This window comes from Streptomyces sp. NPDC026062, from assembly GCF_055568375.1.
In genome coordinates, this window is record NZ_JBVHOQ010000034.1 from 1 (window position 1) to 56,231 (window position 56,231).

Below are 56,231 nucleotides of genomic sequence, written 5' to 3' on the forward strand. Positions count from 1 at the left end.
CTATCAGACTCTTTCGCGTCCGATTCCCGGTCGAAGCGGGTCTCGCATTTTCGCTTTCCAGTTCTTCGCTTTCGCGCTTCCCTTTCCGGCGAGTCCGACTCTATCAGATCCTTTCGGGCCTGATTCCCAGTCAGTTGGGTTTGTCTTCCCGGCTGTTGGGCCGTTCCGACTAGTGAGACATTAGCGGAATCCAGGGCCTCGACGCTAATCGGGGCCGCGTCCCTTCGAACGCGGATTCCTCATTTCGCATATGCGCGCACAGCAGCAGGCGACAGCTGTCGCTCACTCGTTGTGGTTGTTGCGGAATGGCTGTCCGGGGACCGACCGGGGTCGGCGCTCACGTCGGACAACTCGGAGCACACTACGGACGCGGATGAGGTGTGTCAACCCCCGTCCTCGCCGACGTGCGACGGAAGGCGGGCAAAGGGGTGGCGTCCCGGCCTCGGCCGCCGGCTCCGCCCCCGTGTGCGGATCCGCCGGACGGGTCAGGGTCGGCAGGTCGGGAGGTTGTCGTCGTGGACGCGCCGCTACCGCCGTGTCGGTGCGCGGCGGTGGCGGCGCGGTGCGGAGCCGCTCGCTGCCGCGGAGTGGGTCAGCCGTTGCCGGAGGCCAGCTCGCGGCTGCGGTCTCGGGCCGCCTCCAGGGCGGCGATGAGGGCGGCGCGTACGCCGTGGTTCTCCAGTTCGCGGATGGCGCTGATGGTGGTGCCGGCCGGACTGGTGACGGCTTCGCGTAGCTTGACCGGGTGCTCTCCGCTGTCGCGGAGCATCACGGCGGCGCCGATGGCCGCCTGCACGATGAGGTCGTGGGCCTGGGCGCGCGGCAGGCCGAGCAGGATGCCGGCGTCCGTCATCGCCTCGACGAGGAAGTAGAAGTAGGCGGGGCCCGAGCCGGAGAGAGCGGTGGCCGCGTCCTGCTGGGACTCGGGGACGCGCAGGGTCTTGCCGACGCCTCCGAAGATCGCCTCGGTGGTGGTGAGGTGGCCGGTGGTGGCATGGCTGCCCGCGGAGATGACGGACATGCCCTCGTCGACCAGCACCGGAGTGTTCGGCATGACCCGCACCACCGGGGTGCCCGTGGTGAGGCGTTCCTCGATGAAGGCGGTCGTGATGCCTGCCGCGGCGCTGATGACCAGGCGGTCGGCGGTGATGTGCGCGGAGAGTTCGTCCAGGAGGCGGCCCATGTCCTGAGGCTTGACCGCCAGAATGAGGATGTCGGCGCGCTTGGCCGCCTCCGCGTTGGTGACCGCGTCGACGCCGTAGCGGTCGTGGAGCTCCGCGGCACGCTCGGGGCGGCGGGTGGTGACCAGCAGGTTCCCCGGGCGCCAGCCGGCCCGGATCATGCCGCTGAGCAGGGCCTCGCCGATCTTGCCGGTGCCGAGGACTGCAACTGTCTGGGTCATGGGGTTCACCCTTCGGGCGGTGCTCACGGTTCACGGTGCTCGTGGCGCCATCCTCGCACCGGTCGTTCAGGCGGTGCGGCGGCGGAGGGTGGCCGCGCCGAGGCCGAGGACGAGGAGGGCGCACCCCGCCACGATCGCGATGTCGCGGACGAAGTCGCCGGTGACGGCGGTGTGGTGAAGGACCTCGTTCATGCCGTCGACGGCGTACGACATGGGCAGCACGTTCGAGATCGCTTCGAGTACGGGTGCCATCCGGTCGCGGGCGATGAAGAGTCCGCAGAGCAGGAGCTGCGGGAAGATCACGGCCGGCATGAACTGGACGGCCTGGAACTCGGAGGCGGCGAAGGCGGAGACGAACAGGCCGAGTGCCGTGCCGAGGAGTGCGTCGAGCAGGGCGACCAGGAGCAGCAGCCAGGGCGATCCGGTGACGTCCAGGCCGAGGCCCCAGACCGAGAGGCTTGTGGCCAGGAGCGACTGGACGATGGCGACGGCGCCGAAGGCGAGGGCGTAGCCGGCGATCAGGTCGCCCTTGCCGAGCGGCATGGCGAGGAGCCGTTCCAGGGTGCCCGAGGTGCGTTCGCGCAGGGTGGCGATCGAGGTCACCAGGAACATCGTGATCAGCGGGAAGATGCCGAGGAGCGAGGCGCCGATCGAGTCGAAGGTCTGCGGGCTCCCGTCGAAGACGTACCGCAGCAGCGTGATCAGCAGGACCGGGATGAGCAGAAGCAGTGCGACCGTGCGCGGGTCGTGCGTCAGCTGGCGCAGCACGCGGCCGGCGGTGGCGAGAGTGCGGGCCGGGTTCAGGGGGGATGTGCCGGACGTCGTGCTCATCGGGCGTTCTCCTGACGGGTGGCGGCCGCGTCGACCAGGTGGAGGAAGGCTTCTTCGACGGTGTCGGTGCCGGCTGCCCCGCGCAGGGCCTCGGGGTTGTCGTCGGCGAGGATCTCGCCGTCACGCATCAGGAGCAGCCGGTGGCAGCGCTCGGCCTCGTCCATGACGTGGGAGGAGACGAGCAGGGTGGTGCCCCGGTCGGCGGCGAGGCGGTGGAAGAGGTTCCAGAGGTCGCGCCGGAGCACCGGGTCGAGGCCGACGGTGGGTTCGTCGAGGACCAGCAGTTCGGGGGTTCCGAGCAGCGCGACGGCGAGGGAGACCCTGGTGCGCTGGCCGCCCGAGAGGGCGCCTGCGAGGTCGTCGGCGTGGCTGGTCAGGTCGACCTCGGTGACCGCGCGGGTGACGGCCTCGCGACGGGCGTCCCGGTGGCGACGGCCCGGCTGGAGGATGGCCGCGAAGTAGTCGAGGTTCTGCCGGACGGTGAGGTCCGTGTAGACGGAGGGGGCCTGGGTGACGTACCCGATGCGCGGGCGCAGGGCGGGGTGGCCCGCGGGGCTGCCGAGGACGTCGAGGGTTCCGGTGACCTTGGCCTGGGTGCCGACGACCGCCCGCATCAGGGTGGATTTGCCGCAGCCGGAGGGGCCGAGAAGTCCGGTGATCCTGCCGGTTCCGACGGTGAAGCCGAGTCCTTTCAGGACGGTGCGGCTGCCTCGTACGACGGTGAGGCCACGGGCCTCGATGGCGACGCCCGATGAATTCATCATGCGATGAATTCTGGTGCCGGCGGAACGCCGCCGTCAAGGGACCGCGCGTTTGCGGGTGCCGGTCCGCTCAGTGGGTGCCGACGCTCAGGTCCACGACGTACGCCTCCTCGACCATGCCGTCGTGGAAGAGCGGCGCAAGGTGCTCGCGTTCCTCGGCGAGGAAGCGACGGGTGGGTTCCTCGCCGATGACCAGGAACGCGGAGTGGCTGCCGAGGTTGGCGAGGTGGGTGGTCAGCGGGACGCGCCTGGTCCAGGGGATACGGCGGTGCACGAACGCGGGCTCGGGGGGGCAGATCTCGGTGGCGGAGGGGCGAGCCGTGGGCGCTGGTGTCGTTGACGCCCGTCTCCGCGCCGAAGAAGCGGCGCAGCCGGTTGTCCTGGTCGAAGACCCAGGGGACGGTGTGGTCGGCGACGTTCCACCAGAGGGCGAGCGCGCCGCCCGGCTTCAGGACGCGCCGGGCCTCGGGGGCGGAACGGGCGGGGTCGGTCCAGTGCCAGGACTGGGCGTACGTGATCAGGTCGGCCGAGGCCGTGGCGAAGGGGAGGCTGTTGCCGTCCCCCTGTACCAGCGGGATGTGCGGGAGGGCCCGGCGCAGTTCCGCCGCCATTCCGGGGCCCGGTTCCACCGCGACGACTCGGGCGCCCCGGTCGTCGAGGCGGCGGGTGGAGATACCGGTGCCCGCGCCCACGTCGAGGGTTCGGGCGCCGCGCAGGGGGCGGCCGGCAAGCTCCTCGACGGCGACGAACAGAGCCGCCGGGTAGCCGGGCCTGGCCGCGGCGTACTGGGCGGCCGCCCGGTCGAAGGACAGGGCACGCGAGGGCGGCTGGGCGCGCGGGGGCGGGGCGGGTTGGGTGCGTTCCGGATTCGCGTCCGGGGCGTCCGTTGCGGTCATGGGGCCATCGTGCCGCCCGTGGCCCGCCCCGAATCAGAGCCCCGGCTACGCGCGGCGGGTCTTCTTCTTCGCCTTGGCCGCCTTGCGGGCCGCCGGATTGCCGGTCCGGGCCGAACGGCGCTTCGCGAAGCGGGCCTGGGCCTCCTCGTACTCCGCGCGCCGGAGCTTCTCGCCCGGTGCCTCGGTGAACGTACGGAAGAAGTACGCGAGGAGCGATCCGACGAAGCCGATGGTCCTGAGGCCTCGCAGCGTGTCCTCTCGGCCCGGGTCGGCCGGGCGGCGGCTGAAGCCCTCCCATGTCTTGCGGAAGGCGACGGCACTGCAGATGGCGAACATCAGGACGACCAGCAGGCCGAGGAAGCTCCCGACGTCGGCGATCTCCAGGCCCTGGAAGGCGAAACGCAGCACGAAGCAGGAGGCGACCGCGGCGGCGAGCGAGCCGAGGGAGACTCCGGCGCGGCGGAGCGCGTAGTTGCCGTCGTGGGCGACCCAGGTCGTGCCGAAGAAGCGGATGGGCTCGGGCTGCGGGCCGGGGGCGGTCGCGGGGGCGCCGGTGGGCTTCGTGCCGGACTCGGTGGTGCCGGGAGCCGTGCCGTCGGAGGTGTCGCTGTTCTCGGTCACGCGGTCGATTATCCCAGGAACGGGGCGGCGGCGGGGCAGCGGTGCGGGTCGGCCCGGCCGCGTTGGCGCCTCGGTGCCGTGTCACCGTTCCGTCGGGTCGGTGACACGGACGGCGGAGGGGCAGATGCCCCGGCCCCTCCGGAGAGGGGCCGGGTACGCGATCGTTCAGCCCAGCTTGGAGACGTCGCGGACGGCGCCCCGGTCCGCGCTCGTCGCCATGGCCGCGTAGGCGCGCAGCGCCGCCGAGACCTTGCGCTCGCGGTTCTTCGGCGCGTACACGCCGTTCAGCGCCGCACGACGGGCGGCCAGCTCGGCGTGGGGGACAAGGAGCTCGATCGAGCGGTTCGGGATGTCGATCCGGATCCGGTCGCCGTCCTCGACCAGCGCGATCGTGCCGCCGGACGCCGCCTCGGGCGAGGCGTGGCCGATGGACAGGCCCGACGTACCGCCCGAGAAGCGGCCGTCCGTGATCAGTGCGCAGGTCTTGCCGAGGCCGCGACCCTTGAGGAAGGAGGTGGGGTAGAGCATCTCCTGCATGCCGGGGCCGCCGCGCGGGCCCTCGTAACGGATGACGACGACGTCGCCGTGCTCGATCTCCTTGCGGAGGATCTTGTCGACGGCCTCCTCCTGGGACTCGCAGACGACCGCCGGGCCCTCGAAGGTCCAGATCGACTCGTCGACGCCGGCCGTCTTCACGACACAGCCGTCGACGGCGATGTTCCCCTTGAGGACCGCGAGGCCGCCGTCCTTGGAGTACGCGTGCGCCACGTCGCGGATGCAGCCGCCGGCCGCGTCCAGGTCGAGGGTGTCCCAGCGCTCGGACTGCGAGAAGGCGGTCGCGGAACGGACGCAGCCCGGGGCCGCGTGCCACAGCTCGACGGCCTCGGGGGACGGCGAGCCCCCTCGGATGTCCCAGTTCTTGAGCCACTCGGCGAGGGTGTCGGAGTGCACCGAGCGCACGTCCTCGTTGAGCAGACCGCCGCGGTGGAGCTCACCGAGGAGGGCGGGGATGCCGCCGGCCCGGTGGACGTCCTCCATGTAGTACGTACCGCCGGGAGCCACGTTGGGGGCGACCTTGGAGAGGCACGGGACCCGGCGGGAGACCTCGTTGATGTCGTCGAGGTTGTACGCCAGCTCCGCCTCCTCGGCGGCGGCCAGCAGGTGCAGGATCGTGTTGGTCGAGCCGCCCATGGCGATGTCCAGCGCCATCGCGTTGTCGAACGCGGCGCGGGTGCCGATGGAGCGCGGCAGGACCGTCTCGTCGTCCTGCTCGTAGTAGCGCTTGGTGATCTCGACGACCGTACGGCCGGCGTCCTCGTACAGTGCCCGGCGGGCGGTGTGCGTGGCGAGGACGGAGCCGTTGCCGGGGAGGGAGAGGCCGAGGACCTCGGTCAGGCAGTTCATCGAGTTGGCGGTGAACATGCCGGAACAGCTGCCGCAGGTGGGACAGGCGTTCTCCTCGATACGGAGGATGTCCTCGTCGGAGATGGACTCGTCGACCGCGTCACTGATCGCGTTGACCAGGTCGAGCTTGCGAACCGTGCCGTCGACGAGGGTGGCCTTGCCGGCCTCCATCGGACCGCCGGAGACGAAGACGGTGGGGATGTTGAGGCGCATGGCGGCCATCAGCATGCCCGGGGTGATCTTGTCGCAGTTCGAGATGCAGATCAGCGCGTCGGCACAGTGTGCCTCGACCATGTATTCGACGGAGTCGGCGATGAGGTCACGGGAGGGCAGGCTGTAGAGCATGCCGCCGTGGCCCATGGCGATGCCGTCGTCCACCGCGATCGTGTTGAACTCGCGGGGAACCGCGCCCGCCGCCTTGATCGCCTCGGAGACGATCCGGCCGACCGGGGCGAGGTGGGTGTGGCCGGGCACGAACTCGGTGAACGAGTTGGCGACCGCGATGATCGGCTTGCCGATGTCCTCGCTCGCTACGCCCGAGGCGCGCATAAGGGCGCGCGCGCCCGCCATGTTGCGGCCGTGGGTGACAGTGCGGGACCTCAGCTGCGGCATCGTCTCTCGCTCCTTCGACAGAAAAGACTGACTTCGAGCGTACGCCTCCGGTGCCAAGATCTGGACAGGGTGTCCGGAATGCGGGATTGGGTGCTCGGGGAATGGGCGCGGTGTGGGGCGCGGTGCGGTGGGGGCTCGGGCAGGGGCGTCCGGGTGCGGGGTGGCTGTGGGAGACGGGGGCGGGGCACTGCCCCGGACCCCGCGCCTCAATCGCCGGAAGGGCTCGGTATGCCCGGATTGCCGGACGGGCCCGAGTCGGTCAGATAGTGCTGAAGGGTGGGGGCCACCATCGCGATGATCTTTTCCGGGTCAGCCGATGCCAGGGGCTCCGCCCGGATCACGTACCGCAGCATCGCGATGCCCACCATGTGCGAGGCGGCCAGTTCGGCGCGGAAGGTGGGGTCGGGTACGTCCAGCTGTTCCGCGATCCGTCCCAGCAGGCGCCGCAGGACGAAGCCGCGCAGTACGTTCGCCGCCGCCTCGTGGGTCAGGGCCGAGCGCATGACCGCCAGCAGCGGGGTCCTGGACGCCGGGTTCTCCCAGACCGCGATGAAGTAGCGGGCCAGCCGCTCCCCCAGGCCCTCCTCGCCGCTGCCCAGAAGGGCGGGGATCACCAGGGCGGGTTCGAAGGAGAGCTCGATCGCGGCGGCGAAGACCTCGTCCTTCGTACCGAAGTAGTGGTGGACCAGGGCGGCGTCCACGCCCGCCGCCCTCGCGATCCCGCGGACCGATGTCCTGTCGTAGCCGCGCTCGGCGAATTCGGCCCGGGCGGCCTCCAGAATGCGGGTGCGCGCGTCCGGGCCGGCCGTCGCCGTCGTACGGGAGGGGCGGCCGCGGCGCCTGGGGCCCGGGGTCTCTGCGGCCGGGGCCTCCGCGCCCGGGGTCATGAGCGCGGCATCTGCGCCGAGGAGGCCAGGTGCAGCCGGGTGAAGGCGAGCGCCTCGGCCAGGTCGGCCTCGCGTTCGGCGGTGGACATCGCCCGGCGCGTATTGACCTCGATGACGACGTGGCCGTCGAAGCCGGTCCGGGCCAGCCGCTCCAGCAGTTCGGCACAGGGCTGGTCGCCCCGGCCGGGCACCAGGTGCTCGTCCTTGCCGGACCCCCTGCCGTCGGCCAGGTGGACATGGGCCAGCCGGTCGCCCATCCGGTCGACCATGTCCATGCCGCTCGTCCGCGCCGTCGACGTGTGCGACAGATCGACCGTGAAGTGACGGTAGTCGTCGTTGGTGACGTCCCAGTCGGGGGCGTACGCGAGCATTTCGCGGTCCCGGTAGCGCCACGGGTACATGTTCTCGACGGCGAAGCGCACATCGGTCTCGTCCGCCATCCGCCAGATCCCGGTGACGAAGTCACGCGCGTAGTTGCGCTGCCACCGGAAGGGCGGGTGGACCACGACGGTCGACGCGCCGAGCTTCTCCGCCGCGGCGCGCGCCCGCTGGAGCTTGACCCAGGGATCGGTGGACCAGACCCGTTGGGTGATCAGCAGACACGGGGCGTGGACGGCCAGGATCGGCATCCGGTGGTAGTCCGAGAGCCGGCGCAGGGCCTCGATGTCCTGGCTGACGGGGTCGGTCCAGACCATGACCTCGACGCCGTCGTACCCCAGGCGCGCGGCGATCTCGAAGGCCGTCGCCGTCGACTCCGGATAGACCGAGGCCGTCGACAGGGCGACCTTCGCATCCGGGATGCGCACCACTGGTTCTGCCACGCAGACAGCGTACGGGCAGCGGTGCGCGTCGCCGAGGGAGTCCGGTGGAAAGTGAGAAGGGCCATGACGGTGACACGCGCCGGGGCGGACCCCGCCGGTCCCGGGCCACCGCGGCCCCGGCCCTCGGCTCAGGGCGAACACCCTCGGCGGACGCGGTGGGTGGTCCCGCCGGTCCGGGGCCGCGACCGCGGTGAACTCCGAGCGCCCCCGTCGCTTCGGGCCACCGCGGCCTCGGTGGACGCGTCGGGCGCCCCGTCAGTTCAGGGCCGCGTCCTCCTTGGACGTCAGGTGGTCCAGGCGGCGCAGGATCACTCCCTCACGCAGCGCCCAGGGGCAGATCTCCAGTTCCTCGACGCCCAGGAGGTCCATCGCGCCCTCCGCGACCAGCGCGCCGGCCAGCAGCTGGGCGGACCGGCCCTCGGAGACACCGGGCAGGTTCCCGCGCTCCTCGACCGTCATCGCCGCCAGCTTCGGCACCCACTCCTCCAGGGCCTTGCGACTGAGGGTGCGCTGCGCGTACAGGCCCTCGGTGGAGCGGGCGGCGCCCGCGATCCTGGCGAGCTGCTTGAAGGTCTTGGACGTGGCCACGACATGGTCGGGGCGGCCGAAGCGGGTGAACTCGCCGACGCTGCGGGCGATCCGCGCCCGCACGTGGCGGCGCAGCTCCTTCACCTCCGCCGGGTCCGGCGGATCACCGGCCAGCCAGCCGGCCGTGAGCCGGCCCGCCCCCAGCGGCAGCGACACGGCGGCGTCCGGTTCCTCGTCGATGCCGTACGCGATCTCCAGCGAGCCGCCGCCGATGTCCAGGACCAGCAGCTTGCCCGCCGACCAGCCGAACCAGCGCCGGGTGGCGAGGAAGGTGAGGCGGGCCTCCTCCGTACCGCTGAGGACGGCGAGCTCGACGCCCGTCTCGTCGCGCACCCGGGCCAGCACCTTGTCGGCGTTGCTCGCCTCCCGCACCGCGGAGGTGGCGAACGCCAGCACGTCCTCGCAGCCCTTGTCCTCGGCGGCCTGGAGCGCGTCGGCGATCGTCGTCACCAGCCGGTCCACGCCGAGCGGGCCGATCGCCCCGTCCTCGTCGAGGAGTTCGGCCAGGCGCAGTTCCGCCTTGTGCGAGTGCGCGGGCAGCGGGCGGGCGCCGGGGTGGGCGTCGACCACCAGCAGATGAACCGTGTTCGACCCCACGTCGAGGACTCCGAGTCTCATATGCAGAACGCTACTGCGGCTCCGCGGGAGCACGGACCGGCGCATCCCCTGCCACCGCACCCCGTCCATGTGCCGGGCCGGCCGCCGGCCCGACTTACTCTGGGCGCGTGCCAAAGACGAAAAAGGCGAAGCCGGGCAAAGCCACGAAGAAGCAGAAGATGAAGCAGGAGATGCAGCAGCCGCAGACAGAGGGACCCCAGGGGTCCGACGAGACGGGGATCGACTTCGCGCGGGCGTGGGTGGAGTTCCCGGACCCCGCCGACGACGAGCAGGTCTTCCGCTGTGACCTGACCTGGCTGACGTCCAGGTGGACCTGCGTCTTCGGCAGTGGCTGCCAGGGCATCCAGGCCGGTCGCGCCGACGACGGGTGCTGCACTCTGGGCGCCCACTTCTCGGACGAGGACGACGAGAAGCGGGTGGCCGGTCACGTCGCCCGGCTCACCCCCGATCTGTGGCAGTTCCACGACGTGGGCACGGAGACGGGCTGGGTCCAGACCGATGAGGACGGAGAGCGCCAGACCAGGCGCTGGGAGGGCTCCTGCATCTTCCAGAACCGTCCCGGCTTTGCCGCGGGGGCCGGCTGTTCCCTGCACATCCTGGCGCTGCGGGAGGGCAAGGAGCCCCTGGAGACGAAGCCGGACGTGTGCTGGCAGCTTCCGGTCCGGCGTACGTACGACTGGATCGACCGGCCCGACGACACGCGTGTGCTCCAGGTGACGATCGGTGAGTACGACCGCCGGGGCTGGGGACCGGGCGGCCACGACCTGCACTGGTGGTGCACGTCGGCGACATCGGCGCACGGTGCCGGGGAGCCGGTCTACGTGTCGTACCGGCCCGAGCTCACGGAGCTGATGGGCAAGGAGGCCTACGACCGGCTGGTCGGGCTGTGCGAGGAGCGGCTCTCCTCGCTGCTGCCGATGGCACCCCACCCGGCGGACCCGGCGTAGCCGCCCTCGGAGCCGTGCGTCTGTCCGGCACCCGGGGCGGGGGCACGGCCGCGCCGGTCCGCAGCGAGTAGGGGCACGGCCGCGTCACCTCGCCGGCGGCGGGGTGCTCGGGCCGCCCGCTCCGGGATCGGTCGGGGGCGGGGAGTCCGTGGGGGATCCGGTCGGCGAGTCCGTCGGGTCCGGGGACGGGCTCGGTGAGCCCGGGTCCGTCGGCCTCGGAGTGGTGCCCGTCGGGCCGGGAGTCGGGGCGGGGCCCGGGGAGGACGGAGACGGCTCCCCCGGTGCGGACGGGTGCGGGCGGGACGGGCCGCCCGGCCGTGGTGGCCATGGCGGCCGTGGCGGGACGGTCGGCGCAGGCCCCCCGTACCCGTGCATCGACACGACCGACCCCGAGGGGGCGAGGGCGATCCGTGCGGTCCAGTGGCCGGCGGGTTCGCGCGCGCGGTCCACGAGGACGCGGACCGTGTCGCTGTCGCCCGCGGCGAGCCTTCCCGAGGTGCTGCTCAGGCGCAGCCAGGACTGGCCCGTGCCGGCCGACCAGACGACCGGGCCTGCTTTCGACGCGGTGAGCGTGATCGTCGTCGTGCCGCCGGACGAGCGGACCTCCACGGTGAGACGGCCCGCGACGGCCCCTCCCCCGTCCGGGTCCGGTCCCACGCCGATGACCTCGGCCGAGACGTCCGGGAGGGTGCCGTCCATGAAGCCGGGGCCGGGCTCGGGGCGGGCGTTGCCCGCGTTCTCGTAGGGTCCGTACGGGTCGTCGGCTTCCTGGCCGTCGTCGGACTCGGTCGCGGTGACCGCCGAACCGTCGCGCCCCTCGCCGGTGAGCGGCGCGCCCCGGTAGGCGGACCACAGGGCGATCACGGGGGCGGCGACGACCGTGGCGACGACCGTCGTCGTCATGACCCTGGACCGCAGCCGGTCCCGGCGCGCGGCGTGGTCCTTCGGGTCCATCGGAAAGCCCGTCCGGTCGAACCGGGGAGTGGCGGAACGGTTCCTCTGATGCTTCTGGGCCTGGAGCATCGCCACGTAGGCGGAGGGGCGCGGCGCCTCGACGACCGCCAGCGTGGCCACGGGCGTGACCGCCGCACCGGGCCAGGGGCCCTGCGCGCCGGCCCGCTCGGCCGCCCGGCGGCAGCTCGGGCAGTCGTCCACATGCCGTACGAGCTCGCGGCGCAGGGTGGCGGAGAGCAGCACGCGGTGGTCGCCGGTGAGCCTGCCGACCGCGGGGCAGTTGCCCTTCTCGACGACGGCGAGGGCGGCCCTCGTCCGCTCCACCTCACAGGCGGCCCCGGCCAGGAGCTCCCGGGCGGTCGCGGGTTCCAGCCCGAGAACTGCGGCGACCGCGTGCGGGGGGAGCCGGTGGCGCACCGCGAGCTCCAGCGCCTCGCGCTGCTCGGGGGTGGTGCCCGCCGCCTCGGGCCAGGCCAGCCGGGCCAGCTCGCGGCGGTGCGCCTCGGCGGCGGCGGGGCTCTCCACGAACCCGGCGGGCGTCGGGGCGAGCGTGGTCTCCGGGGGCGTCGGACCGGCGGACGGCGACCCGGCGGACGGCGACGCTGAAGCCGGTGACCACGCGGACCGGGGCGCGGAGGACATGAGGCGCGCGGACGGCGTGAGGGATGCGGAGGGTGCGACGGGCGTGAGGGGTGGTGCGACTGCGGCTTTCGAGGCGTGCGCGGACGCGGGCGTACGCCGTCCTGCGCGGGCCGTCGGTACGACGGCGCCACGAGGGTCGTCCTGCGCCCTGGCCGACTGCCTGCGCGCCTGCGCGCCGTCGGCCCTGCGATGCGCCTGCCTGCCCTGCCGCTGCTCGCCGAGCCTGCGCAGACACATCCACCGGGCCAGTGCGTACAGCCAGGCCCTGCGCTCCTCCTCGTCCGCCGGGCACCGGCCGCCCTGCCGCTCCGCCAGCGCCAGCACTCCGCCCAGCGCCTCGGTGGCGGCGTCGTGGTCGCAGAGCACGGAGAGGCAGTACGTGAACAGGCCATCGAGGTGCGGCTCGTAACGAGCGGGAGGCCGCTTCGGCGAGGAGTGGGGCGCGCGATGCTGCGCCTGGTGTGCGCCGGGGGTGTGCGTGGAGATCTCCAGCCTGCTGCTCGTCACCTGGCGACCGTAGGCAGGGGCGGACATACCCCTCGTACTCCTTGAGCACATTTAACCCTTACGGGTGAACGTATCGCTCAATAAGGGACAGGAATCCGCGATTCCGCCCATCTCTCCGGTGCGCGGCCCCGCCCGCGCGCTGTGCGGGGCCCCACTGTCCGACCCCACCTATACGGTTGCGCCATGGCTGCCCGTACGAAAACCGCGAAGGACCGGCCGTCCTACCGCTGCACCGAATGCGGCTGGACCACCGTCAAGTGGCTCGGCCGCTGCTTCGAGTGCCAGGCGTGGGGGACGGTCGAGGAGTTCGGCGGCGCCCCGGCGGTCCGGACCACGGCGGCCGGCCGGGTCTCGACGGCCGCGCTCCCCATCGGCCAGGTCGACAGCCGCCAGGCCACCGCCCGCTCGACGGGCGTGGGCGAGCTGGACCGGGTGCTGGGCGGCGGGCTGGTGCCGGGCGCCGTCGTGCTGCTCGCGGGCGAGCCAGGCGTGGGCAAGTCCACACTGCTGCTGGACGTGGCGGCCAAGGCCGCAAGCGACGAACACCGCACGCTGTACGTCACGGCCGAGGAGTCCGCCAGCCAGGTCAGGCTGCGCGCCGACCGGATCCGGGCCATCAACGACCATCTGTATCTGGCCGCGGAGACCGACCTCTCCGCGGTCCTGGGTCATCTGGACGTCGTCAAGCCGTCCCTGCTCGTCCTGGACTCCGTACAGACCGTCGCCTCCCCCGAGATCGAGGGGGCGCCCGGCGGGATGGCGCAGGTCCGCGAGGTCGCCGGAGCGCTGATCCGCGCCTCCAAGGAGCGCGGCATGTCGACGCTGCTGGTCGGCCACGTCACCAAGGACGGCGCGATCGCGGGTCCCAGGCTGCTGGAGCACCTGGTCGACGTGGTGTTGTCCTTCGAGGGCGACCGGCATGCCCGGCTGCGGCTCGTGCGCGGCGTCAAGAACCGCTACGGGGCGACCGACGAGGTCGGCTGCTTCGAGCTCCACGACGAGGGCATCACCGGTCTCGCCGACCCCTCCGGCCTCTTCCTCACCCGCCGGGACGAGCCCGTGCCCGGCACCTGCCTGACCGTCACCCTGGAGGGCAAGCGCCCGCTGGTCGCCGAGGTGCAGGCCCTCACCGTCGATTCCCAGATCCCGTCTCCCCGGCGCACCACATCGGGCCTCGAAACGTCCCGGGTGTCGATGATGCTGGCCGTCCTGGAGCAGCGCGGCCGGATCAGCTCGCTGGGCAAGCGGGACATCTACAGCGCCACGGTAGGCGGCGTGAAGCTCACCGAGCCGGCCGCCGACCTCGCGGTCGCGCTCGCCCTGGCCAGCGCGGCAAGCGACACACCGCTGCCCAAGAACCTGGTGGCGATCGGCGAGGTGGGGCTCGCGGGCGAGGTCAGACGGGTCACCGGGGTGCAGCGCAGACTGGCCGAGGCACACCGTCTGGGCTTCACCCACGCCCTGGTTCCCACCGATCCGGGGAAGGTCCCGGCCGGTATGAAGGTCACAGAAGTCGCCAACATGGGCGACGCTCTGCGCGTGCTGCCGCGCCGCTCTCGTGCACAGGCCCCTCAGGAGGACGGCGCACGCCGGTAGACTTTGCCCTGGTCTCGCCCGTCCGTACGAACGGTACGAGGGACGTAGGGTCTTCCGTCTGGATCAGGACGATCCAGACGAGAGCCCCTGAGGGCACCGCAAACCTGTGACCGGAGGAGTGCAGTGGCAGCCAGCGACCGGGCAGCATCGCCCGGAAAGTCCGGCCAAGGCACCGGTAACGAGGCGCTGATGCGCGCCTCGTTGAGCGCCGTCGCGCCCGGAATGGCCCTGCGGGACGGCCTGGAGCGCATCCTCCGCGGCAACACCGGCGGGCTGATCGTGCTCGGCATGGACAGGACCGTCGAATCGATGTGCACCGGCGGCTTCGTGCTGGACGTGGAATTCACCGCGACCCGGCTGCGCGAGCTCGCCAAGCTCGACGGGGCGCTGATCCTCGACAAGGACATGACCAAGATCCTGCGGGCCGGCGTCCAGCTGGTCCCGGACGCCTCCATCCCCACCGAGGAGACGGGCACCCGTCACCGCACGGCGGACCGGGTCTCCAAGCAGTGCAACTTCCCGGTCGTCTCGGTCTCGCAGTCGATGCACCTCATCGCGCTGTACGTGGACGGGGAGCGCCGGGTCCTGGAGGAGTCCGCCGCGATCCTCTCCCGGGCCAACCAGGCGCTCGCCACGCTGGAGCGCTACAAGCTCCGGCTCGACGAGGTGGCGGGGACGCTCTCCGCGCTGGAGATCGAGGACCTGGTGACGGTCCGGGACGTGACGGCCGTCGCCCAGCGCCTGGAGATGGTCCGCCGGATCGCGACCGAGATCGCCGAGTACGTGGTGGAGCTCGGCACCGACGGCCGGCTTCTCTCGCTCCAGCTCGACGAGTTGATCGCGGGCGTGGAGCCGGAGCGCGAGCTGGTCGTGCGCGACTACGTGCCGGAGCCGACCGCGAAGCGTTCGCGCACGGTGGCGGAGGCGCTCACCGAGCTGGACACGCTGTCCCACACCGAACTGCTCGAACTCCCGGTCGTGGCACGGGCGCTGGGATACAGCGGCTCTCCGGAGACGCTGGACTCGGCGGTGTCGCCGCGCGGCTTCCGGCTGCTGGCGAAGGTGCCGCGCCTGCCCGGGGCGATCATCGACCGGCTGGTCGAGCACTTCGGCGGCCTGCAGAAGCTGCTCGCGGCGAGCGTCGACGATCTCCAGACGGTGGACGGGGTCGGCGAGGCACGGGCCCGCAGCGTGCGCGAGGGGCTGTCGCGACTGGCCGAGTCGTCGATTCTCGAACGGTACGTGTAGCCGGAGCGTCCCGAACGGTACGCACGGCGGAGGCCTCCCGAACCGTACGTACGGCGGAGGGCATCCCGCACGGTACGTACGGCCGAGGCGCGCATCCGGCGGGGTGCGCACGGCCATCCGGGTGTGCGCGGTTCAGCGCTTCACAAGGGCCGGCCCTCCGCCGTCAGTCCTTCGCGCCGTCAGTCCTTCGCGAGGACGAACGAGGCGCGCTGCACGGGCTCACCCGGGGCCTTGGCCTCGACCAGATACGTACCGGGGCCCACCGCCCCCGCGGGCGGCGTCGCGCACTTCGGGGCGCTCTTCGCGCGGTCCCACTCCACGGCGTGCTCGACGCTCGCCCCGGCCGGCACCTTCAGCAGCACGGCCGCCGCGTTGCGCGGGCAGTCCTCGGAGGACCACACCTCGTCGTCGTCCCCGCCCGCTTCGGTCACGGTGAGCACCGCGGCCTTCGGGCCGAAGTCGGCCTTGCACGCGGTGGACGAGGTGTTCGTGGCGATCAGCCTGAACTTCGGCTTCTGGCCCGGTCCGTAGCGAAGATCGGTCTTCAGGGACAGCCGGATCGCGCCGGGCACACAGTCGGGGAGCGAGGATCCGGCCGGGACCTGCTGCCCCTCGGTCACCCCGCCCGTACCGCCGCCCGAACCGGAACCGGCTTCCGTACCAGCGCCGTTGCCGTTGTCGCCCGAACCGTCACCCGCGCCGTCGCCCGAACCACTACCCGCTTCGTCGCCCGCTCCGTCGGAGCCCGCGTCCGAACTTCCGCCGCCGGAGTCGCCCGACTCGTCGCGCCCGCCCGGCTGTTCACTGATCGCCGGGCCGGAACCGGAAGGCCCCGGCGTGATCGAGTCCACGGGGGCCGAACCGGGCGCCCGCGAGTCGTCGTGATTCCCCTCGCCGCCACCGGAGGTGACGGCCCATACGATCAGCGCAGCGAGCAGCGCAATCAGCGTCGCCGCTACCACCCTCCGTCGCCAGTAGATGGTGGAGGGAAGCGGCCCGATCGGATTACGCAAAGATCCCACGGCGCAAACTGTACGAGAGAACAGCGCCAACTCCCGCCCCACCCGCCGCTACAGGCCTCCAAGTTTTGCGGATCATCATCCCGGGGCGGCCCGTTCCCACTCCGGACTCGACCCAGGGGAACTCTTTGCGTTCACATGACCACGACGAGTGACAGCGCGAGTGACGGCCGACGGGCCCTGGGCCAGTTGCCGCAACGGGCTCGCGGGACGTGCGGCCACTTGCCGGAACGCGGGTCCGGGCAGACCAGGGAAGACAGGCGGCACTATCACTCCAAGGGCTCTTATGACGGGTGACACCCCCGTGCCCCTGACCTCTCTCCGCCCTTCCATGCCAGGATCGACGATGCGATGACTGCCACGACTGCGACACAGATGCCCCCCAATTCCCTCACTTCTCTCCACACTCCCGTCATCGGGTGGTTCGACCAGCACGCCCGCGATCTGCCCTGGCGCCGCCCCGAAGCGGGCGCCTGGGGCGTGATGGTGAGTGAGTTCATGCTGCAGCAGACCCCCGTCAACCGGGTCCTCCCGGTGTACGAGCAGTGGCTGGCCCGCTGGCCCCGGCCCGCCGACCTCGCAGCACAACCGCCCGGCGAGGCCGTCCGTGCCTGGGGCCGGCTCGGCTACCCGCGACGGGCTCTGCGCCTGCACGGGGCCGCCCAGGCCATAACGGAACGGCACGGCGGTGACGTACCGAGCGAGCACGCCCAGCTGCTCGCTCTGCCCGGGATCGGCGAGTACACGGCAGCCGCCGTGGCCTCGTTCGCCTACCGGCAGCGGCACGCCGTCCTCGACACGAACGTCCGCCGGGTGTTCGCCCGCGCCGCGGCCGGCATCCAGTACCCGCCGAACGCGACCACCGCCGCCGAGCGCAAGCTCGCCCGTGCGCTGCTGCCGGAGGAGGACGAGCGGGCGGCGCGCTGGGCGGCCGCGACGATGGAGCTCGGCGCCCTCGTCTGCACCGCGAAGAACGAGGACTGCACGCGCTGCCCGATCGCCGGGCAGTGCGCCTGGCGGCTGGCCGGGAAGCCCGCGCACCAGGGACCGCCGCGCCGGGGCCAGACCTACGCCGGTACGGACCGGCAGGTGCGCGGCAGGCTCCTCGCGGTGCTGCGCGAGTCGGTGGCCCCGGTGCCGCAGTCGGCGCTCGACGCGGTGTGGGAGGAACCGGTGCAGCGGGCCCGTGCGCTGGACGGCCTGGTCGCCGACGGCCTGGTGGAACCGCTCGCCGGCGGGCGGTACAGGCTGCCGCTGACCTGACGGGCCGGGCGGGCCGTTCCGCTCCCCGGGGGCCGGCGCCCCCGGGGCGTCGGCTCCGCCGGGGCCGCCCGCCGCCCCCTCTCCTCCTGCGCTGTTACACAACCGATGGGCAGCCGTGCGTCGGCGTACGGCTGCTCCGCACAGCCTCGTGACAACAGCTCCGTAGCGTCACCGACGTCAGCCCGACGACCAGGCGGCTGGCGGCGGTTCTACGGGGATCCACGGGGACGGAGGCGGTTGTCATGGCGCAGGGTGAGGTGCTCGGTTTCGAGGAGTACGTACGTACACGGCAGGACGCACTGCTGCGCAGCGCGCGTCGGCTGGTTCCCGACCCCGTGGACGCACAGGACCTGCTGCAGACCGCGCTGGCCCGTACGTACGGCCGCTGGGACGGCATCGCCGACAAGTCCCTGGCCGACGCCTATCTGCGCCGCGTCATGATCAACACCCGCACCGAGTGGTGGCGGGCACGCAAGCTCGACGAGGTCCCCACCGAGCAGCTTCCCGACGCGAGTATCGAGGACGGTACCGAGCAGCGTGCCGACCGCGCCCTGCTGATGGACGTCCTGGGCGTACTGGCTCCCAAGCAGCGCAGCGTGGTCGTGCTGCGACACTGGGAGCAGATGAGCACGGAGGAGACGGCGGCGGCGCTCGGCATGTCGGCCGGTACGGTGAAGAGCACGCTGCACCGGGCACTGGCACGGCTGCGCCAGGAGCTGGAGAGCAGGGAAGCGGCGAGCCGTGCGGAGCGGATCCGCGAGGACGGGGACCCGGGAGCGGACGTCCGCGTCGCGACGCCCCGGAACCCGGTGCGGCCGCGGACACGGGCAGGGGCAGGGGCGCCCCGCGACAGGCGTCATGACGAGCGGGGGCGGGAGCGGTGCGCGGCCTGACAGGCAGCGGTGAGGGCGGCTGCGGGAGCGGCGGCGACATCACCGGAGAACCCACGGGGGACGGGACCGGCAGCAGGCGTGGACGCGGGCTGACCGGCTGGGCGGCGAGCAGCACGGTTCTGGCCGGGCTCGCCGTCTTCGCGCTGTTCGCCGTCAGCTGCTCCACGGGCGGCACGGGCACGCGCGACGAGGGCCCGGCAGGCACCCAGCCGGTCGCCCAGGTCACGCCGAGCACCGTGACCCCGTCCACGGCGAGGCCGACGCCCAGGGTCGACGCGGTGGCCCTGCTCAAGGCGGACGCCAAGGTGAGCGAACGGGTCAGGACCGACCTCAGGACCTGCGCCGGTGACGAGTACCCGGTGGACACCTCGTACGGCACGCTGACCGCCGGCCCCTCCGCGGACGTGGTGGTGAACGTGATGACCTGCGGCGACTCCGTCGGTGTGGGCACCTATGTCTACCGGCCCCGGTCCGACGGCACGTACGAGAACGTGTTCGCCATCGAGCAGCCCGCGGTCTACGGGACCATCGACCGGGGTGATCTGGTGGTGACGACACAGGTGTACGAGAAGAAGGACGCGGTCGCCTACCCCTCGGGCGAGGAAGTGATCACGTACCACTGGGCGAACAGCCGGTTCAGCGAGCAGGACCGGGTGCACAACGACTTCAACCGAGCGGTCGGCTCCGGCGAAGGGGACTTCGCGGCGCCCACGGAACCGCCGAGGAATTGAGAGCAGTCCGATGGCCGAGACCCATGTCCTGTTCGTCGAGGACGACGATGTCATCCGCGAGGCCACCCAGCTGGCGCTGGAGCGGGACGGCTTCGCGGTCACCGCGATGCCCGACGGTCTCAGCGGCCTGGAGGCGTTCCGGGCCGACCGGCCCGACATCGCGCTGCTCGACGTGATGGTGCCGGGCCTGGACGGGGTCAGCCTCTGCCGGCGCATCCGGGACGAGTCGACGGTGCCCGTGATCATGCTGTCGGCCCGAGCCGACTCGATCGACGTGGTGCTCGGCCTGGAGGCCGGTGCCGACGACTACGTCACGAAGCCCTTCGACGGCGCGGTCCTGGTGGCCAGGATCCGGGCGGTGCTCCGCCGCTTCGGCCACGCCTCCGGCGGCGGGGCGGGCGGCGGCGAGGGGGCGGCGGGGCCCGAGGGCGGCGTTCTGGTCTTCGGCGACCTGGAGATCGACACCGAGGGCATGGAGGTCCGCAAGGGCGGCGAGCAGGTGGGCCTGACCCCGACCGAGATGCGGCTGCTGCTGGAGTTCTCGTCCGCGCCCGGCACGGTGCTCTCCCGCGACAAGCTGCTGGAGCGGGTCTGGGACTACGGCTGGGGCGGGGACACCCGGGTCGTGGACGTCCATGTGCAGCGGCTGCGCACGAAGGTCGGCCAGGACCGCATCGAGACGGTCCGCGGCTTCGGCTACAAACTCAGGGCATGAGGCGCCCGGCCCTGCGGACGGGCGTCCGCTGGAAGATCAGCATCGCGATCGCGTCGGTCGGCGCCCTGATCGCGGTGGCGCTGAGCCTGGTCGTCCACAATGCCGCCAGGGTCTCCATGCTGGAGAACGCGCGCGAGGTCCAGCTGGAACGGCTGACCTACGCCCAGCTGCTCTACGAGGCGACGAAGACGAAGAAGGCCGACCCCCGCTTCGGCGCGAAACTCAACGATCCGACGATGCCCGGGAGCCTGCGCCAGGAGACCCGGCGCAACCGGCGCGCGACGCATGTCGAGGACAGCGGCGGGGTGCCCGACGTCTGGGCGGCCGTGCCGCTGCCCGGCGGTGACGTGCTCTCCCTGCACACCCGTTTCGCCGACCGATCCGCCACGATCCTGGGCGACCTCGACCGGGCGCTGATCATCGGCTCGGTCTCGGTGGTTCTCGGCGGTTCCGCGCTGGGCGTCCTGATCGGCGGCCGGCTCTCGCGCCGGCTGCGCAAGGCGGCGGCCGCGGCGGGGAGGGTCGCGCAGGGCCATACCGATGTACGGGTCGGGGACGCCGTCGGCGGGGTCGTACGGGACGAGACCGACGAGCTGGCGGGCGCGGTGGACGCCCTGACGGACGCGCTGAACGAACGGATCGAGGCCGAGCGCCGGGTCACCGCGGACATCGCGCACGAGCTGCGGACACCCGTGACAGGTCTGCTGACGGCTGCCGAGCTGCTGCCGCCGGGGCGGCCGTCGGAGCTCGTACGGGACCGGGCACAGGCGATGCGCACACTGGTCGAGGACGTGCTGGAGGTGGCCCGGCTGGACAGCGCATCCGAGCGGGCCGAGCTCCAGCAACTGGCCCTGGGCGAGTTCGTCGGCCGCCGGGTGGCGCTGCTGGATCCGCGGATACGGGTGCAGGTCGTCCATGAGTCGTGGGTCAGCACCGATCCGCGGCGGCTGGAGCGCATCCTGTTCAATCTGCTGGGCAATGCCGCAAAGCACGGCTCCACACCTGTGGAGGTCACCGTCGAGGGCCGGGTGGTGCGGGTCCGCGATCACGGCCCGGGGTTCCCGGCGGCACTGCTGCGGGAGGGGCCGAGCCGGTTCCGTACCGGATCCGCCGACCGGGCCGGGCAGGGGCACGGGCTGGGGCTGACGATCGCGGCCGGTCAGGCGCGGGTGCTCGGCGCCCGGCTGACCTTCCGCAACGTGGCACCCGCGGACGCGGCCGGGGGCGCCGGCGGGGCGGTCGCCGTCCTGTGGCTGCCCGAGCACGCGCCGACGGACACCGGCAGCTTCCCCATGCTCCAGCTGGGCGAACAGCGCGGCGCCGCCCCGGGCGGCCGGGCGGCCGCGGACCGGGACTCGGCCCGGGACTCGGCCCGGGACTCGGCCCGGGACTCGGCCCGGGACTCGGCCCCGCGCGGCGGACGGCAGAAGCGCTGAGCCGTCCGGTCATGACAGCGCCGAGGCCCCGGGGTGCGTACCCCGGGGCCTCGGCGTGTCCATGGGCGGGCGGTCAGGCCTCCACGACCGGGGCCTTCTCCGGTCCGGTGCCCCGCAGCGGCACCTCCTTGACGAACAGCGCGGCCACCACCGCGACGAGTCCGACCGAGGCGCCCACCAGGAAGGCGATATGTGTGCCGGACGCCACCGCGTACTCGTACGCCTCGCGCACCGGGACCGGCAGCTTCGCCAGACTCGCCGCGTCCAGCTGGGCGCCGTGCGCGGTGGCATCCGCGCCCCCGCGGGCGGCCATCTCGTCGTTCACCCGTCCGGTGAACAGCGCGCCCATGACGGCGACGCCGAAGGAGCTGCCGAGCGTACGGAAGAGAGTGGTGGAGGAGGAGGCGACGCCCATGTCCTTCATCTCCACGCTGTTCTGCGCGACGAGCATCGTGATCTGCATCAGGAAGCCCATGCCCGCGCCGAGCACCGCCATGTAGACGCCGGAGGTGAACCGGGTGGTGCCGGTGTCCATCTGCGAGAGCAGGAAGAGGCCGGTCACCATCAGGATCGAGCCCACGATCGGGAAGATCTTGTACCGGCCGCTGCTGGTGGTCACGCGTCCGGCGACGAGTGAGACGACCATCATCGCCAGCAGCATCGGCAGGAGCAGCAGCCCCGAGTTGGTCGCGGACGCGCCCTGGACGGACTGCTGGTAGAGCGGCAGGAAGAGCACCGCGCCGAACATCGCGAAGCCCGTCATGAAGCCGACCACGGACATCAGCGTGAAGTTGGCGTTGCGGAAGATGTGCAGCGGGATGATCGGTTCGGCGGCCTTGGTCTCGACGAAGAGGAAGCCGGCCAGCGCGGCGACGCCGATCGCGATGAGCTCCATGATGACGGCGGAGTTCCAGTCGTACTCCGTACCGCCCCAGGTGGTCACCAGCACGATCGCGGTGATGCCGACGGTGAGCAGCCCGGCACCGAGGTAGTCCACCCGCGCCTTGGTGCGCTCCCGCTCGGGAAGGTGCAGTACGGCGGTGATCATGCCCAGGGCGAGGGCGCCCAGCGGCAGGTTGATGTAGAAGCTCCAGCGCCAGCCGAGGTGGTCGGTGATGGTGCCGCCGACCAGCGGTCCGCCGATCATCGCGATCGCCATGACGCCGGCCATCATGCCCTGGTACTTGCCGCGCTCGCGGGGCGGCACGAGGTCACCGATGATCGCCATGACGCCGACCATCAGACCGCCCGCGCCCAGGCCCTGGACGGCACGGAAGCCGATCAGCTGGCCCATGTCCTGGGCCATGCCGCTGAGGACGGAGCCGATCAGGAAGATCACGATGGACGTGAGGAAGACGCCCTTGCGCCCGTACAAGTCGCCGAGCTTGCCCCAGATGGGGGTGGAGGCGGCGGTGGCCAGGGTGTAGGCGGTGACGACCCAGGACAGGTGCTCAAGACCGCCGAGGTCACCGACGATGGTCGGCATCGCGGTGCCGACGATCAGGTTGTCGAGCATGGCCAGCAGCATGGCGATCATCAGGGCGAGCATCACCACCCGCACGCTGCGTTGCCGCGGTCCGGGTCTCCCCGCCCTCCCGTCCGGCGCGTCCGCCCTCTCCTGCGCCACCTTCATCAGGTCCGCCATGTTCCCCAACTCCCCAGATCCCCTGAACACCGGACCCCTACTTGCCGCCCGGCTAGTTCACTACACTGGGGAAGGTAGCCCCGTAACTAGCCGGGCGTCAAGTAAGTTTGGGGAGAGCGTCATGACCAGCACGTCACAGCCGCGCCGGGGAAACACTCGCCAGCGCATCCAGGACGTCGCACTGGAGCTCTTCGCCGCGCAGGGATACGAGAAGACCTCACTGCGGGAGATCGCCGAGCGACTCGACGTCACCAAGGCCGCGCTCTACTACCACTTCAAGACCAAGGAAGACATCCTGGCCGGCATCTTCGAGGACCTCAGCCGGCCCATCGAGGAGCTGATCGCCTGGGGCGAGGCCCAGCCGCGCACCCTGGAGACGAAGAAGGAGATCCTCAGCCGCTACAGCGCGGCACTGGCCGGCGCCGCCCCGCTCTTCCGCTTCATGCAGGAGAACCAGGCGACCGTACGCGACCTGAGCATCGGCGTGACGATCAAGGACCGGATCCTGGGACTCGTCGACCTGCTCAAGGATCCCGACGCGGCACTCAGCGACCAGGTGCGGTGCTTCAGCGCGCTCTTCGCCATGCACGCGGGCATGCTCGCGCTGAAAAACGCCGAAGGCGACCCCGAGGACAAGCGGAAGGCCGCCCTCGAAGTCGCCGTCGAACTGGTCACCCTGGCGCACCGGCCGGATTCCGCGCGTTAGCGGAACGGTGTCCCGGCCGGATCAGACCGAGATGCCGTGGTGGTGCAGGAAGTTGACCGGGTTGACCGCCGAACCGTAGTTCGCGGTGGTCCGGATCTCGAAGTGCAGGTGCGGACCGCTGGAGTTCCCGGTGTTGCCGGACAGGGCGATCTTCTCGCCCTTCTTCACGTGCTCGCCGATGTGCACGTCGATCTTCGAGAGGTGGGCGTACTGCGAGTACGTGCCGTTCTTGTGCTTGATCACGACGGCGTTGCCGTACGCGGGGCCGTCACCGCCACCGTTCGGACCGGCCTTCACGACGGTGCCGTTGTGCGCGGCCGCGACCTTGGTGCCGATCGGCACGGCGAAGTCCTGGCCGGAGTGCTTGTGGGACCAGCGGCTGCCGTCGTTGCCGAAGCTGGCGCTCAGCTCGTAGTCGCCGACCGGGGTCGCCCAGGGAAGCTTCGCGGCGGCCTTCTTCTTCGCGGCCGCCTTCTTCTTCGCGGCGGCAGCCTTCTTCTTGGACGCCTCGGCCTTCTTGGCCGCGGTGTGCTCGGCCGCCTTGCCCTGCGCGGCCGCCTGCTGGGCGACCGATTCGGCGGTGGTGGTGCTCGCCAGGTCGGCGGCGCCGGCCGTCCCCGTCACGCCGGCCGCGAACGCAGCGCCAGCACCGAGGACCAGCGTCGTCCCCAGGCCGGCTGCCACCACGGCGCCACGGACACGGGAAACGGACGGGCGGCGGGTCTGGAACGTCATGCGCTTCGACATAGGCGTGAATCCTCCGGAGATGACTGGACCCGGCGGTGTGCCGGGCTGGCCATACCTTGGTAACCCGCACCCCCGGATGCACTCAAACCCCCCATCTACGAAGAAAAGCCGTAGCTGGGGGGGCGGGAATTCGCCACCACAGGTCCCGCCCCAAGCCTCCGGAGAGCTGCCGAAAGTCTTTGCCGGGAGAGGTTTAACCCCAGTTCCAAACCGCCCTTACCGGATACAGCCCCGCCATGCGGGCACTTCACCCCAAACGCCTTGATTCCATACCGGGGACCGGGCCGAAGGTCCCTTCCGCGGTCAAGGCGTTTCCTCCTAACGCGGCTAGTAGGCCTCGAAAGGGCTGTGCGCCTTGTCACCGGCGGTGGGACCAACGGCTGTCCGTTTCGGGACCTTCGGCCCGGGGTGCCGGGCTACCCGACGGGCAGCGCGGTCACCTTCTTCGCGTGCAGCGCCACAAGCTGTTTGCCGCCTGCCGCCAGGTACCACCGCTGCAGATCGCCGCTGCCGTCGTTGTACGTCCAGCGCAGCTTCCCGCTCGCGGGGTCGTAGGCGTGGATGCCGCCGTTCTTGTCGAACTCCGTCGCCCCGTAGAGGACGTCGCCCACCTTCGCGAACTGCCAGGGCGCGGCGACGTCCAGGCTCCCCTTGTCGTGCCAGTGCGCCTTCCCGGTCGCGGGATCGGCCGCCCAGAGGCCGTGCGCGGTGTCGGAGACGTAGAGGACACCGTCCAGGACCGCCGGATCGTTGAAGCGGCTGAACTTCTCGGTCTTGAACGACCAGCGCTCCTTGCCGTCGGCCAGGTCGAAGGCACGCATCCGCTCCCCGTTGGCGAGGATGACGAGGCCGTCGTGGACCACGAAGCCCCGGTTGCTGGACCGGCCGATCTTCTTCGTCCAGACCTGGTGGCCGGTCGCGGTGTCGCGGACCGTGAGGTTCTCCCGGAAGTCCGTGTAGACGAGACGGTTTCCGGCCACCCGCGCGGTGATGCCGTTCTGCTCCGTCCCTTTGTCCCGCTTCTCCCGCCAGACGACCTTGCCCGACGTGGTGTCGATCGCGGCGATCACGTTCTCCGGCGTCCGGAACTCCTTGTCCAGGATTCCCGCGACGACATAGACGTGGTTCGCGTCCGCGGCGATGGGCCGCGGCTGGGAGTACTCGTCCCCCATCCGGCTGCGCCAGGTGTCCTTGCCCGTGGCGGGGTCCAGGCCGACGATGTTGCCGTCGTAGCGGGCGCTCTGGAGATAGAGCGTCCCGTCGCCGATGAGCATGTTGGCGCCCGGGGTGGTGACCTCCGCGCGGGACCAGATCTCCTTGCCGGTGGATATGTCCCGGGCCACCAGCGGGTCGCCCGAGACGAGCACGACGTTGCCGACGACCGCGATCGCGGAGATCCACGCCAGTCCGTCGTAGGTCGTGGCGCGCTGCCAGGAGGGCTGGGGCTTGGCGCCCGGCGCCGCCGGGGTACCGGTCGCCTTGCCCGGCTCGCCCGTTCCGCCGCCGGACGCGTCCTCCTCCGGCCCGCAGGCCGCCGTACCGGCCGCCAGGACCACCAGCCCGGCCCCCGCCAGCTTCATGGCCTGTCTGCGTGATACGTCGCTTCCGCGCATGTTCTGCCCCATCCCCGTCGCTCGCTTGTCCGTGCCCCGGACGACGCGTCCAGGGCCGGGCCAGACTAGCCAGCGAATTTGCGCCCGTGAGCGGGGCTGACGCGTCCGGGACATCTCTGTGACGCGGCCGTCACCGTGTACGCAACAGCAAAGAGGCGGTCCCGAACCGGTATGCACCGCTTCGGGGCCGCCCCTTCGTGCGCTCGGGCTCTAGGCGCCGCTCACGCTTCCTTCGTCATGTTCGGGCCGGCGCCGCCTGCCGCCTGCTCGATCGGGGGGACGTCGGGCAGAGCCGACTTCTCCTCGCCGCGGAAGGTGAACTTCTTCTCGTCACCCTCGCCCTCGGTGCCGACGACCACGATGTGACCGGGGCGCAGCTCACCGAAGAGGATCTTCTCGGAGAGGATGTCCTCGATCTCGCGCTGGATCGTCCGGCGCAGCGGCCGGGCGCCCATCACGGGGTCGTAGCCCTTCTTCGCCAGGAGCGACTTCGCTTCCGCGCTGAGCTCGATGCCCATGTCGCGGTCCTTCAGCCGCTCGTCCACCTTGGCGAGCATGAGGTCGACGATCTGGATGATGTCTTCCTCGGTGAGCTGGTGGAAGACGACCGTGTCATCGACACGGTTGAGGAACTCGGGCCGGAAGTGCTGCTTGAGCTCTTCGTTGACCTTGGTCTTCATCCGGTCGTAGTTCGTCTTCACGTCGCCCTGGGCGGCGAAGCCCAGGTTGAAGCCCTTGGAGATGTCCCGGGTCCCGAGGTTGGTCGTCATGATGATGACCGTGTTCTTGAAGTCCACGACCCGGCCCTGGGAGTCGGTCAGGCGACCATCCTCCAGGATCTGGAGCAGGGAGTTGAAGATGTCGGGGTGGGCCTTCTCGACCTCGTCGAAGAGGACGACGGAGAACGGCTTGCGGCGCACCTTCTCGGTGAGCTGCCCGCCCTCCTCGTATCCCACGTAACCGGGGGGAGAGCCGAAGAGCCGCGAGACCGTGTGCTTCTCGCTGAACTCCGACATGTCGAGGGCGATCAGCGCGTCCTCGTCACCGAAGAGGAACTCCGCGAGCGTCTTGGACAGCTCGGTCTTACCCACACCGGACGGACCGGCGAAGATGAACGAACCACCGGGACGCTTCGGGTCCTTCAGACCGGCTCGCGTACGGCGGATCGCCTGCGAGAGGGCCTTGATGGCGTCCTTCTGCCCGATGACGCGCTTGTGGAGCTCGTCCTCCATGCGCAGCAGACGGGAGGACTCCTCCTCCGTCAGCTTGAAGACCGGGATGCCGGTCGCGGTGGCGAGGACCTCGGCGATGAGCTCGCCGTCGACCTCGGCCACGACGTCCATGTCGCCGGCCTTCCACTCCTTCTCGCGCTTGGCCTTCGCCGCCAGCAGCTGCTTCTCCTTGTCGCGGAGAGAGGCCGCCTTCTCGAAGTCCTGGGAGTCGATGGCCGACTCCTTGTCGCGGCGCACGCCCGCGATCTTCTCGTCGAACTCGCGGAGGTCCGGCGGCGCGGTCATCCGGCGGATGCGCATCCGGGAACCGGCCTCGTCGATCAGGTCGATCGCCTTGTCCGGCAGGAAGCGGTCCGAGATGTAGCGGTCGGCCAGCGTCGCGGCCTGGACCAGCGCCTCGTCCGTGATGGAGACACGGTGGTGGGCCTCGTAGCGGTCGCGCAGACCCTTGAGGATCTCGATGGTGTGCGGCAGCGACGGCTCCGCGACCTGGATGGGCTGGAAGCGCCGCTCCAGGGCGGCGTCCTTCTCCAGGTGCTTGCGGTACTCGTCGAGCGTGGTGGCACCGATGGTCTGGAGCTCACCTCGCGCCAGCATGGGCTTGAGGATGCTCGCCGCGTCGATCGCGCCCTCGGCGGCACCCGCACCCACCAGGGTGTGGAGCTCGTCGATGAACAGGATGATGTCTCCGCGGGTGCGGATCTCCTTGAGCACCTTCTTCAGGCGCTCCTCGAAGTCACCGCGGTAGCGGGAACCGGCGACCAGCGCGCCGAGGTCGAGGGTGTAGAGGTGCTTGTCCTTGAGGGTCTCGGGCACCTCGCCCTTGACGATGGCCTGCGCCAGGCCCTCGACGACCGCCGTCTTGCCGACGCCGGGCTCGCCGATGAGGACCGGGTTGTTCTTCGTACGGCGGGACAGCACCTGCATGACCCGCTCGATCTCCTTCTCGCGCCCGATGACCGGGTCGAGCTTGGATTCACGAGCGGCCTGGGTGAGATTCCGGCCGAACTGGTCGAGCACCAGGGACGTGGAGGGCGTGCCCTCCGCGGGGCCGCCCGCTGTGGCCGCCTCCTTGCTGCCCGAATATCCGGACAGCAGCTGGATGACCTGCTGGCGCACCCGGTTGAGGTCGGCGCCCAGCTTCACGAGGACCTGGGCTGCGACGCCCTCGCCCTCGCGGATCAGGCCGAGCAGGATGTGCTCGGTGCCGATGTAGTTGTGGCCGAGCTGAAGGGCCTCGCGGAGCGAAAGCTCCAGGACCTTCTTGGCTCGGGGGGTGAAGGGGATGTGGCCGGACGGGGCCTGCTGGCCCTGACCGATGATCTCCTCCACCTGCTGGCGGACCGCCTCGAGCGAAATCCCGAGGCTCTCCAGGGCCTTAGCGGCGACACCCTCACCCTCGTGGATCAGGCCCAGGAGGATGTGCTCGGTGCCGATGTAGTTGTGGTTGAGCATCCGGGCTTCTTCCTGAGCCAGGACGACAACCCGCCGCGCGCGGTCGGTGAACCTCTCGAACATCGTTAATCGCTCCTCAGAGCGGTCAGGCAGTAAGGGGTCGGTCCCCTCCCTGTCCTTCCGCAGCTTAGTCCCGCAAGCGGGGACCGCTCATTTCAACTGCCGACACCCGGCCCTGCTTCCCGGGGGGATCTCCTGCCCCGAACGCCGACAACTGCTCCAACCCGATGGTGCGAGACGATGTTCCCGCAGGCCAGGCAGATACCCCTATCGCCAGTACGCCGATGGCGAACGTGAGACGTCCGGTGGCTTGCGTGTCGCCCCTCCCCACTAGGGATGTCTTACCCGCAATTACAGACAGTCCATGCGGCGTACGCGGGTTCCCTCCGCTACGGGCGAACATCTTCGTACTCCCGAACGCGCCCGCACGCCCCCCACTCGGACACACTATGCGTTCAATCGCGGACCCTGCGTAACCCTGACGGTGGATCGGGAGTTCTTCCGTCATGACTCCCGCCGTCCCACCGCCCCGCGTCGCGCGTCCCGCAGAGCGGGGCGGCCGTGCCGATGGCGTCTCACGGAGCGCCTGCGCACGGTGGTACGAGCAGGAGCTCGGCTGGGCAACGGCCGGCAGCACACCCGTGCGGCTGCTGACCGGGCTGCGGTTCGACGCGCTCGTCGTCCCCGCCGACGCCGGCCACGCCGCGCTGCGGCGGGTGGGGCGCACCGGTCCGGTGGCGCTGACCGGCCGGCGGATGAGTCTGCTGGTGGCGCCGGGGAGCGCCGACGAACTGCCCGGACTGCTCGACTGGCTGGAATGGGGCGGGGTCGCGCTCGCGCTGACCGCTGTCGGCTCGGGCGGGCGCATCACCGCACCGCCACCGCCGGGCCGGCCGGTGCCGCCGGGGGCCGCCGTATGGCTGCGGCCCCCCTCCCCAACACACGAGCAGGAGGGGGTGCCGGTGTTCCCGGCCCTCTCCGGCCTCGGGAGCAGGGGTGGGGATACTCCCGATCTCATCCGGCTTGTGGATGCCGTGGCCACGGAATGCCACCGGGCCCGATTGGCTCGTGCCCGGACGGGGATGTTCCGCGAAGAAACGGCTGCTCAGCCGTTGGCCTTCTCGTAAGCCTCACGGATCTCCGCGGGAACACGGCCGCGGTCATTCACATTGTGGCCGTTCTCGCGCGCCCACTTACGGATCTCGGCGGTGTCCTTGTTGCCACCGGGAACGGCGCGGCCCTTGCCACGTCCGGACGCGGCACGGCCACCGGTGCGCCGGCCACTCTTCGCGTAGGGCTCGAGAAGCGTCCGGAGCTTGTCCGCGTTGCTCGTGGTGAGGTCAATCTCGTACGTCTTGCCATCGAGAGCGAACGTCACGGTCTCGTCCGCCTCGCCGCCGTCGAGGTCGTCAACAAGAAGGACCTGAACCTTCTGCGCCACCGGATTTCCTTTCATAGAAAATGGAGTACGCGGAAAGGAAACCGCTTTTCCCCGGAAAACACAAACCCCCGGGAGAGGTTCAGGAGCAGAAGAGGCCGGGAAACGTGCGCGATTCGGACATAGGGTTCGCTCTTCTTGCGCGGCGATCACAGGTGCAGAAGCATCCGGCTGTTGCCCAAGGTGTTCGGCTTCACCCGTTCGAGACCCAGGAACTCCGCGACTCCCTCGTCATAGGAACGCAGCAGCTCGCTGTAGACATCTCCGTCGACCGGCGTCTCTCCGATCTCCACGAAGCCGTGCTTCGCGAAGAAGTCGACTTCGAAGGTGAGACAGAAAACCCGTCGGACCCCCAGCCAGCGGGCCGTCTGCAACAACTTGTCCAGCACTTGATGTCCGACCCCGGCACCCTTGATGCTGTGATCGACCGCGAGAGTACGGACTTCGGCCAGGTCTTCCCACATCACGTGCAGGGCGCCGCAGCCGACGACCCGGGCGTCCTCGTCGCGTTCGGCGATCCAGAACTCCTGGATGTCCTCGTAAAGAGTCACTGTCGCTTTGTCCAGCAGGATGCCTTCTCGCACGTAGCCGTCGAGGAGTCGCCGGACGGAGGCTACATCGCTCGTCCTCGCGCGGCGGACGGTGATGGCGACGTTTATAACAGACGGATCGGTCTGGAAATCGGTATGCGGAAGCTCTGAGGACATACCCCGACGCTATCGCCCGGACTCCCGCTCCGCGTCATCGGGCGCTTCGGCACCTTCGCCGGCCGGCTGCACGATGTCCTGGGGAAGTGTGGGCAGAACGATCCGCATGGCGTCCCGGAGGGCGTCACGTTGCTCGGCCGACATCATGCCGAAGAACGCGACCAGCGCGGCTGCGGGGTTGTCACTCTGTGACCAGGCTTCGTTCATCAGTGCGGCCGAGTATGCGGCGCGGGTCGAGACCGCCGTATATCGATATGCGCGGCCGTCCACTTCCCGGCGCACCCAGCCCTTCTGATGGAGATTGTCCATAACCGTCATGACGGTCGTGTATGCGATGGACCGCTCCTGCTGAAGGTCTTCAAGGACTTCCCGCACGGTGACCGGCCGGTTCCATTGCCAGACCCGTGTCATCACGGCGTCTTCCAGCTCTCCCAATTGACGGGGCACAGCGTCACCTTAGTGCCAGATGTCTGGAATGGCCGGTTATTTACACAGCAAAAGGGCGTACGGCTCTCGGGAGCCGTACGCCCTTCGCGGATGCGGGGTGTACCGGAAGCGCGGGACCCGGAGGTCAGACCCCGTCGGTGCGCGGCATCCGCTGGGCGGATTCCACGCGGCTGATCGCCGCGTCCACGGCCGCGTCCTCCTTGCCCTTGTTCGGTCCGCCCTGGCTCTTGACGATCGTCACGACCAGGCCGATGAAGAAGGCGGCCATCACCACAGGGGGCAGAAGCGCGGATACGTAGTCCATGGCATCCAGAGTAGCGAGCCCGGTCCCGCCCGGTGAAAGGCCCTACCCCGCGGCGCGTTGCTGCGGCGGCGGGACCGGGCGCCGGCGGGGCGGGAAGACCTCGGAGGGCTTCGGCGCCGGACGCCCGGAGGGCGTGACCGGACGGGCCGGGGCCGCCGGGACCTTCGGCTCCTGCGGCTCCGCGGCGCGGCCGCCGGGCAGTGCGAGCAGCCGGCTGCGGGGCGCGGGCGCCGTGGCGGACACCGCGCGTCCGGCGAGACGGGCCCGCACCGAACGTTCCGCGAGCACCTGGCAGCGCTCCAGGAGCGCCGCGGCGGCCGCCCCGCCACGCAGGGCACGGAGCGCCGCGAGATCCTCGGGGCGGGGGTCGTACCCGGCGGCCAGAGCGTCCTGGAGGCGCTCCAGATATCCGCCGAGGGAGCCTGGGAGAGCGTTTCGGTAGCGGACGAGGTCGGCGAGGAGGAAGGCGCGCAGCCGTGCGGCCTCGCTGACCGCCTCGTCGACGGCACCCGCGAGCCGCAGGCAGTCCTGGACGTCCTCGTCGGGCAGGGGCGCGGGGTGGAGGGCGATGGCGAGGGCACGGCGGAGCACTCGCAGCTCGTCCGCGCTGAACGCCATACCGCCGCGTGATCCGTAAGGCGTGGGCATAACGCGATAATACGTGCTAAATGGACAAAATCCGCTTAACTGGCCGTCGGTGGCGCGGCGGCTCCTTGGGCCACGCCGTCTGCGGCCGCCCGGCCGCGTACGTCCAGGAGTCCCGGCCCACGCACGTCCAGGAGTGTCCGCGGGCCGGGCCGCGTACCGCCGGGAATCTCCGCGGGCCGGGCCGGAACTCCCGGGCCAGGGCTCAGAGACGCGACACGTTGCGCTCGTACACCAGGCGCAGCCCGATGAGCGTCAGCCAGGGCTCGTGCTCGTCGATGACGGAGGACTCGCCCAGCACCATCGGGGCGAGACCGCCCGTCGCGATGACCGTGACGTCGTCGGGGTCGGCCGCCAGTTCCTTCTTCATGCGCCCGACAACACCGTCGACCTGGCCCGCGAAGCCGTAGATGATGCCCGCCTGCATGGCCTCGACGGTGTTCTTCCCGATCACGCTGCGCGGCCGGGCCAGCTCGATCTTGCGCAGCTGGGCGCCCTTGACGCCCAGCGCCTCGACCGAGATCTCGATACCGGGCGAGATGACGCCGCCGGTGTACTCGCCCCGGGCGGAGACCGCGTCGAAGGTGGTGGCCGTGCCGAAGTCGACGACGATCGCCGGGCCGCCGTACAGATCGACGGCGGCGACCGCGTTGATGATGCGGTCCGCGCCGACCTCCTTCGGGTTGTCCATCAGGATCGGCACGCCGGTCTTGATGCCCGGTTCGACGAGGACGGCGGGAACGTCCCCGTAGTAGCGGCGGGTCACCTCGCGCAGCTCGTGCAGGACGGCCGGCACCGTGGAGCAGATCGCGATGCCCTCGATGCCGTCGCCCAGCTCCATGCCGAGCAGCGGGTGCATGCCCATCAGGCCCTGGAGCAGGACGGCCAGCTCGTCGGCGGTGCGGCGGGCATCGGTGGAGATGCGCCAGTGCTCGACGATCTCCTCACCGTCGAACAGTCCGAGGACCGTGTGGGTGTTGCCGACATCGATGGTGAGCAGCATCAGGCGCCGGCCCCGTCGGTGTCGCGGAAGTCCAGGCCGATGTCGAGGATCGGCGAGGAGTGGGTCAGCGCACCGACGGCCAGGTAGTCCACACCGGCCTCCGCGTAGGCGCGGGCGGAGTCGAGGGACAGCCGGCCCGACGACTCCAGGACCGCGCGGCCGCCGACGAGCGCGACGGCCTCGGCCGTCTGCGAGGGGGTGAAGTTGTCCAGCAGGATCAGATCGGCACCGGCGTCCAGGACCTCGGTGACCTGCTGCATCGTGTCGACCTCGACCTCGATCGCGAGGTCCGGGAACTCGTCCCTGACCCGCTTGAACGCCTCGGCGACCCCGCCCGCCGCGATCACGTGGTTGTCCTTGACCAGTGCGGCGTCGGACAGCGACATGCGGTGGTTGACTCCGCCGCCGCAGCGCACCGCGTACTTCTCCAGGGCACGCAGGCCGGGAGTCGTCTTGCGGGTGTCGCGGACCTTCGCCCTCGTGCCGTCCAGCACATCGGCCCAGGCGCGGGTGGCGGTCGCGATGCCGGAGAGCCTGCACAGCAGGTTGAGCGCGCTGCGCTCACCGGTGAGCAGGTCGCGGGTGCGGGTGGTGACGGTCAGCAGCTTCTGGCCCGGGACGACACGGTCGCCGTCCTCGACATGCCGCTCGACCTCGAACTCGTCCGTGCAGACGATGGAGAGCACGGCCTCCGCGACCCGCAGACCGGCCACGACACCCGCCTCACGGGCGGTGAAGTCGCCGGTGGCCACCGCGTCCTCGGGGACGGTGGCGACGGTCGTGACGTCCACCCCGCCGTCGAGGTCCTCCTCGATGGCGACGTGCGCGATGTCCTCGACGATGACCGGGTCCAGGCCCGCTTCGGCCAGGAGCCGGGCGAGCGCGGGGTCCAGACCGCACTCCAGGGCGTCCGGGTCGTAGCCGTCCTCCCCGCCGCAGCCGCAGCCGTCCCCGCAGCCGCCCGCGGCAGGTGCGGGCACGCCGATCTGGATCAGCGGTACGTCCACGGGTGTGGGGCGCGGATTCTCTTCGGGCGTGCTCACGGTTACGGCTCCTCGGGAGTGGGGTGGGTGGTGCCTGTCGCTGCGCAGTCCGGTGCCCCGGACGGTTGTACGGGCCCGAACGCCTCGGTATCCGTCCGACGGACGACGAGCTGCCGGTCGGGGGTGAGCCGTACGACGAGGTGGCGGCGCCAGTTCTCGTCGTCGCGCTCGGGCCGGTCCTCGCGCCAGTGGCAGCCGCGCGTCTCCTCGCGGTGGCGGGCGGCGGCGACCAGGACCCGGGAGACCAGGAGGAGGTTGGTGACCTCCCAGGCCTCGACCCCGGGCACCGCGTCCTTGGTCCCGGCCGCCCCGGCTTCGAGGACCGCGCTGCGGTGCAGTTCCTCCAGCTCGCCGGCGGCCGTGGCGAGGCTGTCGGCCGAGCGCAGGACGCCCGCACCGCGCGTCATGACGCGCTGGATCGTGCCCCGGGCCTCGGGGGGAAGCAGCGGGGAGGGGGGCGGCTTCCCCGCCACGGCCGCGCCCCCGCGGGGCCGTGCGGCGACGATGTCGGCCGCGATGCGCTCGGCGAACACGAGGCCTTCGAGGAGCGAGTTGGACGCCAGGCGGTTCGCGCCGTGCACTCCGGTGCAGGCGACCTCCCCGCAGGCGTAGAGACCGGGGACGGTCGTACGTCCGCGGAGGTCGGTGCGGATGCCGCCGGAGGCGTAGTGCGCGGCCGGGGCGACCGGGATCGGCTCGGTCACCGGGTCGATGCCATGGGCACGGCAGGCCGCCAGGATGGTGGGGAAGCGCTGCTCCCACATCTCGGCGCCGAAGTGACGGGCGTCGAGGTACATGTGCTCGGTGCCGTGGAGCTGCATCTGGCGGGTGATGGCCTTGGCGACGATGTCGCGCGGCGCCAGCTCCGCCAGTTCGTGCTGCCCGAGCATGAAACGCGTACCGGACGCGTCGACGAGATGGGCGCCCTCGCCCCGTACCGCTTCCGAGACGAGCGGCTGCTGCCCCTCGGCGCCGGAGCCGAGGAAGAGGACCGTGGGGTGGAACTGGACGAATTCGAGGTCCGAGACCTCCGCGCCGGCCCGCAGGGCGAGTGCCACGCCGTCGCCGGTGGAGACCGGCGGATTGGTGGTGGCGGAGAAGACCTGGCCCATGCCGCCGGTGGCCAGGATCACCGCGGGAGCGTTGACCGCGCCGACGCCGTCGTGCTGGCCCTCGCCCATGACGTGCAGGGTGACGCCCGCGGTACGGCCTTCGGCATCGGTGAGCAGGTCGAGCACGAGGGCGTTCTCGACGGTGTGCAGGGCGGCCTCGCGCACCGCTTCGACCAGGGCGCGGGAGATCTCCGCGCCCGTCGCGTCACCGCCCGCGTGGGCGATGCGGCGGCGGTGGTGGCCGCCCTCGCGGGTCAGCGCGATGGTGCCGTCGTCCGCGGTGTCGAAGTGGGCGCCGGTGCTGATCAGCCGGCGTACGGCGCCCGGGCCTTCCGTGACGAGGGTGCGGACCGCCGCCTCGTCGCACAGGCCCGCCCCGGCGACCAGGGTGTCGTCCAGGTGCTGTTCGGGGGTGTCGCCCTCACCGAGCGCGGCCGCGATGCCGCCCTGCGCCCAGCGGGTGGATCCGTCGTCGAGGCGGGCCTTGGTGACGACGACGGTGGCGAGGCCGGCGGCGGCGCAGCGCAGCGCGGTGGTGAGTCCGGCCACGCCGGAGCCGACGACCACGACATCGGCGTCGATGGACCAGCCGGGGGCGGGGGCGGTCAGCCGTATTCCGGTCACGCGGTGGCTCCGAAGGTCAGCGGGATGTTGTCGATGAGGCGGGTGGCGCCCACCCGGGCGGCAACGGCGAGGATCGCGTCGCCCTCGGTGCGGTCGTCGGGGATCTCGGTGAAGTCCACCGGGTCCACGAGCGCCAGGTAGTCGAGGGCCAGCGGGGGCTGTCCGGCCGCCGCGTCGTCCAGGACCGCGCGGGCCGCCGCGCGCACGGCCGCGGGGCCGCCGTCCGGCCGGGCCCGTGCGACCGCCTGGGCGTCGGCTGCCAGCCTGGCCTCGCCGAGCCGGGTGAGCCCGGCGGCCCGGCCCTCCGTAGCGCCCGCGGCCTGCGCGCGGGCCTGCAGCGCCTGCTGGGCGGCGAGCCGGTCACGGGCCGCGAACAGCGCGCGGGACAGGGCGAGGGCCGTGCGGCGCTCGTGCGGGTCGAGGAAGCGGTTGCGGCTGGAGCGCGCGAGGCCGTCGGGCTCCCGGGCCGTCTCCACGCCCACGATCTCCACGGGGAAGTTCAGATCACGCACCATGCGGCGGATCAGCGCCAGCTGCTGGGCGTCCTTCTGCCCGAAGAAGGCGGCATCGGGGCGGGTGAGGTGGAGCAGCTTGGCGACGACGGTGAGCATGCCGTCGAAGTGCCCGGGGCGCGAGGCCCCTTCCAGACGCTCACCCATCGGGCCCGCGGAGATCCGGACCTGCGGTTCTCCGCCGGGGTAGACCTCGTCGGCGGACGGTGCGAAGACCACGTCGGCGCCGGCCGCGCCGGCCACCGCGAGATCGGCGTCCAGGGTCCGCGGATAGCGGTCGAGGTCGGCGGCCTCCCCGAACTGGAGCGGGTTGACGAAGACGGTGACGACGACCTGTCCGGCCGGACCCACAACCGCACGCGCGGTTTGTATCAGGGAGGCGTGGCCCTCGTGCAGAGCGCCCATCGTCATGACGACGGCACGCTCGGCCCGGTCGCCGCCGGGGGCGTACTCCGCCAGCTCGGCGGCGGTACGGAGCAGGGCGGCGGCGGATGCGGTCATCGGGACTCCTCCGGTCCGGTACCGGCGCTGCCGGAGGCACCCGAGCCGTCGGCCAGGATGCCGAGCAGGTCCTCGGCGAGCTCCGGCTTGAGCATGCCGTGGGCGAGCGCGCGGTCGGCGGTGGCGCGGGCCATCGCGACATAACCGGCCACTGCCTGCGGGGCGTGGGTGCGCAGCTCGCCGATGTGCGCGGCGACCGTGCCCGCGTCGCCCCGGGCGACCGGGCCGGTCAGGGCGGCGTCACCGGAGCGCAGGGCGTTGTCCAGGGCGGCGCCGAGCAGGGGGCCGAGCATCCGGTCGGGAGCGGTGACCCCGGCCGTGCGCAGCAGCTCCATGGACTGGGCGACCAGGGTGACCAGGTGGTTCGCGCCCAGGGCGAGAGCGGCGTGGTAGAGCGGGCGGGACTCCTCGGCGATCCATTCGGGCTCGCCGCCCATCTCGATGACCAGCGCCTCGGCGGCGAGCCGCAGCTGTTCGGGGGCGGTGACCCCGAAGGAGCAGCCCGCCAGCCGCTGGACGTCCACCGAGGTGCCGGTGAACGTCATCGCCGGATGCAGGGCGAGCGGCAGGGCGCCGGCCCGCAGGGCGGGATCCAGCACCTTCGTCCCGTACCGGCCCGAGGTGTGGACGATCAGCTGGCCGGGGCGGACCGCACCCGTTTCGGCAAGGCCTTCGACGAGCCCCGGCAGGGCGTCGTCGGGCACCGTCAGCAGGACCAGTTCCGCGCGCGCGAGGACCTCGGCGGGCGGTACGAGGGGGACATCGGGGAGCAGGGCGGCGGCGCGGCGCACCGAGGCGTCGGAGACACCCGAGACGGCGACCGGGTGATGCCCGGCGAGCGCCAGGGACGCGGCGAGGGCGGGGCCGACCCGGCCCGCGCCCACGACGCCGACGGTGAGCCGGGCGGGGCGGTCCCTCACGTCGAGGGGATCCTGCGGGGCGTTTGCGTTCACGCGGCGGTGCCTTCCGTTCCAGTCCGCGGGGGGTACCGGACGATTTCTCTGCATGCTACGCCAGCGTTTCGTCCAGCCGTCCGACTGTCCACAGCCTGTGGGAAACTCCCGGCCGCGGCGGCCCCGGCGGGCCGGGGAGCATCCCGCCCCTGCGGGCAGGAGCGCCCCCGCCCTGTGAGCAGGGGCATCCTTATCCTGTGGGCAGAGGCTGCGTTCTGCGTGATGATCGTCCCATGGCAGACAGAGACGAGCAGGTGCGCGACGAGGCGGCGGACGGGACACCGGTCCCGCTCGGGAACGGGGACGGGGACGAGGACGCCGACCGGCAGCGGCTGCGCCGCACCAGCGCGTGGCGGCAGGCCGAACGGATTCTGTCCCGGATGCCGGTGGACCGCTCACTCGGCGAGCAGCTGGCGGCACTGACGGCGGGCGCGGCCACGGTCACCGATCCGGACCAGCCGGCGGACATCTACGGCGACGGCGTCGTCGCCGAACTGGAACAGCGGATCGCCGGGCTGCTGGGGACCGAGGCCGCCGCGTTCTTCCCGACCGGGACGATGGCGCAGCAGGTCGCGCTGCGCTGCTGGGCCGGGCGTACCGGCAACGCGACGGTGGCCCTGCACCCGCTCGCCCACCCCGAGACGCACGAGCGCGGCGCCCTGTCGGCGGTCAGCGGGCTGCGTACCGTCCACCCGACGTCCGCGCCGCGGCTGCCCACGGCGGAGGAGGTCCGCGACTTCCCCGAGCCGTTCGGCACCCTGATGCTGGAGCTGCCGCTGCGCGACGCCGGCTTCGTCCTGCCCACGTGGGAAGAGCTGGAGGAGGTGGTGGCGGCGGCTCGCGAGCGCGACGCGGTGGTGCACTTCGACGGGGCACGGCTGTGGGAGTGCGCCTCCCGCTTCGGGCGTGAACTGCCGGAGATCGCGGCGCTCGCGGACAGTGTGTACGTGTCGTTCTACAAGACCCTCGGCGGAATCTCCGGAGCGGCGCTCGCCGGTTCCGCCTCGCTGATCGAGGAGGCCCGCACCTGGCGGCACCGGTACGGCGGCCAGCTCTTCCAGCAGTTCCCGGCGGCCCTCGCCGCGCTGATCGGCCTGGACCGGGAGCTGCCGAAGCTGCCGTCGTACGTGGCGCAGGCGAAGGTGGTGGCCGAGGCGCTGGCCGAAGGGTTCACGGAGGCCGGTGCCGCATGGTTCCGGGTGCATCCGGAACCACCGCACACGCACCAGTTCCAGGTCTGGCTGCCCTACCCGCCGGAAGTCCTGGGGGAGGCCTCCGTACGTCAGGCGGAGGAGACGGGCGTGGCCCTCTTCCGCAGGTGGCACCCGGCTGCCGCGGGCCCGCCCGGACTGTCGTTCACCGAGGTCACGGTGTCGGAGGCGGGGCTGGAGTGGACGGCGGACGACGTCCGCGCGGCAGCGGTGGAGTTCCTGAAGCGGGTGGAACGGCGGCAGGGGCGGGCGTAGCGGTCCGGCCGGCCGGACGCGCGCGGAGGGTGTGGGCCACCCGCACACGTAGCCCGTACGGGTGGGAAGCGTCCGGCCCCGGGCCGCCGATTGACGACTGCCGTCAATCGGCGGCGCCCCCGTCACGGCCACCCTCCACCATGGAGAGGTGAGCGTGACCATCAACATCGCGGGCCTCGATCCCGACCGCATCGTCTTCGAGACGTCCCCTCTGGCCGAGCTGGGGCTGGCCCTGCACGCACTCTTCGAGTCCGGGCACCATCCGGGACTGAACGGCTGGGCGACAGCGACCGCCGCGGCCCTGGAACCGGATCTGGCCGACCGGCTCCACGACGCCGAGTTCCTGTGGCGGAACACCTTCTCCGATGTCTTCATGCCGTTCGCGGGGGTCCGGGGCGGCGACGGCAGGACGGGCGCGGACCTGGCCGAGGACCTGGACATCCTGGACCGGCTGGACGACGAGCGGTTCGTCTCCGCAGCCCTGGAGTTCACCTGCGCCGCGCTCTACGGGACCGGCGCGCCCTCGCCCCTCAGCGACCCCGCCATGCGCGCCCGGGCCCTGGACATGGCAGCGGCGCGCGGCCCGCAGCAGACGGAGTTCACCCAGCGGCTGCTCGCCGACCCCGCCTCCGTACGCGGCTGGATCAGACGGCTCTTCGAGGACTGCGACCAGGCGTTCTTCGCGGACACCTGGCGCCGGGTGCGGGTCCAGCTGGTGGCCGACGCCCGGCACAAGACGGATCTGCTGCACCGCAAGGGGCTGGGCGAGGCGATGGGCGCCGTCTCCGCCGCGCTCACGGTCGACGACGACGGGAGGCGGATCAGCGTCGACAAGCTGAACCACGGCTCGACCGACGCCACCGACCCGGCCGTCGGCATCGGTCTGACCCTCATCCCGAGCAGCTTCGGCTGGCCGCACCTGATGGTGCTGCACGCCCCGGGCTGGCGTCCGGTGATCCACTACCCCGTGCACCGGCCCGAACTGCCCTCGCCCGCTTCCGTCGAACTGCTCCAGCTGCGGATGGAGGCACTGGCCCACCCGATGCGGATGCGGCTGTGCCGCAACCTCGCGCGCTCGCCTTACACGACGGGGGAGCTCGCCGACTCGAACGGCATCACGTCCCCCGAGGTCTCCCGCCATGTCACGGTCCTCAAGAAGGCCGGCCTGGTCACGACGCGTCGCCGTGGCCGGTACGTACTGCACCAGCTGGACCTGACCGTGGTGGCGCGGCTCGGCAGCGACTTCCTGGAGGGGATCCTGCGCTGAGGGGCCGGGCCGGCGGGGCGGTGCTGTGCGGCGGGGCAGCGCGGGGCCGTGCGGGGCGGTCCGGCGTGGGATGGGGCTGTCCGGCGGCAGGCGGCGGCCCGCCCGAGGGCCGTTGCCCCGGAGCAGCGCGCCACCCGGTCAGCCCGCCCCGCCTCCGGCGCGCACCAGCCCGGTCTCGTACGCGAGGACGACGACCTGCACCCGGTCGCGCAGGCCCAGCTTGGTCAGGATGCGGCCGACGTGCGTCTTCACGGTCGCCTCGGAGAGCACCAGGCGTCCCGCGATCTCGCCGTTCGACAGCCCCTGGGCCACCAGGAGCATCACCTCGCGCTCGCGTTCGGTGAGCTTGGCGACGTCCTTGTGCTGCGGCTCGGCCGTACCGCTGGGCAGCATCGGGGAGAAGCGGTCGAGCAGCCGCCGCGTGGTGGACGGCGCGACGACGGCGTCGCCGCTGTGCACGGAACGGATCGCCGCGAGCAGTTCGCCCGGCGGCACGTCCTTCAGCATGAAGCCGCTGGCACCCGCCTTCAGCCCGGAGAAGGCGTACTCGTCGAGGTCGAACGTCGTCAGGATGAGCACCTTGGGCGCATCGGGCTGCGCGCAGATGCGGCGGGTGGCCTCCACACCGTCCAGCCGGGGCATGCGCACGTCCATCAGCACCACGTCGACGGCGGTGGAGCGGAGGTTCTCGATCGCCTCCGCGCCGTCGCTGGCCTCGGCGACGACCTCCATGTCCGGCTGCGCGGCGAGCACCATCCGGAAGCCGGTGCGCAGCAGGGCCTGGTCGTCGACGAGCATCACGCGGATCGCCATGGGTCACTGTCTCCTGTTCGTCTTCGTCATGCGGTCGGTTTCGGCGTCGCGCACCGCCCGGGGCCGTGCGGTGCGTCACGCAATGCCCGGGGTCGTGCGCGGCGCGATGCCCTGGTGCCGTGCGCGACGCACCGCACGGGCTAGTTCGCGGCCTTGAGCGGCAGCAGCGCGCTGATCCGGAATCCGCCCCCGGGACGCGGCCCGGCGTCGAGCGTGCCGCCCACCATGCCGACCCGTTCGCGCATGCCGATCATGCCGTGGCCCGCGCCGTCGGCGCCGCCGTCCTCGTACAGCTCGTGTGCCGCACCCCGGCCGTCGTCCTCCACCAGCAGGCCGAGGCCGTCGTCGAAGTAGACCAGCCGCACGCTGGCCCCGGCGTCCGGACCGCCGTGCTTGCGGGTGTTCGTCAGGGCTTCCTGCACGATGCGGTACGCCGTCAGCTCGACACCGCTGGGCAGCGAGCGCGGGGTGCCCTCGATCCTGAAGTCGACGGCCAGTCCGGCCGCCCTGACCTGAGCGATCAGGTCCTCGATCTGCTCGACGTCGGGCTGCGGGACGTACTCCCCCGTCTCCGGGCCGTCCCCCGTGCGCAGGACGCCCAGCAGTCGCCGCATCTCCGCGAGCGCCTGCCGGCCGGTGCTGGAGATCGTCTCCAGCGCCTGCCGGGCCTGGTCGGGGGCCGCTTCCATCACATAGGCGGCACCGTCCGCCTGCACCACCATCACGGAGACGTTGTGCGCGACGACGTCGTGGAGTTCGCGGGCGATACGGGCCCGCTCGGCCGCCACCGCGACCTTCGACTGCGCCTCGCGCTCCCGCTCCAGCCGCGCGGCGCGCTCCTCCAGCTGGTCGAAGTAGGCCCGCCGGGTCCGCATCGAGTCGCCGAGCACCCAGGCCAGGACGAACGGCACCGTCATCACGACCACGAGGAACACCGACTCCACCCAGCCGCGCGGCACCCCGTCCCGCTCCGGCCAGCGGATCTGGGAGAGACCGGCCGCGCACAGGCTGCACACCAGGGCGAGCCGGGACGCCCAGCGTTCCCCGACGGTGGCCACGGTGAAGGTGATCACCAGCATGGCGAAGTTCGCGAGGGTGGGACCGACCCCCATCACCAGCTGGACCACGCCCATCCCGATGGCGAGCAGCAGCATCTTCTCGGGCGCGCGCCGACGCAGCGCGACGACGACGCAGAGGCCGATGACGATCGGCACCACGGCCACCCGCTGCGCCCGGTCGCCGTCCCCGACCCCGGCCCCGCCGACCACGATCGTCATGCCGGAGATCCCGAGGAGGAAGACGGCCCAGAAGCAGTCGACGCCCGTCGGGTGTCTGCGGATGAAGTCGTAGAGGCGCTGCACGTAACCCAGCGTAGGGAAAGCCAATGGGTGCCCGGGTCAGCCGAAGGGCCGATCCGGGTCCGGAGACCGTACTCCCCAAGGTGGAGACTTGGGAACGTGATGGATGAGTGGCGTGGGTGGCAGGAGGCGGCCGAGTCCGCTTTGTACGGGGACGAGGGGTTTTACCGGCGCCCCGAAGGGCCCGCGGGGCATTTCCGTACTTCGGTGCACGCCTCCCCGCTGTTCGCCTCGGCCGTCGCCCGGCTGCTGGTCGGGACGGCCGCGGAACTGGGGACCCCGGATGTGGACCTGGTGGATCTGGGGGCGGGGCGCGGAGAGCTGTTGACGGGGGTGCTCGCCGCGCTGCCGGCGGAGGGCGGGGACGGCCTCACGGTACGGGCGTACGCCGTGGAACTCGCCGCCCGCCCGCCCGGCCTGGACCCGCGGGTGCGCTGGTGCGCGGAGCCGCCGAAGGGGGTGCGCGGGCTGCTGTTCGCCAACGAGTGGCTGGACAATGTCCCGGTCCCGGTCGCCGAGACGGACGCGGACGGCGTCGAACGGTACGTCCTGGTGCGGACGGCGGACGGCGCGGAGCGGCCGGGCGAACCCGTGAGCGGGGCCGACGCGCGCTGGCTGCGCCGCTGGTGGCCGTCGGCGGGGCCGGGCAGCCGGGCCGAGATCGGCCGCCCGCGCGACGAGGCGTGGGCGGACGCGGTCTCCACGCTGACCGCCGGCCTCGCGGTCGCGGTCGACTACATGCATGTACGCGAGGAGCGGCCACGGTTCGGCACGCTGACCGGCTTCCGGGCGGGGCGGGAGGTGCGCCCGGTGCCGGACGGCAGCTGCGACCTCACCTCGCACGTGGCGCTGGACGCGTGCGCGGCGGCGGGCGGGCCGGGCGCGGAGATCCGCAGCCAGCGCGAGGCGCTGCGGCAGCTGGGCGTCAGCGGTGAACGCCCGCCGCTGTCCCTGGCGTCGGACGACCCGGCCGGCTACGTGCGCGCCCTGGCATCGGCGGGGCAGGCGGCCGAGCTCACGGCCCGGGGCGGTCTGGGCGACTTCGGCTGGCTGATGCATCGGGTGGGCACTCCCCGCCCTCACAGCCCTTCCGACTCTCCCCGCCCTTGCGGCTCTTCCGGCTCCCCCGGCCCTTCCGGCGGCTGAGGAGCCGGGTCCGGGGGCAGCGCCCCCGGACCGGGGCCCGCAGGCGATACTGTCCCCCATGACGGAGACGACAGTCGGCATCGGCGGCGCGGCGGAGAGCACCGACATGGTGCTCAACATCGGCCCCCAGCACCCTTCCACCCACGGCGTGCTCCGTCTGCGCATCGTCCTCGACGGTGAACGCGTCCAGCACGCGGAACCGGTCATCGGCTATATGCACCGCGGCGCGGAGAAGCTCTTCGAGGCCCGCGACTACCGGCAGATCGTGATGCTCGCCAACCGCCACGACTGGCTGTCGGCGTTCTCCAACGAACTGGGCGTCGTGATGGCCGTCGAGCGGATGCTCGGCATGGAGGTGCCGGAGCGCGCGGTATGGACCCGTACCCTGCTCGCCGAGCTGAACCGGGTGCTCAACCACCTGATGTTCCTCGGTTCGTACCCGCTGGAACTCGGTGGGATCACACCGGTGTTCTACGCGTTCCGGGAGCGCGAGGACCTCCAGGCCGTGATGGAGGAGGTCTCCGGCGGCCGGATGCACTACATGTTCAACCGGGTCGGCGGCCTCAAGGAGGACCTTCCGGCGGGGTGGCTCGGCCGTGCCCGGGACGCTGTCGCCTCGGTCCGCTCCCGGATGGACGTCTACGACAAGCTGGTGCTCGGCAACGAGATCTTCCGGGGCCGTACGCGCGGGGTGGGCGTCCTGTCGGCCGAGGCCGTCCACGCCTACGGGGTGTCCGGGCCGATCGCCCGCGCCTCGGGCGTCGACTTCGACCTGCGGCGCGACGAGCCGTATCTCGCGTACGGGGAGCTCCAGGACACCCTGAAGGTCGTCACCCGGACCGACGGAGACTGCCTGGCCCGGTTCGAATGCCTGCTGGAGCAGACCCACAACGCCCTGGACCTGGCGGACGCCTGCCTGGACCGGATGGTCGAACTGGCCCCGGGACCGGTCAACCAGCGACTGCCCAAGGTCCTCAAGGCCCCCGAGGGCCACACCTACGCCTGGACCGAGAACCCGCTCGGCGTCAACGGCTACTACCTGGTGTCCAAGGGCGAGAAGACTCCGTACCGGCTGAAGCTCCGCTCCGCCTCGTTCAACAACATCCAGGCGCTCACCGAACTGCTGCCGGGCACGCTCGTCGCCGACATGGTGGCGATTCTCGGCTCGCTGTTCTTCGTCGTCGGCGACATCGACAAGTAGCCGGTGTTCTGCCGCCGGGCCCGGCCCGGCTCCACCCCGCCCTGTTCCGCGGGCCCACGTCGTGTGGCGTGGCGCTCTACGAGATCGCGCTGCGCAGCTCCGCCACGTCCAGCTGCTCGGTCTCGTCGTGCGCGGTCAGGTCGATGACCTTGCCGACGGCCCGGTTCCCGGCCGTGCCCGTACGGTGCGCGGCCAGCGCCTCCTCGCCCACCACGTCGGCGAGGTCCTCGTTCTGCACGGACTCGATCGCCGCATGCGCCTTCTGCGTACCGAAGAAGTCGAAGCTTCCCTGCGGCACCAGGTGACGGCGGGACGCCGCGTACGGAACGACCGCACCAGCTGCCGGCACCGCGCGCGGTGCGGGCAGCGCCGGGGACGGCCGGGTCGCGGGCAGGGCGGCCTGGGGACGGCGGTACTGATCCGTACCCGCATACCCTGCGCCCGTCTGCCCGGCACCCGGCTGCGGGCCCGGGGCCGCCGCGTGCCTGCCCCTCGGCTCCTCCGCTTCCGCGGCCCGCTCGGCGAGATCGCGCTTCCTGGCCTGCTCGGCGGTGCGCCGCGCCTCCTGGAGTGCCCCGTTGCGCGTGAGGTCGGCGAGGGCCTGGGCAGCGCGCAGATACCCGGACGGCGTCGGGGTGCTGCGCGCGGCGGGCAGTTCGCGGGGCGGCGCGGCCGCCTCCAGCGCGAGCTGCCGGCGGCTCTCCAGCACACTGGCGCGCTCGGTCTCGGCGTTGGCGTACCGCCGCAGCAGCGCGGCGTGCTCGCCCCGCAGTCCGGCGAGCTCCACCCGCTTGCGGCGCAGCTTCGCCTCCAGACGGGCACGCAGCTCGCGCGACTCCTCCAGATCGGCTTCCAGTTCCGCCGCGCGTTCCTCGGCACGCCATTCGTCACTGGCGCGGGCGCGTGTCAGCTCCGCGACGCGAAGACCCGCCTCCCGGTCCCAGCCGCGCATCAGATACGCGCCGGTGACGGCGGCTGCCGCCACGGCGGCGACCAGTCCGCGAAGAACCAGCGGATCGGCGGGCAGCCAGGCTCCCGCGGCACAGAGGACAGCGGCTCCGGCGACGGCCGCAGGCGGAAGGATTCTGTGCAGCGGTGGCGAATGGCGATGGCGTCCACGTGACATGGCCCGAAATTTACCGTGCGTGCGGGCCTCTTGGGGGGCCGCCCGGCAATCTGTTCCCGGCCAGTTACCTGAAGACCCCTGAATCACTCACTCCACTCCTGCCGGAAGGAGTTTCCGTACGTCTTCCGGGGCCCTGCCGGGCTCGCCCCGCAGGGCCCTTTCGGAACCGTGCGGGGCGTTGCCCGGCGTTCACTACTTCTTGATCAGACCTTTCGTCTCCAGGTATTCCCTGGCCACATCCGCGGGCTTGGCGCGCTCGGCGTCGACCTTGCGGTTCAGCTCCGCAAGATCCTCAGTGGTGAGCGCGTCGGTGAGCTTGCCGAGGGCGTCGGCTATGTCCTGGGAACCGGCGTCCCGCGCATTGACGACGGGCAGCACGTTGTCCGCGTTCTGGAGCTTCTTGTCGTCCTCCAGGAAGACCAGGCCGAAGGTGTCCAGCACCGCGTCCGTGGTGGTGGTGAGGACCAGCTGGTCCTTGCCGTCCTTCACGGCCTGCTTGGACTGCGGGGTGCCGACTCCCTTGGGGTCGATGCCGGTGACGTCGATGCCGTACGTCTTCTTCAGCCCCGGCGCGCAGAACGGCCGCACCTCGCACTCGTCACCCGCCGCGATCTTCACCTTGATCTTGGAGGCGCCGAGATCCGAAAGACTCTTGAGCTTGTTCTTCTCGGCGAATTCCCTGGTGACCGCGAAGGCGTTCTGGTCGACGGCCTTGCCGGCCGGCAGCACCTTCAGCCCGCGCGGAGTGGCGAGCTTCTCCAGAGCGGCGACCGTGGCCGCGGTGTCACCCGAGGCGACGGGATCGGACTCGGCCGCCTTCGCCCCGTTCACCTTGGCGTTGAGGAATTCCGCGATCGTCGCGGCATATTCCGGGACGACGTCGATCTCGCCCTTCTCCAGGGAGGGTTCGTAGAGTTCGCGGTTCTTCACGGTCGTGATCGACGTGCTGTATCCGGCGTCGGACAGCACACCGGCGTACAGCTCCGCGAGCACCTTCGACTCGGTGAAGGCGGCGGCGCCGACGACCAGGGAGCCCTTCTTCTCCGAGCCGTTGTCCCCGGCGGACGCGGCGGATCCGCCCTTGTCCTTCTCCAGGCTGTCGCCACCGCAGGCGGCGAGCGAGCCCGCGAGCGCGACGATGCCGACGACCGCGCCTGTGATGCGCGAGGTCCTGCTCATGATGTTCTCCGTCCACGGCAACGAGGCCTTAGGTGACTGGCGTGATCGGTGGTTCGAGCCGGCCGGACCCTCATGCCGTCCGGCGGCGGCGCAGCGGTGACAGCAGCCGGTCGATGCCGACCAGCGCCGCCTCCACCAGCAGGGCGAGCACGGCGACCAGCAGGGCGCCCGCGACCACCTGCGGGGTGTTGTACGTGTTGAAGCCGGCGGTGATGATCCGGCCGAGGCCCCCCTGGCCGACCATCGCGGCGATCGTCGCCGTGGCCACGACCTGCACCGCGGCCGAACGCAGCCCGGTCATGACCATGGGGTAGGCCAGCGGGAGTTCGACACGGAGGAAGAGCTGGCCGCCCGACATGCCCATCCCCCGCGCGGCCTCCGCCACCGACCGGTCCACCTCCGTCATCCCGACGTAGGCGTTGGTCAGCAGCGGCGGTACGGCGAACAGCACCAGGGCGATGATCGTCGGTATGTATCCCGCGTTGCGCAGGGGCGAGACCATGAAGAGCGCCAGCACCGCGAAGACCGGGACGGCGCGCCCGACGTTGGAGATGTTGACGGCCAGCGCACCCCCCTTCCCGAGGTGACCCAGATACAGGGCGATGGGCAGTGCGATCGCGCACGACAGGGCGAGCGCCACCCCGCTGACGTACAGGTGCTCACCGAGCCGGTGGGCCACCCCGCTCTCCCCCGACCAGTTGGCACCGGTGGTGAGCCATGTCCATGCCTCGCCGAGAACTCCCATGGGCTCAGACCGCCTTCACCGGGCCGGCCGCGACGGCGCCGTCGCGGATCACATCGTCGGCACCGTCGCTGATGCCATCGCGGGCAGCCGATATCCGGGTCCACGGGGTCAGCAGCCGCTGCACACCGAGCAGCAGCAGATCCGCGACCACCGCGAGCAGCACACAGAGCACCGAGGCCGCCAGCACCTGCGCCTTGAAGAAGCTCGGCAGGGCGTCCTCGATGAGATTGCCCAGGCCGCCTCGGCCGACGATCGATCCGACCGTGGTCAGCGCGATCGTGGACACCGTGGCGATCCGTATCCCGGCCATCAACGCGGGCATCGCAAGGGGGAGTTCCACCTCCCAGAGGAGCCTCACCGGCCCGTACCCCATCCCCCTGGCGGCTTCCTTCGCCTCCTGCGGCACCGCCTCCAGGCCCGCCAGGATGTTCCGCACGAGAATGGTCAGCGAATACAGCACGAGTCCGGTGACGACGAGGGCCGCCGAGAGCCCGAACAGGGGCAGCAGCAGCGAGAACATGGCGAGCGACGGCACCGTGTAGAGCACCGTCGTCAGCCCGAGAACCGGTCCGGCGAAGTGCCGGCCGCGACGGGCGAGCAGTGCCAGCGGAAAGGCCACGGCGATCCCGATCACGACCGATACCGCGGTGATCCAGATGTGCTGGACCGTCGCATCGGTCAACTCCTGGCTACGGGAACGGAGATACTCCCCGCAGATCCAGTCGTTCGTCACCAGGCAGTTCTGTCCGGCCATCCGCCCCCCACCTCCCGATCGCCTCTCGTACTGATGTCCGGCGAGCCTATCCTCGACCACTGACAATCGCCGAGGCCGTTGTATTCCAGCAACACGTCCTTCACAGAACACGCGCGACAATGGGGAACCATGATCCGTTTCGAGCACGTCACCAAGCGGTATGCGGACGGCACCACCGCCGTCGACGACCTTTCCTTCGAGGTCGCCGAAGGTGAACTGGTCACGCTCGTCGGGCCTTCGGGGTGCGGCAAGACGACCACCATGAAGATGGTGAACCGGCTGATCGAACCGTCCGAGGGCCGGATATTCCTCGACGGGGACGACATATCCGCCATTGATCCCGTCCAACTGCGGCGCCGCATCGGCTATGTGATCCAGCAGGTGGGACTTTTCCCGCACCGGACAGTGCTGGAGAACACCGCGACCGTCCCCCATCTCCTCGGCTGGAAACGCGGAAAGGGCCGAGCCCGCGCCGCGGAACTCCTCGACCTGGTCGGACTCGATCCCTCCGTTTATGGTGACCGCTATCCGGAACAGCTGTCCGGTGGTCAGCGCCAACGCGTCGGTGTGGCACGCGCATTGGCGGCGGACCCGCCGGTTCTGCTGATGGACGAGCCTTTCGGCGCGGTCGACCCGGTGGTCAGGGAACGGCTGCAGAACGAATTCCTGCGGCTTCAGGCCCAGGTACGCAAGACCGTGCTGTTCGTCACGCACGACATCGAGGAGGCCGTCCGGCTCGGCGACCGTATCGCCGTCTACGGACAGGGATCGATCGAGCAGTTCGACTCACCGGCCACCGTGCTCGGCGCCCCCGCCACCGACTACGTCGCCGACTTCGTCGGCGCCGACCGCGGGCTCAAGCGGCTCTCGGTCACCCCCGTCGAGGAGAGCGACCTCGAACGTCCGCCGGTCGTCCACCTCGACGACCCGCTGGCCACCGCCACCGAACGGCTGCGCGCCGACGGGGCACGCTGGGCCGTGGTGCTGGACGGCGACGGCCGGCTGCACGGCTGGATCCCGGCCGGTGACGCACCCACCGGGGCCACGGGCACGGTCCGCGAACACGCCCGCCGAATGGAGGCCCGGCTGCCCGTAGGCGCACCGCTCAAGCAGGCCTTCGCCACCATGCTCCAGCACGACGCCGGGTGGATCGCGGTCATCGACGAGCAGAGCGAGGGCCGGTTCCTGGGCGTGCTCACCCCGGCCCGCCTCCACGAGGCGCTGCGCCGGTCCATCAACGCGGACGGCCGCGACGTACCCCGCGCCGAGGTGGCGGTGGAGAGCGTGGCGGGCGTGGCGGGCACAGCAGGCGTGGCGGGCACAGCAGGCACGGCAGGTGTGACGGGTACGGCGGAGAGCACGGAGGGCTGATCCGGCCACTCCCTTGGGCGCGTCCGGATCAGCCCTCGCCGATCCGGCCACTCCCGCAACCCCGCGTCCGGTCGGCCCTCGCCCATCCGGCCACGCACTCCCCGGCCGCGTCCGGTCAGTTCTCGCTGAGCCGGCTGCTCATCCAGTCCAGGGTCGCGGGGATCTCCCGGCGCCAGGTGTTGAAGTTGTGCCCGCCGCTGTCGAGCACGATCGACGAGACACGGGCGGGCCGCTTCACCTTGGCCACGAACGCTTGGGTGGCCGCGTAGTTCGACTCGCCCGTGCGGGACGTCGTCACCAGGAAGGAGGAGTCGGGCTGCGGCAGGTGGTCCAGGGACCACAGCAGGTCGGCACGCTCGCGCGCCCCCCGGTCGCCATGGAAGAGGTCACCGGTCGTCGGGTCCTCGGCCGCCTTGTAGTACGCGGAGAGTCCCGCGCTCGCGGCGAAGCGCGCCGGATGGTGCAGCCCGATCTTCAGGGCGCAGTAGCCACCGGTCGAATTGCCGATGATGCCCCAGTTGCGGGCGTTCCGTCCGACCCGGTAGCCGGCCGAGACCGCGGACGGCAGATCGTCCGCGAAGAACGTCTCGGTCTTCGGACCGCCCTTTATGTCCACGCACTCGGTGTCCCTCGGCGGCGCCAGGGTCGGACGCAGCATCACCAGGACCATCGGCTGCGAGCGGCCCGCCCGCACCCGTTCGAGCGATGTCTTGGGGTACGCGAGCCCCTTGATGAGGTTCTCGGAGGTGCCCGGGTATCCGGTGAGCACCACGACCGCGGGGAACTTCCGCCGGGCGTACGCCTCCTGGAAGTACTCCGGCGGCAGGTACACGTACGCCGAGGTCTCGATCCCCGAGTGCCGCCCCGCTATCACCACCTTGTCGATCCGGCCGGCCAGTGCGGGCCGTGAGCCACCCGGCACATCGGGCTGCTGCGTCCCCACCCGGACGATGTTCCTCGCCGCCAGGGTCCCCCGGGCGTGGTCGGTCACCACCCCCAGCTCCTGCTTCTGACCGAACAGGTCGGCCCAGGAGCCGTAGAAGAGGAACGAGTTGTTGGCCATCAGGCCGACGGAGGCGAAGACCGCCACCTGCGTGGCCAGCAGCAGCCCCACCCTGCCGAACACCGCGGCGACGCTGCGCCGGGCGAGCCTCGGCCAGAGCCAGATCGTGACGGCGAACAGCGCGACGGCAAGCACGATCGCCAGGATCAGGACTGCGTTACCGGTAAGGCCCATGGCGGTTGACTTTCTTGTCAGGAAATTTCCGGGTCATGGATGAACCCATGGCCGGGATGCCTCGTCCTAGAGGTCGCACATCGTCCGCAGGGGCTCCGGCCGGCGGACTACAAGAATCTCTCGCGGAACCACGGGAAGCGATGTCTGTCACGCAAGATGGGGATAAATCGGGATCGGTTCCGAAAGGCGTACGCAAGTTCGCACGCGGACCGCGCCCCGAGACCGTGCCGGCACTCGTCGGCACCGCCTGCACCGCCGTCGGCCTGATCGATGTCGCGGCGGGCGTCTTCCCGCGCTTCCGGCACAGCCGGATGCACTCCCTCGCCGAGGTTCTTCCCGGCGCCCTCGGCCCCTTCGCCGCCGCCCTCTCGCTCAGCGCCGGCGTCCTGCTGCTGCTCCTGGCCCACGGCCTGAAGCGGCACAAGCGACGGGCCTGGCGGGCCGCCGTCGTCCTGCTCCCGGCCGGAGCGGTGGCCCAGTTCGTCTACCGGCACTCGGTCCTCGGCACCCTCGTGTCGCTGACGCTGTGTTACCTGCTGATACGCCACCGGAGGGAATTCGCCGCACTCCCCGACCCACGCAGCCGTTGGAGGGCACTGGCCAACTTCGTCCTGCTCGGCGCGGGTTCGCTCGGCCTCGGCCTGGTCATCGTCAGCGTGCACCCGGGCCGCCTGGTCGGTAACCCCAGCATCGCCGACCGGCTCCAGCACGTGCTGTACGGGCTGTTCGGCTTCGAGGGCCCGGTCGACTACGCCGGTGACACCTCCTGGACCGTGGGCTATTCGCTGGGCGCGCTCGGGCTGCTGACCGCCGTCACCACGATCTACCTCGCGTTCCGTCCCGAGCACCCGGCCGCCCGTCTCACCGAGGACGACGAGGCCCGGCTGCGCGCCCTGCTGGAGCGGCACGGCGGCCGCGACTCGCTGGGCCACTTCGCCCTCCGCCGCGACAAGGCCGTGGTCTTCTCGCCCAGCGGCAAGGCCGCCGTCTGCTACCGCGTGGTCTCCGGGGTGATGCTGGCCAGCGGCGACCCGATCGGGGACGTGGAGGCCTGGCCCGGCGCCATCGAACGGTTCATGGACGAGGCCAGGGCGCACTCCTGGACCCCCGCGGTGATGGGCTGCGGCGAGACCGGCGGCGAGGTCTGGACCCGCGAGACCGGCCTCGACGCCCTGGAACTCGGCGACGAGGCGGTGGTGGATGTCGCGGATTTCTCGCTCGCCGGACGCGCGATGCGCAACGTGCGCCAGATGGTGAAGCGCATTGAGCGCAACGGGTACGAGACGCGGGTCCGGCGCGTGGCGGACATCGGCGAGACCGAGCTGGCCCGCATCCGGCGGGCCGCCGCCGACTGGCGCGGCACGGACAACGAACGCGGCTTCTCCATGGCGCTCGGCCGGATCGGCGACAGCGCCGACCGGGACTGCTTCGTGGCCACCGCCCACCAGGCCGGGGAGCAGGACGCCGACTCCCCGTACGGCGATCTGAAGGCCGTCCTCCACTTCGTTCCGTGGGGCACCGACGGGATGTCCCTGGACCTGATGCGCCGCGACCGCGCCGCGGACCCGGGGATGAACGAGCTGCTCATCGTCGCCTCCTTGCAGGCCGCGCCCCGACTGGGCATCACCCGCGTCTCGCTGAACTTCGCCATGTTCCGCTCCGCCCTGGCCCGCGGCGAGAAGCTGGGGGCCGGACCGGTGCTGCGGGTCTGGCGCGGGCTGCTGGTCTTCCTGTCGCGCTGGTTCCAGATCGAGTCCCTGTACAAGTTCAACGCCAAGTTCCGGCCACGCTGGGAGCCCCGGTTCGTGGTCTACCGCACCGCCCGCGATCTGCCCCGGATCTCCCTCGCCGCCATGCAGGCCGAGGGCTTCGTGAGCTTCGCGCTCCCCCGTCCCCTGGCCCGCCGGCTGCCGTCGGGCGGCCCGCGCCCCTGTGCGCACGTACAGGCGTCCACCGGCGAGCAGGGCGTCCGCCCGGCGTGACCGGCCTCATGACCGGCCCAGAGGCTGCCCGGCCCGGACGCTGCCCGGCCCAGGGGCTGTCCGGCCGATCAAGGGCCGGACAGGGCTCGGCGGCCCGGCGATGCGCCGCAGGGCGCGGGCGCGCCCCGGCGGCGGAGCTGCTGTCCGGGGTTTCGACAACACCGCGAGGTGCCGTGCGCCCCGGCGCCACGGCCCCGGCCATGATCTTCGGGAAAGCCCCTAGGCTGGTCGTATGAGTACGTTGCACGGACGAGGCACGGTCCAGGGTCTGCCGGAGTGGGACCGCTGTGCGGTCATGGGTGTCGTCAATGTGACGCCCGACTCCTTCTCCGACGGGGGCCGCTGGTTCGACACCACGACGGCCGTGAAACACGGTCTCGACCTGGTCTCCGAGGGTGCCGACCTGATCGATGTCGGCGGTGAGTCGACCCGCCCCGGCGCGAGCCGGGTGGACGAGTCCGAGGAGCTCCGGCGCGTGGTCCCGGTGGTCCGCGGCCTCGCCTCGGAAGGGGTCACCGTCTCGGTCGACACCATGCGGGCCCGGGTCGCGGAGCAGGCAGTCGCCGCGGGAGCGCTCCTGGTCAACGACGTGAGCGGCGGACTCGCCGACCCGGACATGGTCCCGGTCGTCGCCGCCGCGGCCGTGCCGTTCGTCGTCATGCACTGGCGCGGATTCAGCGAGTCGATGAACAGCCGGGCGGTGTACGGGGACGTCGTCGCCGAGGTCGTCGCGGAGCTGCGTGCCCGGATGGACGACGTGGTCGCGGGAGGTGTCGCACCCGAACGCATAGTGATCGACCCGGGCCTCGGCTTCGCCAAGGACGCCGGCCACGACCTGTCGCTCATCGCCGGCCTGGACGCCCTGCACGGCCTCGGCCGCCCGCTGCTGGTCGCCGCCTCCCGCAAGCGCTTCCTCGGCCATGTGCTGGCCGGTGAGGGCGCCGCCCCGCCCCCCGCCCGCGAGCGCGACGCGGCCACCGCCGCGGTCTCCGCCCTCTCCGCCCATGCCGGTGCCTGGGCCGTCCGGGTCCACGAGGTGCGGGCCACCGCCGACGCCGTCCGGGTCGCACGCGCTGTCGAAGGAGCCGCGTGAACGAGCCGCAGGACGACCGGACCTCCGCCGCCGACGACATCGAGGCGGTCGAACGGGCCAACACCGCCTTCTACGAGGCCATGGAACGCGGCGACCTCGAAGAACTGACCGCGCTCTGGCTGCCCGGGGAGGACCTCACCGTCTCCTGCGTCCACCCCGGCTGGCCGGTGCTCACCGGCCGCGGCGAGGTGCTGCGCAGTTACGCCCTGATCATGGCGAACACCGAGTACATCCAGTTCTTCCTGACCGATGTCGGCATCTCCATGACGGGCGACACCGCTCTGGTGACGTGCACCGAGAACATCCTCAGCGGCGGACCCGCCGAGGAGGGCAGCTCCCTGGGGCCGCTCGTCGGCCAACTGGTCGTCGCGACCAATGTGTTCCGCCGCACTCCGGAAGGCTGGAAGCTCTGGTCCCACCACGGGTCGCCCGTACTGGCCGAAACCGGTGAGGAAGAGGACGAGGACACCCCTTCCTGAACGACCGCGAAGCCACGCCGGGCCCAAAAGGCAGCTCGGCGGGGTTGGACCCGCGCACATCGGGGTATCAGCGGCTACCAGCCCCGTGCCGCCGTGTCCATAGCCCCCGCGGGGGAGGGCTGTCGGCGCTCGCGGGTAGATTCGGAAAAGGGCAGGCGGCCTCCCGCACGTGGTTCCTACCCCATCGACAACAACAGCAGGAGTGATTCGCGTGGATCGTGTCGCGCTGCGCGGCCTCAAGGCCCGTGGGCACCATGGCGTCTTTCCCCGGGAACGGGAAGAGGGACAGACGTTCATCGTGGACCTGGTGCTCGGCCTCGACACCCGTCCCGCGGCAGCCGCCGACGACCTCACGAAGACCGTGCACTACGGCGTGGTCGCCGAGGAGGTCGTCGCGGTCGTCCAGGGCGAACCCGTCGATCTGATCGAGACACTCGCGGAGCGCATCGCCCAGCAGTGCCTCCAGCACGAAGGCGTCGAGGAGGTGGAGGTCGTGGTCCACAAGCCGGATGCGCCCATCACCGTCCCCTTCGACGACGTCACCGTCACCATCACCCGGAGCCGAGCATGACTGCATTTTCCACCGAGGGCCAGAGCGACCCGACCGTACAGCCGGTTCCCGCGTCCGTGGTCGAGCAGGTGGACGCCGCGGACATCACCCTTTCCAACCCCAAACGCGCCGTGATCTCCCTGGGTTCCAACCTGGGCAACCGCCTGGAGACCCTCCAGGGCGCCATCGACGCCCTGGAGGACACCCCGGGCCTCCGGGTCAAGGCGGTCTCCCCGGTGTACGAGACGGAGCCGTGGGGCGTCGAGCCCGGCTCCCAGCCCTCGTACTTCAACGCGGTCGTCGTCGTGAAGACGACGCTCCCCCCGTCCTCCCTCCTGGAGCGCGGCCAGGCCATCGAGGAGGCCTTCGACCGGGTCCGTGAGGA

51 protein-coding genes and 1 pseudogene (1 of these 52 running past the window's edge) are annotated in these 56,231 nt (G+C 71.4%); 20 read left to right on the top strand and 32 right to left on the bottom strand.

Features of this window, described 5'->3' with window-relative positions; genetic code table 11:
• Positions 1-592 precede the first annotated feature (592 nt).
• The 9 genes and pseudogenes from proC to ACZ4LX_RS27280 form a co-directional block, all read right to left on the bottom strand.
• Positions 593-1,402, bottom strand: a complete 810-nt coding sequence (gene proC / locus ACZ4LX_RS27240; protein ID WP_467649543.1) for a pyrroline-5-carboxylate reductase — start codon at positions 1,400-1,402, stop codon at positions 593-595.
• Between the two features lie 66 nt (positions 1,403-1,468).
• Entirely contained in the window at positions 1,469-2,233 is a 765-nt protein-coding gene (locus ACZ4LX_RS27245) for an ABC transporter permease (protein WP_467649542.1), read from the bottom strand.
• Positions 2,230-2,997, bottom strand: coding sequence for an ABC transporter ATP-binding protein (locus ACZ4LX_RS27250; protein WP_467649541.1), 768 nt, complete (start codon positions 2,995-2,997; stop codon positions 2,230-2,232). Before ACZ4LX_RS27250 ends, ACZ4LX_RS27245 begins: the two co-directional genes overlap by 4 nt.
• Positions 2,998-3,064: 67 nt before the next feature.
• A pseudogene (locus tag ACZ4LX_RS27255) lies at positions 3,065-3,890 on the bottom strand (class I SAM-dependent methyltransferase).
• 45 nt (positions 3,891-3,935) lie between these two features.
• Positions 3,936-4,511 carry a hypothetical protein gene (locus ACZ4LX_RS27260; RefSeq protein ID WP_467649540.1) on the bottom strand — a complete coding sequence of 192 codons (576 nt, stop codon included), beginning with the start codon at positions 4,509-4,511 and terminating at the stop codon, positions 3,936-3,938.
• 165 nt (positions 4,512-4,676) lie between these two features.
• Positions 4,677-6,527, bottom strand: a complete 1,851-nt coding sequence (gene ilvD, locus ACZ4LX_RS27265; RefSeq protein ID WP_467649539.1) for a dihydroxy-acid dehydratase — start codon at positions 6,525-6,527, stop codon at positions 4,677-4,679.
• A 206-nt stretch (positions 6,528-6,733) separates the two neighbouring features.
• Entirely contained in the window at positions 6,734-7,414 is a 681-nt protein-coding gene (locus tag ACZ4LX_RS27270) for a TetR/AcrR family transcriptional regulator (RefSeq protein ID WP_467649538.1), read from the bottom strand.
• On the bottom strand, positions 7,411-8,235 hold the full coding sequence (locus ACZ4LX_RS27275) for a sugar phosphate isomerase/epimerase family protein (RefSeq protein WP_467649537.1): 825 nt from the start codon (positions 8,233-8,235) through the stop codon (positions 7,411-7,413). Before ACZ4LX_RS27275 ends, ACZ4LX_RS27270 begins: the two co-directional genes overlap by 4 nt.
• 255 nt (positions 8,236-8,490) lie before the next feature.
• On the bottom strand, positions 8,491-9,441 hold the full coding sequence (locus tag ACZ4LX_RS27280; protein ID WP_467649536.1) for a Ppx/GppA family phosphatase: 951 nt from the start codon (positions 9,439-9,441) through the stop codon (positions 8,491-8,493).
• A gap of 107 nt (positions 9,442-9,548) precedes the next feature.
• Here ACZ4LX_RS27280 and ACZ4LX_RS27285 point away from each other — a divergent pair, with 107 nt between their 5' ends.
• The gene (locus ACZ4LX_RS27285) at positions 9,549-10,388 is read left to right on the top strand and encodes a DUF3109 family protein (RefSeq protein WP_467649535.1); all 840 of its coding nucleotides are present in this window, start codon (positions 9,549-9,551) and stop codon (positions 10,386-10,388) included.
• Between the two features lie 84 nt (positions 10,389-10,472).
• Here the strand turns inward: ACZ4LX_RS27285 and ACZ4LX_RS27290 are convergent, their stop codons facing one another.
• Positions 10,473-12,491 carry a hypothetical protein gene (locus tag ACZ4LX_RS27290; protein ID WP_467649534.1) on the bottom strand — a complete coding sequence of 673 codons (2,019 nt, stop codon included), beginning with the start codon at positions 12,489-12,491 and terminating at the stop codon, positions 10,473-10,475.
• Positions 12,492-12,674: 183 nt separating this feature from the next.
• On the opposite strand from ACZ4LX_RS27290, the gene radA reads away from it, so the two are divergent.
• Both radA and disA read left to right on the top strand, forming a co-directional pair.
• Complete coding sequence (gene radA / locus ACZ4LX_RS27295) at positions 12,675-14,087, top strand: DNA repair protein RadA (protein ID WP_467649533.1); 1,413 nt, start codon at positions 12,675-12,677, stop codon at positions 14,085-14,087.
• A 123-nt stretch (positions 14,088-14,210) separates the two neighbouring features.
• Entirely contained in the window at positions 14,211-15,335 is a 1,125-nt protein-coding gene (disA, locus tag ACZ4LX_RS27300) for a DNA integrity scanning diadenylate cyclase DisA (RefSeq protein WP_467649532.1), read from the top strand.
• Positions 15,336-15,514: 179 nt separating this feature from the next.
• Here disA and ACZ4LX_RS27305 read toward each other — a convergent pair whose 3' ends face one another.
• On the bottom strand, positions 15,515-16,297 hold the full coding sequence (locus ACZ4LX_RS27305) for a hypothetical protein (RefSeq protein WP_467649545.1): 783 nt from the start codon (positions 16,295-16,297) through the stop codon (positions 15,515-15,517).
• 408 nt (positions 16,298-16,705) lie between these two features.
• Here ACZ4LX_RS27305 and ACZ4LX_RS27310 point away from each other — a divergent pair, with 408 nt between their 5' ends.
• From ACZ4LX_RS27310 to cseC, 5 genes are all read left to right on the top strand, one after another.
• Positions 16,706-17,617, top strand: a complete 912-nt coding sequence (locus ACZ4LX_RS27310; protein ID WP_467649531.1) for an HhH-GPD family protein — start codon at positions 16,706-16,708, stop codon at positions 17,615-17,617.
• A 242-nt stretch (positions 17,618-17,859) separates the two neighbouring features.
• Entirely contained in the window at positions 17,860-18,510 is a 651-nt protein-coding gene (locus ACZ4LX_RS27315) for a SigE family RNA polymerase sigma factor (protein WP_467649530.1), read from the top strand.
• Complete coding sequence (locus ACZ4LX_RS27320) at positions 18,498-19,241, top strand: hypothetical protein (RefSeq protein WP_467649529.1); 744 nt, start codon at positions 18,498-18,500, stop codon at positions 19,239-19,241. Before ACZ4LX_RS27315 ends, ACZ4LX_RS27320 begins: the two co-directional genes overlap by 13 nt.
• A gap of 10 nt (positions 19,242-19,251) precedes the next feature.
• Positions 19,252-19,956, top strand: a complete 705-nt coding sequence (gene cseB, locus ACZ4LX_RS27325) for a two-component system response regulator CseB (protein WP_467649528.1) — start codon at positions 19,252-19,254, stop codon at positions 19,954-19,956.
• Positions 19,953-21,392: a two-component system sensor histidine kinase CseC gene (gene cseC / locus ACZ4LX_RS27330; protein WP_467649527.1), complete on the top strand. Its 1,440-nt coding sequence runs from the start codon at positions 19,953-19,955 to the stop codon at positions 21,390-21,392. The genes cseB and cseC overlap by 4 nt, the downstream gene beginning before the upstream one ends.
• 73 nt (positions 21,393-21,465) lie before the next feature.
• Here the strand turns inward: cseC and ACZ4LX_RS27335 are convergent, their stop codons facing one another.
• The gene (locus ACZ4LX_RS27335; protein WP_467649526.1) at positions 21,466-23,037 is read right to left on the bottom strand and encodes an MDR family MFS transporter; all 1,572 of its coding nucleotides are present in this window, start codon (positions 23,035-23,037) and stop codon (positions 21,466-21,468) included.
• Between the two features lie 121 nt (positions 23,038-23,158).
• Here ACZ4LX_RS27335 and ACZ4LX_RS27340 point away from each other — a divergent pair, with 121 nt between their 5' ends.
• Complete coding sequence (locus ACZ4LX_RS27340) at positions 23,159-23,743, top strand: TetR/AcrR family transcriptional regulator (RefSeq protein ID WP_467649525.1); 585 nt, start codon at positions 23,159-23,161, stop codon at positions 23,741-23,743.
• A 21-nt stretch (positions 23,744-23,764) separates the two neighbouring features.
• Here ACZ4LX_RS27340 and ACZ4LX_RS27345 read toward each other — a convergent pair whose 3' ends face one another.
• The 3 genes from ACZ4LX_RS27345 to ACZ4LX_RS27355 form a co-directional block, all read right to left on the bottom strand.
• Entirely contained in the window at positions 23,765-24,490 is a 726-nt protein-coding gene (locus ACZ4LX_RS27345) for a M23 family metallopeptidase (RefSeq protein WP_467649524.1), read from the bottom strand.
• Between the two features lie 416 nt (positions 24,491-24,906).
• The gene (locus ACZ4LX_RS27350; protein WP_467721297.1) at positions 24,907-26,103 is read right to left on the bottom strand and encodes a PQQ-binding-like beta-propeller repeat protein; all 1,197 of its coding nucleotides are present in this window, start codon (positions 26,101-26,103) and stop codon (positions 24,907-24,909) included.
• 221 nt (positions 26,104-26,324) lie between these two features.
• Positions 26,325-28,853, bottom strand: coding sequence for an ATP-dependent Clp protease ATP-binding subunit (locus ACZ4LX_RS27355; RefSeq protein WP_467649522.1), 2,529 nt, complete (start codon positions 28,851-28,853; stop codon positions 26,325-26,327).
• Between the two features lie 443 nt (positions 28,854-29,296).
• On the opposite strand from ACZ4LX_RS27355, the gene ACZ4LX_RS27360 reads away from it, so the two are divergent.
• Positions 29,297-29,917 (top strand): SCO3374 family protein, encoded by a 621-nt coding sequence (locus ACZ4LX_RS27360; RefSeq protein WP_467649521.1) that lies wholly within the window; start codon positions 29,297-29,299, stop codon positions 29,915-29,917.
• Here ACZ4LX_RS27360 and ACZ4LX_RS27365 read toward each other — a convergent pair.
• From ACZ4LX_RS27365 to ACZ4LX_RS27410, 10 genes are all read right to left on the bottom strand, one after another.
• A complete protein-coding gene (locus tag ACZ4LX_RS27365) occupies positions 29,896-30,231 on the bottom strand; it encodes a histone-like nucleoid-structuring protein Lsr2 (protein WP_356319408.1) in 336 nt (111 codons plus the stop codon). The two genes, ACZ4LX_RS27360 and ACZ4LX_RS27365, sit on opposite strands and share 22 nt — an antisense overlap.
• 146 nt (positions 30,232-30,377) lie before the next feature.
• Positions 30,378-30,935 (bottom strand): amino-acid N-acetyltransferase, encoded by a 558-nt coding sequence (locus tag ACZ4LX_RS27370; RefSeq protein ID WP_467649520.1) that lies wholly within the window; start codon positions 30,933-30,935, stop codon positions 30,378-30,380.
• Positions 30,936-30,944: 9 nt separating this feature from the next.
• Positions 30,945-31,382, bottom strand: a complete 438-nt coding sequence (locus ACZ4LX_RS27375; protein WP_467649519.1) for a BlaI/MecI/CopY family transcriptional regulator — start codon at positions 31,380-31,382, stop codon at positions 30,945-30,947.
• A gap of 124 nt (positions 31,383-31,506) precedes the next feature.
• Entirely contained in the window at positions 31,507-31,686 is a 180-nt protein-coding gene (locus ACZ4LX_RS27380) for a hypothetical protein (RefSeq protein ID WP_467649518.1), read from the bottom strand.
• Between the two features lie 42 nt (positions 31,687-31,728).
• Positions 31,729-32,304: a hypothetical protein gene (locus ACZ4LX_RS27385; RefSeq protein WP_467649544.1), complete on the bottom strand. Its 576-nt coding sequence runs from the start codon at positions 32,302-32,304 to the stop codon at positions 31,729-31,731.
• A gap of 232 nt (positions 32,305-32,536) precedes the next feature.
• On the bottom strand, positions 32,537-33,334 hold the full coding sequence (locus tag ACZ4LX_RS27390; RefSeq protein ID WP_399310764.1) for a type III pantothenate kinase: 798 nt from the start codon (positions 33,332-33,334) through the stop codon (positions 32,537-32,539).
• The gene (gene nadC / locus ACZ4LX_RS27395) at positions 33,334-34,377 is read right to left on the bottom strand and encodes a carboxylating nicotinate-nucleotide diphosphorylase (RefSeq protein ID WP_467649517.1); all 1,044 of its coding nucleotides are present in this window, start codon (positions 34,375-34,377) and stop codon (positions 33,334-33,336) included. The genes ACZ4LX_RS27390 and nadC overlap by 1 nt, the downstream gene beginning before the upstream one ends.
• 2 nt (positions 34,378-34,379) lie before the next feature.
• Positions 34,380-36,113 (bottom strand): L-aspartate oxidase, encoded by a 1,734-nt coding sequence (locus ACZ4LX_RS27400; protein WP_467649516.1) that lies wholly within the window; start codon positions 36,111-36,113, stop codon positions 34,380-34,382.
• Positions 36,110-37,126, bottom strand: a complete 1,017-nt coding sequence (gene panC / locus ACZ4LX_RS27405; RefSeq protein WP_467649515.1) for a pantoate--beta-alanine ligase — start codon at positions 37,124-37,126, stop codon at positions 36,110-36,112. Before panC ends, ACZ4LX_RS27400 begins: the two co-directional genes overlap by 4 nt.
• Positions 37,123-38,079 carry a Rossmann-like and DUF2520 domain-containing protein gene (locus ACZ4LX_RS27410; RefSeq protein WP_467649514.1) on the bottom strand — a complete coding sequence of 319 codons (957 nt, stop codon included), beginning with the start codon at positions 38,077-38,079 and terminating at the stop codon, positions 37,123-37,125. Before ACZ4LX_RS27410 ends, panC begins: the two co-directional genes overlap by 4 nt.
• Before the next feature lie 233 nt (positions 38,080-38,312).
• Here ACZ4LX_RS27410 and ACZ4LX_RS27415 point away from each other — a divergent pair, with 233 nt between their 5' ends.
• Positions 38,313-39,545 carry a threonine aldolase family protein gene (locus ACZ4LX_RS27415; protein WP_467649513.1) on the top strand — a complete coding sequence of 411 codons (1,233 nt, stop codon included), beginning with the start codon at positions 38,313-38,315 and terminating at the stop codon, positions 39,543-39,545.
• 154 nt (positions 39,546-39,699) lie between these two features.
• Positions 39,700-40,812, top strand: a complete 1,113-nt coding sequence (locus tag ACZ4LX_RS27420; RefSeq protein WP_467649512.1) for a DUF5937 family protein — start codon at positions 39,700-39,702, stop codon at positions 40,810-40,812.
• 138 nt (positions 40,813-40,950) lie between these two features.
• Here the strand turns inward: ACZ4LX_RS27420 and ACZ4LX_RS27425 are convergent, their stop codons facing one another.
• Together ACZ4LX_RS27425 and ACZ4LX_RS27430 are read right to left on the bottom strand one after the other, a co-directional pair.
• Positions 40,951-41,625 (bottom strand): response regulator, encoded by a 675-nt coding sequence (locus ACZ4LX_RS27425; protein ID WP_467649511.1) that lies wholly within the window; start codon positions 41,623-41,625, stop codon positions 40,951-40,953.
• A gap of 140 nt (positions 41,626-41,765) precedes the next feature.
• Complete coding sequence (locus tag ACZ4LX_RS27430) at positions 41,766-42,986, bottom strand: sensor histidine kinase (protein ID WP_467649510.1); 1,221 nt, start codon at positions 42,984-42,986, stop codon at positions 41,766-41,768.
• 96 nt (positions 42,987-43,082) lie between these two features.
• Here ACZ4LX_RS27430 and ACZ4LX_RS27435 point away from each other — a divergent pair, with 96 nt between their 5' ends.
• Positions 43,083-44,129, top strand: a complete 1,047-nt coding sequence (locus ACZ4LX_RS27435) for an SAM-dependent methyltransferase (RefSeq protein WP_467649509.1) — start codon at positions 43,083-43,085, stop codon at positions 44,127-44,129.
• Between the two features lie 58 nt (positions 44,130-44,187).
• Complete coding sequence (locus ACZ4LX_RS27440) at positions 44,188-45,330, top strand: NADH-quinone oxidoreductase subunit D (protein WP_467649508.1); 1,143 nt, start codon at positions 44,188-44,190, stop codon at positions 45,328-45,330.
• 76 nt (positions 45,331-45,406) lie between these two features.
• Here ACZ4LX_RS27440 and ACZ4LX_RS27445 read toward each other — a convergent pair whose 3' ends face one another.
• From ACZ4LX_RS27445 to ACZ4LX_RS27460, 4 genes are all read right to left on the bottom strand, one after another.
• Complete coding sequence (locus ACZ4LX_RS27445) at positions 45,407-46,456, bottom strand: hypothetical protein (RefSeq protein ID WP_467649507.1); 1,050 nt, start codon at positions 46,454-46,456, stop codon at positions 45,407-45,409.
• Positions 46,457-46,648: 192 nt separating this feature from the next.
• Positions 46,649-47,635 (bottom strand): ABC transporter substrate-binding protein, encoded by a 987-nt coding sequence (locus ACZ4LX_RS27450; protein ID WP_467649506.1) that lies wholly within the window; start codon positions 47,633-47,635, stop codon positions 46,649-46,651.
• A 70-nt stretch (positions 47,636-47,705) separates the two neighbouring features.
• Positions 47,706-48,380, bottom strand: coding sequence for an ABC transporter permease (locus ACZ4LX_RS27455; RefSeq protein WP_467649505.1), 675 nt, complete (start codon positions 48,378-48,380; stop codon positions 47,706-47,708).
• A 4-nt stretch (positions 48,381-48,384) separates the two neighbouring features.
• A complete protein-coding gene (locus tag ACZ4LX_RS27460) occupies positions 48,385-49,134 on the bottom strand; it encodes an ABC transporter permease (RefSeq protein WP_467649504.1) in 750 nt (249 codons plus the stop codon).
• Positions 49,135-49,263: 129 nt separating this feature from the next.
• Between ACZ4LX_RS27460 and ACZ4LX_RS27465 the strand changes: the two genes are divergently transcribed.
• Entirely contained in the window at positions 49,264-50,505 is a 1,242-nt protein-coding gene (locus ACZ4LX_RS27465) for an ABC transporter ATP-binding protein (RefSeq protein ID WP_467649503.1), read from the top strand.
• A 115-nt stretch (positions 50,506-50,620) separates the two neighbouring features.
• On the opposite strand, the gene ACZ4LX_RS27470 is transcribed toward ACZ4LX_RS27465, so the two are convergent.
• Entirely contained in the window at positions 50,621-51,742 is a 1,122-nt protein-coding gene (locus ACZ4LX_RS27470; protein ID WP_467649502.1) for an alpha/beta hydrolase, read from the bottom strand.
• Between the two features lie 140 nt (positions 51,743-51,882).
• On the opposite strand from ACZ4LX_RS27470, the gene ACZ4LX_RS27475 reads away from it, so the two are divergent.
• The 5 genes from ACZ4LX_RS27475 to folK all read left to right on the top strand — a co-directional run.
• Entirely contained in the window at positions 51,883-53,724 is a 1,842-nt protein-coding gene (locus tag ACZ4LX_RS27475) for a phosphatidylglycerol lysyltransferase domain-containing protein (protein ID WP_467649501.1), read from the top strand.
• A gap of 232 nt (positions 53,725-53,956) precedes the next feature.
• Entirely contained in the window at positions 53,957-54,817 is an 861-nt protein-coding gene (gene folP / locus ACZ4LX_RS27480) for a dihydropteroate synthase (protein WP_467649500.1), read from the top strand.
• Entirely contained in the window at positions 54,814-55,296 is a 483-nt protein-coding gene (locus tag ACZ4LX_RS27485; RefSeq protein WP_467649499.1) for a nuclear transport factor 2 family protein, read from the top strand. The genes folP and ACZ4LX_RS27485 overlap by 4 nt, the downstream gene beginning before the upstream one ends.
• Positions 55,297-55,507: 211 nt before the next feature.
• On the top strand, positions 55,508-55,867 hold the full coding sequence (gene folB, locus ACZ4LX_RS27490) for a dihydroneopterin aldolase (RefSeq protein ID WP_467649498.1): 360 nt from the start codon (positions 55,508-55,510) through the stop codon (positions 55,865-55,867).
• Positions 55,864-56,231, top strand: the 5' portion of a protein-coding gene (folK, locus tag ACZ4LX_RS27495; RefSeq protein ID WP_467649497.1) for a 2-amino-4-hydroxy-6-hydroxymethyldihydropteridine diphosphokinase. Its footprint extends 244 nt past the window's final position; only the first 368 of its 612 coding nucleotides appear in the window; its start codon is at positions 55,864-55,866; its stop codon lies beyond the right edge, outside the window. Before folB ends, folK begins: the two co-directional genes overlap by 4 nt.

What these genes read in the sequence shown, in the direction of transcription:
- proC (WP_467649543.1), bottom strand. Translation starts at nt 1,402, where the DNA reads ATGACCCAGACAGTTGCAGTCCTCGGCACCGGCAAGATCGGCGAGGCC.
- ACZ4LX_RS27245 (WP_467649542.1), bottom strand. Translation starts at nt 2,233, where the DNA reads ATGAGCACGACGTCCGGCACATCCCCCCTGAACCCGGCCCGCACTCTC.
- ACZ4LX_RS27250 (WP_467649541.1), bottom strand. Translation starts at nt 2,997, where the DNA reads ATGATGAATTCATCGGGCGTCGCCATCGAGGCCCGTGGCCTCACCGTC.
- ilvD (WP_467649539.1), bottom strand. Translation starts at nt 6,527, where the DNA reads ATGCCGCAGCTGAGGTCCCGCACTGTCACCCACGGCCGCAACATGGCG.
- ACZ4LX_RS27270 (WP_467649538.1), bottom strand. Translation starts at nt 7,414, where the DNA reads ATGACCCCGGGCGCGGAGGCCCCGGCCGCAGAGACCCCGGGCCCCAGG.
- ACZ4LX_RS27280 (WP_467649536.1), bottom strand. Translation starts at nt 9,441, where the DNA reads ATGAGACTCGGAGTCCTCGACGTGGGGTCGAACACGGTTCATCTGCTG.
- radA (WP_467649533.1), top strand. Translation starts at nt 12,675, where the DNA reads ATGGCTGCCCGTACGAAAACCGCGAAGGACCGGCCGTCCTACCGCTGC.
- ACZ4LX_RS27310 (WP_467649531.1), top strand. Translation starts at nt 16,706, where the DNA reads ATGACTGCCACGACTGCGACACAGATGCCCCCCAATTCCCTCACTTCT.
- ACZ4LX_RS27315 (WP_467649530.1), top strand. Translation starts at nt 17,860, where the DNA reads ATGGCGCAGGGTGAGGTGCTCGGTTTCGAGGAGTACGTACGTACACGG.
- cseB (WP_467649528.1), top strand. Translation starts at nt 19,252, where the DNA reads ATGGCCGAGACCCATGTCCTGTTCGTCGAGGACGACGATGTCATCCGC.
- cseC (WP_467649527.1), top strand. Translation starts at nt 19,953, where the DNA reads ATGAGGCGCCCGGCCCTGCGGACGGGCGTCCGCTGGAAGATCAGCATC.
- ACZ4LX_RS27335 (WP_467649526.1), bottom strand. Translation starts at nt 23,037, where the DNA reads ATGGCGGACCTGATGAAGGTGGCGCAGGAGAGGGCGGACGCGCCGGAC.
- ACZ4LX_RS27340 (WP_467649525.1), top strand. Translation starts at nt 23,159, where the DNA reads ATGACCAGCACGTCACAGCCGCGCCGGGGAAACACTCGCCAGCGCATC.
- ACZ4LX_RS27345 (WP_467649524.1), bottom strand. Translation starts at nt 24,490, where the DNA reads ATGTCGAAGCGCATGACGTTCCAGACCCGCCGCCCGTCCGTTTCCCGT.
- ACZ4LX_RS27350 (WP_467721297.1), bottom strand. Translation starts at nt 26,103, where the DNA reads ATGCGCGGAAGCGACGTATCACGCAGACAGGCCATGAAGCTGGCGGGG.
- ACZ4LX_RS27355 (WP_467649522.1), bottom strand. Translation starts at nt 28,853, where the DNA reads ATGTTCGAGAGGTTCACCGACCGCGCGCGGCGGGTTGTCGTCCTGGCT.
- ACZ4LX_RS27360 (WP_467649521.1), top strand. Translation starts at nt 29,297, where the DNA reads ATGACTCCCGCCGTCCCACCGCCCCGCGTCGCGCGTCCCGCAGAGCGG.
- ACZ4LX_RS27370 (WP_467649520.1), bottom strand. Translation starts at nt 30,935, where the DNA reads ATGTCCTCAGAGCTTCCGCATACCGATTTCCAGACCGATCCGTCTGTT.
- ACZ4LX_RS27380 (WP_467649518.1), bottom strand. Translation starts at nt 31,686, where the DNA reads ATGGACTACGTATCCGCGCTTCTGCCCCCTGTGGTGATGGCCGCCTTC.
- ACZ4LX_RS27385 (WP_467649544.1), bottom strand. Translation starts at nt 32,304, where the DNA reads ATGGCGTTCAGCGCGGACGAGCTGCGAGTGCTCCGCCGTGCCCTCGCC.
- ACZ4LX_RS27390 (WP_399310764.1), bottom strand. Translation starts at nt 33,334, where the DNA reads ATGCTGCTCACCATCGATGTCGGCAACACCCACACGGTCCTCGGACTG.
- panC (WP_467649515.1), bottom strand. Translation starts at nt 37,126, where the DNA reads ATGACCGCATCCGCCGCCGCCCTGCTCCGTACCGCCGCCGAGCTGGCG.
- ACZ4LX_RS27415 (WP_467649513.1), top strand. Translation starts at nt 38,313, where the DNA reads ATGGCAGACAGAGACGAGCAGGTGCGCGACGAGGCGGCGGACGGGACA.
- ACZ4LX_RS27425 (WP_467649511.1), bottom strand. Translation starts at nt 41,625, where the DNA reads ATGGCGATCCGCGTGATGCTCGTCGACGACCAGGCCCTGCTGCGCACC.
- ACZ4LX_RS27440 (WP_467649508.1), top strand. Translation starts at nt 44,188, where the DNA reads ATGACGGAGACGACAGTCGGCATCGGCGGCGCGGCGGAGAGCACCGAC.
- ACZ4LX_RS27445 (WP_467649507.1), bottom strand. Translation starts at nt 46,456, where the DNA reads ATGTCACGTGGACGCCATCGCCATTCGCCACCGCTGCACAGAATCCTT.
- ACZ4LX_RS27450 (WP_467649506.1), bottom strand. Translation starts at nt 47,635, where the DNA reads ATGAGCAGGACCTCGCGCATCACAGGCGCGGTCGTCGGCATCGTCGCG.
- ACZ4LX_RS27455 (WP_467649505.1), bottom strand. Translation starts at nt 48,380, where the DNA reads ATGGGAGTTCTCGGCGAGGCATGGACATGGCTCACCACCGGTGCCAAC.
- ACZ4LX_RS27460 (WP_467649504.1), bottom strand. Translation starts at nt 49,134, where the DNA reads ATGGCCGGACAGAACTGCCTGGTGACGAACGACTGGATCTGCGGGGAG.
- ACZ4LX_RS27465 (WP_467649503.1), top strand. Translation starts at nt 49,264, where the DNA reads ATGATCCGTTTCGAGCACGTCACCAAGCGGTATGCGGACGGCACCACC.
- ACZ4LX_RS27470 (WP_467649502.1), bottom strand. Translation starts at nt 51,742, where the DNA reads ATGGGCCTTACCGGTAACGCAGTCCTGATCCTGGCGATCGTGCTTGCC.
- ACZ4LX_RS27475 (WP_467649501.1), top strand. Translation starts at nt 51,883, where the DNA reads ATGTCTGTCACGCAAGATGGGGATAAATCGGGATCGGTTCCGAAAGGC.
- folP (WP_467649500.1), top strand. Translation starts at nt 53,957, where the DNA reads ATGAGTACGTTGCACGGACGAGGCACGGTCCAGGGTCTGCCGGAGTGG.